The 55,245-nt window shown below is 66.2% G+C and carries 56 protein-coding genes and 2 pseudogenes (1 of these 58 only partly in view); 42 read left to right on the top strand and 16 right to left on the bottom strand.

Translation table 11 applies throughout. The features are described 5' to 3' along the window. Nucleotides 1–31: 31 nt before the first annotated feature. Complete coding sequence (locus ACWV14_RS25475) at nt 32–268, bottom strand: DUF1653 domain-containing protein (protein WP_454904363.1); 237 nt, start codon at nt 266–268, stop codon at nt 32–34. 50 nt (nt 269–318) lie between these two features. Here ACWV14_RS25475 and ACWV14_RS25470 point away from each other — a divergent pair, with 50 nt between their 5' ends. The 3 genes from ACWV14_RS25470 (at nt 319) to ACWV14_RS25460 (ending at nt 4,832) form a co-directional block, all read left to right on the top strand. Then, nucleotides 319–2,172 (top strand): M48 family metalloprotease, encoded by a 1,854-nt coding sequence (locus ACWV14_RS25470; RefSeq protein ID WP_454904362.1) that lies wholly within the window; start codon nt 319–321, stop codon nt 2,170–2,172. 41 nt (nt 2,173–2,213) lie between these two features. Continuing rightward, nucleotides 2,214–3,485, top strand: coding sequence for an RsmB/NOP family class I SAM-dependent RNA methyltransferase (locus ACWV14_RS25465; RefSeq protein WP_454904361.1), 1,272 nt, complete (start codon nt 2,214–2,216; stop codon nt 3,483–3,485). 132 nt (nt 3,486–3,617) lie between these two features. Further along, nucleotides 3,618–4,832 carry a DesA family fatty acid desaturase gene (locus ACWV14_RS25460; protein WP_422087937.1) on the top strand — a complete coding sequence of 405 codons (1,215 nt, stop codon included), beginning with the start codon at nt 3,618–3,620 and terminating at the stop codon, nt 4,830–4,832. A 133-nt stretch (nt 4,833–4,965) separates the two neighbouring features. Here the strand turns inward: ACWV14_RS25460 and rpmG are convergent, their stop codons facing one another. From rpmG to trxB, 3 genes are all read right to left on the bottom strand, one after another. After that, the gene (rpmG, locus tag ACWV14_RS25455) at nt 4,966–5,139 is read right to left on the bottom strand and encodes a 50S ribosomal protein L33 (RefSeq protein ID WP_007830291.1); all 174 of its coding nucleotides are present in this window, start codon (nt 5,137–5,139) and stop codon (nt 4,966–4,968) included. A gap of 11 nt (nt 5,140–5,150) precedes the next feature. Then, the gene (rpmB, locus tag ACWV14_RS25450) at nt 5,151–5,384 is read right to left on the bottom strand and encodes a 50S ribosomal protein L28 (protein ID WP_007830293.1); all 234 of its coding nucleotides are present in this window, start codon (nt 5,382–5,384) and stop codon (nt 5,151–5,153) included. Between the two features lie 171 nt (nt 5,385–5,555). Next, on the bottom strand, nt 5,556–6,515 hold the full coding sequence (gene trxB / locus ACWV14_RS25445) for a thioredoxin-disulfide reductase (RefSeq protein ID WP_081265744.1): 960 nt from the start codon (nt 6,513–6,515) through the stop codon (nt 5,556–5,558). 180 nt (nt 6,516–6,695) lie between these two features. Here trxB and ACWV14_RS25440 point away from each other — a divergent pair, with 180 nt between their 5' ends. The 8 genes from ACWV14_RS25440 (at nt 6,696) to ACWV14_RS25405 (ending at nt 16,003) form a co-directional block, all read left to right on the top strand. Next, nucleotides 6,696–7,370 (top strand): Crp/Fnr family transcriptional regulator, encoded by a 675-nt coding sequence (locus ACWV14_RS25440; protein WP_125947661.1) that lies wholly within the window; start codon nt 6,696–6,698, stop codon nt 7,368–7,370. Between the two features lie 97 nt (nt 7,371–7,467). Next, nucleotides 7,468–9,912 carry a DNA translocase FtsK gene (locus ACWV14_RS25435; protein ID WP_454904360.1) on the top strand — a complete coding sequence of 815 codons (2,445 nt, stop codon included), beginning with the start codon at nt 7,468–7,470 and terminating at the stop codon, nt 9,910–9,912. Between the two features lie 176 nt (nt 9,913–10,088). Then, nucleotides 10,089–10,721 carry an outer membrane lipoprotein chaperone LolA gene (gene lolA / locus ACWV14_RS25430; protein ID WP_454904359.1) on the top strand — a complete coding sequence of 211 codons (633 nt, stop codon included), beginning with the start codon at nt 10,089–10,091 and terminating at the stop codon, nt 10,719–10,721. Nucleotides 10,722–10,740: 19 nt separating this feature from the next. Then, entirely contained in the window at nt 10,741–12,033 is a 1,293-nt protein-coding gene (locus ACWV14_RS25425) for a replication-associated recombination protein A (protein ID WP_454904358.1), read from the top strand. Nucleotides 12,034–12,273: 240 nt separating this feature from the next. Beyond that, nucleotides 12,274–13,203, top strand: coding sequence for a branched-chain amino acid ABC transporter permease (locus ACWV14_RS25420; RefSeq protein ID WP_081265749.1), 930 nt, complete (start codon nt 12,274–12,276; stop codon nt 13,201–13,203). Nucleotides 13,204–13,213: 10 nt separating this feature from the next. Further along, nucleotides 13,214–14,422 (top strand): branched-chain amino acid ABC transporter permease, encoded by a 1,209-nt coding sequence (locus tag ACWV14_RS25415; RefSeq protein WP_422087934.1) that lies wholly within the window; start codon nt 13,214–13,216, stop codon nt 14,420–14,422. Between the two features lie 20 nt (nt 14,423–14,442). Continuing rightward, nucleotides 14,443–15,222 carry an ABC transporter ATP-binding protein gene (locus tag ACWV14_RS25410; protein ID WP_422087933.1) on the top strand — a complete coding sequence of 260 codons (780 nt, stop codon included), beginning with the start codon at nt 14,443–14,445 and terminating at the stop codon, nt 15,220–15,222. A 16-nt stretch (nt 15,223–15,238) separates the two neighbouring features. Next, nucleotides 15,239–16,003: an ABC transporter ATP-binding protein gene (locus ACWV14_RS25405; protein ID WP_454906065.1), complete on the top strand. Its 765-nt coding sequence runs from the start codon at nt 15,239–15,241 to the stop codon at nt 16,001–16,003. Nucleotides 16,004–16,029: 26 nt separating this feature from the next. On the opposite strand, the gene ACWV14_RS25400 is transcribed toward ACWV14_RS25405, so the two are convergent. Next, a complete protein-coding gene (locus tag ACWV14_RS25400) occupies nt 16,030–17,010 on the bottom strand; it encodes a Bug family tripartite tricarboxylate transporter substrate binding protein (protein WP_422087932.1) in 981 nt (326 codons plus the stop codon). A gap of 12 nt (nt 17,011–17,022) precedes the next feature. Continuing rightward, nucleotides 17,023–18,087 carry a CDP-6-deoxy-delta-3,4-glucoseen reductase gene (locus ACWV14_RS25395; RefSeq protein ID WP_454904357.1) on the bottom strand — a complete coding sequence of 355 codons (1,065 nt, stop codon included), beginning with the start codon at nt 18,085–18,087 and terminating at the stop codon, nt 17,023–17,025. 76 nt (nt 18,088–18,163) lie between these two features. Between ACWV14_RS25395 and ACWV14_RS25390 the strand changes: the two genes are divergently transcribed. The 5 genes from ACWV14_RS25390 (at nt 18,164) to ACWV14_RS25370 (ending at nt 23,273) form a co-directional block, all read left to right on the top strand. Then, on the top strand, nt 18,164–19,087 hold the full coding sequence (locus ACWV14_RS25390) for an SDR family oxidoreductase (RefSeq protein ID WP_454904356.1): 924 nt from the start codon (nt 18,164–18,166) through the stop codon (nt 19,085–19,087). Nucleotides 19,088–19,456: 369 nt separating this feature from the next. Then, nucleotides 19,457–20,809 (top strand): tyrosine-type recombinase/integrase, encoded by a 1,353-nt coding sequence (locus ACWV14_RS25385; protein ID WP_016452573.1) that lies wholly within the window; start codon nt 19,457–19,459, stop codon nt 20,807–20,809. Further along, complete coding sequence (locus ACWV14_RS25380) at nt 20,806–21,870, top strand: PDDEXK nuclease domain-containing protein (protein WP_016452572.1); 1,065 nt, start codon at nt 20,806–20,808, stop codon at nt 21,868–21,870. The genes ACWV14_RS25385 and ACWV14_RS25380 overlap by 4 nt, the downstream gene beginning before the upstream one ends. 366 nt (nt 21,871–22,236) lie before the next feature. Beyond that, on the top strand, nt 22,237–22,629 hold the full coding sequence (locus ACWV14_RS25375) for a hypothetical protein (protein WP_016452571.1): 393 nt from the start codon (nt 22,237–22,239) through the stop codon (nt 22,627–22,629). A gap of 293 nt (nt 22,630–22,922) precedes the next feature. After that, on the top strand, nt 22,923–23,273 hold the full coding sequence (locus ACWV14_RS25370) for a DUF2958 domain-containing protein (RefSeq protein ID WP_016452570.1): 351 nt from the start codon (nt 22,923–22,925) through the stop codon (nt 23,271–23,273). Nucleotides 23,274–23,320: 47 nt separating this feature from the next. Here ACWV14_RS25370 and ACWV14_RS25365 read toward each other — a convergent pair whose 3' ends face one another. Then, a complete protein-coding gene (locus tag ACWV14_RS25365) occupies nt 23,321–23,509 on the bottom strand; it encodes a hypothetical protein (protein ID WP_296777124.1) in 189 nt (62 codons plus the stop codon). A gap of 587 nt (nt 23,510–24,096) precedes the next feature. Here ACWV14_RS25365 and ACWV14_RS25360 point away from each other — a divergent pair. The 3 genes and pseudogenes from ACWV14_RS25360 to ACWV14_RS25350 form a co-directional block, all read left to right on the top strand. Further along, nucleotides 24,097–24,921, top strand: a complete 825-nt coding sequence (locus ACWV14_RS25360) for a DUF932 domain-containing protein (protein ID WP_016452569.1) — start codon at nt 24,097–24,099, stop codon at nt 24,919–24,921. Between the two features lie 65 nt (nt 24,922–24,986). Next, nucleotides 24,987–27,011: pseudogene (locus tag ACWV14_RS25355) on the top strand (ParB/RepB/Spo0J family partition protein); the annotation flags it as partial. A gap of 7 nt (nt 27,012–27,018) precedes the next feature. Then, nucleotides 27,019–27,192, top strand: a pseudogene (locus ACWV14_RS25350) (reverse transcriptase domain-containing protein); the annotation flags it as partial. Between the two features lie 98 nt (nt 27,193–27,290). Here the strand turns inward: ACWV14_RS25350 and ACWV14_RS25345 are convergent. Next, nucleotides 27,291–27,986 carry a TetR/AcrR family transcriptional regulator gene (locus ACWV14_RS25345; RefSeq protein ID WP_016452567.1) on the bottom strand — a complete coding sequence of 232 codons (696 nt, stop codon included), beginning with the start codon at nt 27,984–27,986 and terminating at the stop codon, nt 27,291–27,293. A gap of 223 nt (nt 27,987–28,209) precedes the next feature. On the opposite strand from ACWV14_RS25345, the gene ACWV14_RS25340 reads away from it, so the two are divergent. From ACWV14_RS25340 to ACWV14_RS25280, 13 genes are all read left to right on the top strand, one after another. Further along, on the top strand, nt 28,210–29,775 hold the full coding sequence (locus tag ACWV14_RS25340; protein ID WP_016452566.1) for an AMP-binding protein: 1,566 nt from the start codon (nt 28,210–28,212) through the stop codon (nt 29,773–29,775). Between the two features lie 35 nt (nt 29,776–29,810). Next, nucleotides 29,811–30,998: a lipid-transfer protein gene (locus tag ACWV14_RS25335; RefSeq protein WP_016452565.1), complete on the top strand. Its 1,188-nt coding sequence runs from the start codon at nt 29,811–29,813 to the stop codon at nt 30,996–30,998. Between the two features lie 11 nt (nt 30,999–31,009). Further along, the gene (locus ACWV14_RS25330) at nt 31,010–31,819 is read left to right on the top strand and encodes an SDR family NAD(P)-dependent oxidoreductase (protein ID WP_016452564.1); all 810 of its coding nucleotides are present in this window, start codon (nt 31,010–31,012) and stop codon (nt 31,817–31,819) included. 37 nt (nt 31,820–31,856) lie between these two features. Beyond that, nucleotides 31,857–33,053 carry an ABC transporter substrate-binding protein gene (locus ACWV14_RS25325; RefSeq protein ID WP_016452563.1) on the top strand — a complete coding sequence of 399 codons (1,197 nt, stop codon included), beginning with the start codon at nt 31,857–31,859 and terminating at the stop codon, nt 33,051–33,053. 48 nt (nt 33,054–33,101) lie between these two features. After that, nucleotides 33,102–33,959, top strand: a complete 858-nt coding sequence (locus ACWV14_RS25320) for a branched-chain amino acid ABC transporter permease (protein ID WP_016452562.1) — start codon at nt 33,102–33,104, stop codon at nt 33,957–33,959. Next, the gene (locus ACWV14_RS25315; RefSeq protein ID WP_016452561.1) at nt 33,956–34,924 is read left to right on the top strand and encodes a branched-chain amino acid ABC transporter permease; all 969 of its coding nucleotides are present in this window, start codon (nt 33,956–33,958) and stop codon (nt 34,922–34,924) included. Before ACWV14_RS25320 ends, ACWV14_RS25315 begins: the two co-directional genes overlap by 4 nt. Further along, nucleotides 34,921–35,673 carry an ABC transporter ATP-binding protein gene (locus ACWV14_RS25310; protein ID WP_016452560.1) on the top strand — a complete coding sequence of 251 codons (753 nt, stop codon included), beginning with the start codon at nt 34,921–34,923 and terminating at the stop codon, nt 35,671–35,673. Before ACWV14_RS25315 ends, ACWV14_RS25310 begins: the two co-directional genes overlap by 4 nt. Then, entirely contained in the window at nt 35,670–36,377 is a 708-nt protein-coding gene (locus tag ACWV14_RS25305; protein ID WP_016452559.1) for an ABC transporter ATP-binding protein, read from the top strand. Before ACWV14_RS25310 ends, ACWV14_RS25305 begins: the two co-directional genes overlap by 4 nt. Before the next feature lie 40 nt (nt 36,378–36,417). Then, nucleotides 36,418–37,011 (top strand): carboxymuconolactone decarboxylase family protein, encoded by a 594-nt coding sequence (locus tag ACWV14_RS25300; protein ID WP_016452558.1) that lies wholly within the window; start codon nt 36,418–36,420, stop codon nt 37,009–37,011. Nucleotides 37,012–37,022: 11 nt separating this feature from the next. Beyond that, a complete protein-coding gene (locus ACWV14_RS25295) occupies nt 37,023–38,627 on the top strand; it encodes an AMP-binding protein (RefSeq protein ID WP_016452557.1) in 1,605 nt (534 codons plus the stop codon). A gap of 16 nt (nt 38,628–38,643) precedes the next feature. Continuing rightward, nucleotides 38,644–39,477, top strand: coding sequence for an SDR family NAD(P)-dependent oxidoreductase (locus tag ACWV14_RS25290; RefSeq protein WP_016452556.1), 834 nt, complete (start codon nt 38,644–38,646; stop codon nt 39,475–39,477). A gap of 9 nt (nt 39,478–39,486) precedes the next feature. Beyond that, nucleotides 39,487–40,539 (top strand): MBL fold metallo-hydrolase, encoded by a 1,053-nt coding sequence (locus tag ACWV14_RS25285; RefSeq protein WP_016452555.1) that lies wholly within the window; start codon nt 39,487–39,489, stop codon nt 40,537–40,539. Between the two features lie 255 nt (nt 40,540–40,794). Next, nucleotides 40,795–41,007: a hypothetical protein gene (locus tag ACWV14_RS25280; protein ID WP_016452554.1), complete on the top strand. Its 213-nt coding sequence runs from the start codon at nt 40,795–40,797 to the stop codon at nt 41,005–41,007. Nucleotides 41,008–41,244: 237 nt separating this feature from the next. Here the strand turns inward: ACWV14_RS25280 and ACWV14_RS25275 are convergent, their stop codons facing one another. Further along, entirely contained in the window at nt 41,245–42,081 is an 837-nt protein-coding gene (locus ACWV14_RS25275; RefSeq protein ID WP_200874531.1) for an AAA domain-containing protein, read from the bottom strand. A 523-nt stretch (nt 42,082–42,604) separates the two neighbouring features. On the opposite strand from ACWV14_RS25275, the gene ACWV14_RS25270 reads away from it, so the two are divergent. Continuing rightward, a complete protein-coding gene (locus tag ACWV14_RS25270) occupies nt 42,605–42,919 on the top strand; it encodes a DUF736 domain-containing protein (protein ID WP_454904350.1) in 315 nt (104 codons plus the stop codon). A gap of 364 nt (nt 42,920–43,283) precedes the next feature. Here the strand turns inward: ACWV14_RS25270 and ACWV14_RS25265 are convergent, their stop codons facing one another. Continuing rightward, nucleotides 43,284–43,577 carry a helix-turn-helix domain-containing protein gene (locus ACWV14_RS25265; protein WP_016452551.1) on the bottom strand — a complete coding sequence of 98 codons (294 nt, stop codon included), beginning with the start codon at nt 43,575–43,577 and terminating at the stop codon, nt 43,284–43,286. 223 nt (nt 43,578–43,800) lie between these two features. On the opposite strand from ACWV14_RS25265, the gene ACWV14_RS25260 reads away from it, so the two are divergent. From ACWV14_RS25260 to ACWV14_RS25220, 9 genes are all read left to right on the top strand, one after another. Then, the gene (locus tag ACWV14_RS25260) at nt 43,801–44,148 is read left to right on the top strand and encodes a DUF2958 domain-containing protein (protein WP_016452550.1); all 348 of its coding nucleotides are present in this window, start codon (nt 43,801–43,803) and stop codon (nt 44,146–44,148) included. A 342-nt stretch (nt 44,149–44,490) separates the two neighbouring features. Continuing rightward, nucleotides 44,491–45,252: a DUF2285 domain-containing protein gene (locus ACWV14_RS25255; RefSeq protein ID WP_016452549.1), complete on the top strand. Its 762-nt coding sequence runs from the start codon at nt 44,491–44,493 to the stop codon at nt 45,250–45,252. 83 nt (nt 45,253–45,335) lie between these two features. Further along, nucleotides 45,336–45,626: a helix-turn-helix transcriptional regulator gene (locus ACWV14_RS25250; RefSeq protein WP_016452548.1), complete on the top strand. Its 291-nt coding sequence runs from the start codon at nt 45,336–45,338 to the stop codon at nt 45,624–45,626. A gap of 26 nt (nt 45,627–45,652) precedes the next feature. Continuing rightward, a complete protein-coding gene (locus ACWV14_RS25245; RefSeq protein ID WP_016452547.1) occupies nt 45,653–46,501 on the top strand; it encodes a replication initiator protein A in 849 nt (282 codons plus the stop codon). A gap of 253 nt (nt 46,502–46,754) precedes the next feature. Then, a complete protein-coding gene (parA, locus tag ACWV14_RS25240) occupies nt 46,755–47,393 on the top strand; it encodes a ParA family partition ATPase (RefSeq protein ID WP_016452546.1) in 639 nt (212 codons plus the stop codon). Continuing rightward, nucleotides 47,390–47,653 carry a hypothetical protein gene (locus tag ACWV14_RS25235; RefSeq protein WP_016452545.1) on the top strand — a complete coding sequence of 88 codons (264 nt, stop codon included), beginning with the start codon at nt 47,390–47,392 and terminating at the stop codon, nt 47,651–47,653. The genes parA and ACWV14_RS25235 overlap by 4 nt, the downstream gene beginning before the upstream one ends. Then, complete coding sequence (locus ACWV14_RS25230) at nt 47,650–48,174, top strand: DUF2840 domain-containing protein (protein WP_016452544.1); 525 nt, start codon at nt 47,650–47,652, stop codon at nt 48,172–48,174. The genes ACWV14_RS25235 and ACWV14_RS25230 overlap by 4 nt, the downstream gene beginning before the upstream one ends. Next, nucleotides 48,171–48,758 carry a S26 family signal peptidase gene (locus ACWV14_RS25225; RefSeq protein WP_016452543.1) on the top strand — a complete coding sequence of 196 codons (588 nt, stop codon included), beginning with the start codon at nt 48,171–48,173 and terminating at the stop codon, nt 48,756–48,758. The genes ACWV14_RS25230 and ACWV14_RS25225 overlap by 4 nt, the downstream gene beginning before the upstream one ends. Nucleotides 48,759–49,194: 436 nt before the next feature. After that, complete coding sequence (locus tag ACWV14_RS25220; RefSeq protein WP_016452542.1) at nt 49,195–51,177, top strand: relaxase/mobilization nuclease domain-containing protein; 1,983 nt, start codon at nt 49,195–49,197, stop codon at nt 51,175–51,177. Here the strand turns inward: ACWV14_RS25220 and ACWV14_RS25215 are convergent. The 6 genes in view from ACWV14_RS25215 to ACWV14_RS25190 are tightly spaced (at most 19 nt apart) and all read right to left on the bottom strand, a layout consistent with a single transcriptional unit that may run on beyond the window. Next, the gene (locus ACWV14_RS25215) at nt 51,170–51,475 is read right to left on the bottom strand and encodes a beta-ketoacyl-[acyl-carrier-protein] synthase family protein (protein ID WP_016452541.1); all 306 of its coding nucleotides are present in this window, start codon (nt 51,473–51,475) and stop codon (nt 51,170–51,172) included. The two genes, ACWV14_RS25220 and ACWV14_RS25215, sit on opposite strands and share 8 nt — an antisense overlap. A 9-nt stretch (nt 51,476–51,484) precedes the next feature. Beyond that, on the bottom strand, nt 51,485–52,480 hold the full coding sequence (locus ACWV14_RS25210) for a branched-chain amino acid ABC transporter permease (protein ID WP_197488159.1): 996 nt from the start codon (nt 52,478–52,480) through the stop codon (nt 51,485–51,487). An 11-nt stretch (nt 52,481–52,491) separates the two neighbouring features. Next, complete coding sequence (locus tag ACWV14_RS25205; RefSeq protein WP_016452539.1) at nt 52,492–53,364, bottom strand: branched-chain amino acid ABC transporter permease; 873 nt, start codon at nt 53,362–53,364, stop codon at nt 52,492–52,494. Between the two features lie 19 nt (nt 53,365–53,383). Continuing rightward, nucleotides 53,384–54,100 (bottom strand): ABC transporter ATP-binding protein, encoded by a 717-nt coding sequence (locus ACWV14_RS25200; protein WP_016452538.1) that lies wholly within the window; start codon nt 54,098–54,100, stop codon nt 53,384–53,386. Then, nucleotides 54,097–54,864, bottom strand: a complete 768-nt coding sequence (locus ACWV14_RS25195; RefSeq protein WP_016452537.1) for an ABC transporter ATP-binding protein — start codon at nt 54,862–54,864, stop codon at nt 54,097–54,099. Before ACWV14_RS25195 ends, ACWV14_RS25200 begins: the two co-directional genes overlap by 4 nt. Nucleotides 54,865–54,880: 16 nt before the next feature. Further along, nucleotides 54,881–55,245 carry the end of an ABC transporter substrate-binding protein gene (locus tag ACWV14_RS25190; protein WP_016452536.1) on the bottom strand. Its footprint extends 826 nt past the window's final position, so 365 of the gene's 1,191 nt are visible here — the last part of the coding sequence; its start codon lies beyond the right edge, outside the window; its stop codon occupies nt 54,881–54,883.

Here is a 55,245-nt window from a genome sequence, read left to right as displayed (position 1 = left end):
TCCAGAGACGGCCCGGGCCGGGCCGTACTGGCTAGATCGGTGTGAATCTCCGCTGCGGCACGCCGTCGATCTCGACGGTCTCGCCGAACATGGCGGCAGGGCGGACCCAGAGTCCGTGGGCTCCATACAAGGCGCGGTACAGCGTCATCGGCTCCAGGGTCTCGCTGTGGCGGACGGTGCCGAGCACCTCGTATTCGCCGCCCTTGTAGTGGCGGTAGCGCCCGGGAGGTGTTTCGATCAGGGGAGGGAGGTCGTCGTCGTTGTTCAACGGGGCTTCTTTCTTTAAAAACTGTCGTGGCTTGATTTGACGGGAGTCGGATGGATCGCGCTGATTTTGTTCACCTGGTTCGACTGAGCGAGCATGCCAGCGCGGACGACAGTGCGCGCTATCGGCGCAGCGTGGCGGCCTTCGCCGCGCTCGGCTACCTGTGGGTGCTCGGCTGCCTGGGGCTCGCGGTAGGCCTCATCGCCTGGGTGCTGTTGCCGGTCCGCGAAGAACGCTTCACCTTCACCCGCGGCTGGCTGCTGCTGTTCGCAGGCGGCCTGCTCTGGGCCACGCTGCGCGCGCTGTGGGTGCGCTTCGACGAACCCGAGGGCGTGGAACTGCAGCGCGACGACGCGCCCGCGCTCTTCGAGGCGCTCGACCGCATCCGGGCCAGGATCAAGGGGCCGCCGGTCCACCACGTCTACCTGGACGACGAATTCAACGCCAGCATCCGCCAGGTGCCCCGTTTCGGGCTGTTCGGCGGCGCCGTCAACTCGCTGAACGTCGGCCTGCCGCTCTTGATGATGCTCGACCGCCGGCGGCTGCTGTCGGTGCTGGCGCACGAATACGGCCACCTGCGCGGCAATCACGGCAAGCTGAGCGCCTGGATCTACCGTACGCGGCTGTCGTGGCTCAAGCTCGATGCCAGCCTGCAGCGCGACGAGGGCGTGATGGCGCTGGTCTCGCAAGCCTTCTTCCGCTGGTACTTTCCACGCTTCGCGGCCAAGACCTTCGCGCTGGCCCGCCAGGACGAGTACGAGGCCGACCGCATTTCCGGCCGGCTGCTGGGTACCTCGGTGGCCGCCGCGGCGCTGACCGAGATCGCGATCAAGGGCAACTGGTACGCCAACGAGTTCTGGCCCTGGCATTGGGCGCGCGCCGAGCGCGAGCCGCTGCCGCCGGGGCCGTTCGCCGCCCTGCGCAAGCGGGTGCGCACGCCGCCGGCCGACGACTTCGCGCGCCAGGCGCTGCGCGAGGCGATGCGCCGCGTGAGCGACCTGGAGGATACCCACCCGGTCCTGCGAGACCGGCTGGAGGCCCTCGAACAGAAGGCGGCCTTGCCCGAGTGGTCGACGCGCCCGGCGCTGGAACTGCTGGCGGACCGGAAGAAGTGGATCGAATACTTCGACAACCGCTGGTGCCGGGCCCACGCAGCCGACTGGAAGCAGCATCACGCCCACCGTGCGCGCATCCGCGAACGCATCGACGTGCTGGCTGCGCGCGGTGAGCGCAACACGCCGGACGAAATGGTCGAATGGGCCGATTCCGAGCGCCGGCTCAACCCCTTGGCGCCGGTGCGAATCCGCTATGAGAACGCCTTGCTGATCGCGCCCGAGCATCCCGGCGCGCTGCGCGGGTTGGTCCAGATGCTGCCCGCGAGCGACCGCGCAGCCCGGCTGGTGGTGCTCGAGCGGCTGCACGGTTCCGGCGCGGCCAGCCGCTGGTGGGCCGCCAAGAGCGCCGTGGCCTCGCTCGAAGACCCGGACGCCGGGCCGCACGACGAGACGGCGCTCAAGCTGTGGCGCGGCCGGCTCAAGGACGCGGAGGAAGCCGAGGCGCGTGCCTGGGAAGAAATCACGGGTACGCCGTTTTTCAGCCAGATATCGCGGCATGACCTGAACGACTACGAACTGGGCGAACTGCGCGCCGACCTCGTGCGCTGCCTGCCCGCGTCGCGGGCATGGCTGGTGCGCAAGAACCTTCGGGAATTTCCGTGGCGCCGTGCGTATGTCGTGTTCGTCGAACTACCCGGGCTGGACGACGAAGACCGCTGGCACATGTGCCGCCAGCTGGAGCAGACGCTCACTTTGCCCGGCGCCACGCTGGTGCTGTGGGCGGGCCATTCGCCCACGTTGGAAGACATCGAGCGCGAGGCTTTCGGTGTCGTCTGGGCGCGCAGCGCATAGCCCTTCGGTCCGAGGGTCCGGCTGGCTGAGACAATCGGGGTATGCACCCCAAAGCCCTGTTGGAGGCCACCGCCGATCTGGTCGGCCTTGTCCTGAAATTCGATCACCCGGCCGATCAGGTCGTTTCGCGGTTTTTCCGCGACCACCGTGAGTTCGGCCCGCGCGAGCGCGCGACGCTCGCCGAAACCGTCTACACCGTGCTTCGCAAGAAGCTGCTGTTCGACCATCTTTCGCCCTCGGGCACCGGCTCCAAGGAGCGCCGCATGGCGATCCTCGGCTTCTACGGCCCGCGCGATTTCCTGAAAAGCGCGCTCAACGACACCGAGAAGCGCTGGCTCGACAACTGCGACGCAGTGAAGCCCGACGACCTGCTCGAGCGCCATCGCCACAACCTGCCGGAATGGCTGGTCGCGCCGCTCAAGGCGCAACTTGGCGACGGCTTCTGGCCGCTGGTCGAGAGCCTGCAGCAACCGGCGCCGCTCGACCTGCGCGTCAATGCGCTGACCGACAAACGCGCGGACGTGAAGGCTGAGCTTGGGAAGGCTGCTATCAAATCGGAAGCAACGCCGTTCTCGCCCTGGGGCTTGCGCATCGAGGGCAAGCCGGCGCTGACCAAGCTGGACGCCTTTGCCCGCGGCGCCATCGAGGTGCAGGACGAAGGCTCGCAACTGCTGGCGCTGCTGCTGGACGCCAAGCGCGGCGAAATGGTGGTCGATTTCTGTGCCGGCGCCGGCGGCAAGACGCTGGCCATCGGCGCGACGATGCGCAACACCGGCCGGCTCTACGCCTTCGATACGTCGGCGCACCGGCTCGACGCGCTCAAGCCGCGGCTGGCGCGCAGCAAGCTGTCGAACGTGCACCCGGCCGCCATTGCCCACGAGCGCGACGACCGCATCAAGCGCCTGGCGGGCAAGATCGACCGCGTTCTGGTCGATGCGCCTTGCTCGGGGCTGGGCACGCTGCGGCGCAATCCGGACCTGAAATGGCGTCAGTCGGCCAAGGCGGTAGAGGAATTGACGGTCAAGCAGACCGCCATCCTGCAGAGCGCGGCGCGGCTGGTGAAAACGGGTGGGCGTCTGGTTTACGCCACATGCAGCGTGTTGCCGGAGGAAAACGAGGCCATTGCCGAGGCTTTTGGCGCCGCGAACCCGGATTTCGTGCCTGTGGACGCCGCCGAACTGCTCCAAGGGCTCAAGGTCGAGGGTTTCGAGGCCCTGTGTGCAGGCGGGGAGGGCGGCCGGCGCTACCTGCGGCTGTGGCCGCATCGCCATGCAACCGACGGTTTCTTCGCCGCCGTATGGAACCGTAAATAGGGATTGCACTCCAAACTAGGGTTAATCTGCGTATTTCTTGAAGGTTTAAAGGGCTTGTTCTAGGCCCTCGCCTTTAAAATCGCCTGTTATCTGAAGGCTGCACCTTCGTGTGGCCATGGAGTACCTGACTCAATGTTGCTTCCTGACTCCGCCGTTTTGAACGCGGCCATCGAATGGCTCGGACACGGCCTGTGGGACATCGCATGGTGGCAAGTCGTGCTGTACACGCTCGTCACCACGCACATCACGATTGCCGCGGTCACCATCTTCCTGCACCGGACGCAGACGCACCGGGCCATGGATCTGGGCCCTGTTCCCTCGCATTTCTTCCGTTTCTGGCTCTGGATCGGCACCGGCATGGTGACGAAGGAATGGGTTGCCATTCACCGCAAGCACCACGCCAAGTGCGAAACCCAGGACGACCCGCACAGCCCGCAGGTCAAGGGCATCGACGAAGTGCTCTGGCGCGGCGCCGAACTCTATCGCGCCGAATCCAAGAACAAGGAAACGATGGAGCGCTACGGTCACGGCACGCCCGATGACTGGATCGAGCGCAACCTGTATTCGCGTTACAGCTGGCAAGGCGTGGGCCTCATGCTGATCCTGAACCTGGCGCTGTTCGGCACGCTCGGCATGGCCGTGTGGGCTGTCCAGATGCTGTGGATTCCCATCACCGCCGCCGGCATCATCAACGGTATCGGCCACTACTGGGGCTATCGCAACTTCGAGGCGCCCGACGCCAGCCGCAACATCATGCCCTGGGGCCTGATCATCGGCGGCGAAGAGCTGCACAACAATCACCACACCTACCCGACCTCGGCCAAGTTCTCGGTCAAGAAGTACGAGTTCGACATCGGCTGGATCTACATCCAGGCGCTGCAGAAGCTGGGCTGGGCGAAGGTCAAGAAGGTGCCGCCGAAGATGCTGATGGGCGACATCCAGCCCGTGGCCAATGAGAAGACGCTCGAAGCCGTCATCGCCAACCGATACGAAGTCATGGCCGGCTATGCGCGCGAAATGCGCCGCGCTACCAGCCAGGAACTGGAAGCGCTGAAGACCAAGGGTGCCGACCTGTCGGTGCTCAAGGCCGCCAAGCGCTGGCTGCACCGGGACGACGACAAGGTGCCAGCTTCGGCCCGCACGCACGTCTCCCAAGCCCGTGCTGCGCACCCAGTGCTGGACAAGATGGTCACCATGCGCGAAGAGCTGCGTCAGCTCTGGCTGAACACCTCGCAGTCGCGCGAGCAACTGGCAGCCGATCTGGCGGCCTGGTGCCACCGTGCGGAAGCCAGCGGCATTGCCGGCCTGCGTGACTTCTCGACGCGCCTGCGCGCAGCGCGCGCTTAATAGAAGCTCCCTGCTCAAATCAAAAAGCCGACCTCCGGGTCGGCTTTTTTGTGTCCGTAAATTGCGAATCGGCGGGCAACAAAAAACCCGCTGGGTAAGCAGCGGGTTCTTGTCTTGGAAAACCAGGGCTGAATTACTTCAGCTTGATTTCCTTGTATTCGACGTGCTTGCGCGCCTTGGGGTCGAACTTCATGATCGACATCTTTTCAGGCATCGTCTTCTTGTTCTTGCTGGTCGTGTAGAAGTGGCCGGTACCCGCGGTGGATTCCAGCTTGATCTTTTCGCGTCCGCCTTTGCTCGTTGCCATGATTCAGCTCCTTAAGCTTGGCCGCGTGCGCGCAGGTCTGCGAGCACGGCGTCGATACCGTTCTTGTCGATCAGGCGCAGTGCAGCGCTCGAAACGCGCAGGCGAACCCAGCGGTTTTCAGTCTCGACCCAGAAACGGCGATATTGCAGGTTCGGCAGGAACCGGCGCTTGGTTTTGTTGTTGGCGTGGGAAACGTTGTTTCCGACCATCGGGCCTTTGCCCGTTACGTCGCATACGCGTGCCATGTGGACACTCTTTCTTGAACAGCTGGCACCGGCGCAATCGTGGCGATTGCAGGTGTTTTGCAGCTTGACCTCGCCAGAAACGGGTGGCGGTACCCCGACTTTGCCGCGACTCGTGAGAGAGCCCTGTTTCGGCAAAGCCTTGGATTATAGCCCTTTTGGGCAACCAGCCGCTCAGAGCGTGCCGTCCTGCTCCAGGAAGCGCTGTGCGTCGAGTGCCGCCATGCAGCCGGTGCCCGCGCTCGTGATGGCCTGGCGGTACACGTTGTCCTGCACGTCGCCAGCGGCGAAGACGCCCGGAATGCTGGTCATCGTGGCGAAGCCCTGCAGGCCGGAGCGGGTCAGGATGTAGTTGTCCTTCATTTCCAGCTGACCCTGGAAGATGTCGGTGTTGGGATGGTGCCCGATGGCGATGAAGCAGCCCTTCAGGTCGATCTGCTCGGTGGCGCCGGTCTGCGTATTCTTGATGCGGATGCCCGTCACGCCGGTGTCGTCGCCCAGCACCTGGTCGAGTTCGCTGTGCAGCTTCAGCACGATCTTGCCTTCGGCGACCTTTTCCTTGACCTTGTCGATCAGGATGGGCTCTGCGCGGAACTTGTCGCGGCGATGCACCAGCGTCACCTTGTTGGCGATGTTGGCGAGGTAGAGCGCTTCCTCGACGGCGGTATTGCCGCCGCCGATCACGCAGACCTCCTGCTCGCGGTAGAAGAAACCGTCGCAGGTTGCGCAAGCGGAGACGCCACGGCCCATGAACTTCTGTTCCGAATCGAGGCCCAGGTACTTCGCCGAAGCACCCGTGGCGATGATCAGCGAGTCACAGGTGTAGGTGCCGCTGTCGCCGGTCAGCGTGAACGGGCGCTTGCTCAGGTCGACCTTGTTGATGTGGTCGAACACGATCTGCGTCTTGAAGCGCTCTGCATGCTCCAGAAAGCGCTGCATCAGCTCCGGTCCCTGCACGCCATGAACGTCGGCCGGCCAGTTGTCGACCTCGGTGGTGGTCATCAGTTGGCCGCCCTGGGCGATGCCCGTGATGAGCAGCGGCTGCAGGTTTGCGCGGGCTGCGTAGACGGCGGCGGTGTAGCCGGCGGGGCCGGAGCCGAGAATCAAAACCTTGGCGTGTTGAGGAGCGGACATGAGTAGAAAACCTAGGATATACGCTGATTCAGCGTGTACATTTTCAGGGTGGTAGCGATATATATGGAGTATCACCGCCCGGTTCAACACCGGGTGAACGGTGTTTTCAATGCGCGCGATTGTAGTAATCCATTGGCTTGCCTTTTGGACCGCTCCGCGTGCTGTAGCAGGGATTGATAAATGTCGATGCTGTCCAACCTCGAATTGCTTCGGCGCGTTCCATTGTTCGCGTCGCTGACGGCCACGCAGTCCGCCAGCATCGCGGACGCGATCATCAAGAAGCGCTTCAAGCGCGCCGAAGTCGTCGTGGAGCAGGGCAAGAAGTCCGATGCGCTCTACATCATCCTGACCGGGCGTGCCCGCGTCACCAGCGCCGATAGCCGCGGCCGCGAGGTCATCCTGGCCACGCTGCATCCCGGCGACTACCTCGGCGAGATGAGCCTGATCGACGACGAGCCGCACTCGGCCACCGTGCGCACCGAGATCCAGTGCGACGTGCTCATGCTGGGCCGCGACGCCTTCGCGCGCTGCCTGCCCGAGAACTCCTCGATGGCCTACAACATCATGCGCGGCCTGGTGCAGCGCCTGCGCCACGCCGACCGCAAGATCGAATCGCTGGCTTTGATGGACGTATACGGCCGCGTGGCCCGCTCCCTGCTCGAGTTCGCCATCGAAGACGGCGCGGGCAACCTCAAGGTGCGCGACAAGATCTCCCGCCAGGACCTGGCGAAGATGGTCGGCGCCTCGCGCGAAATGGTGAGCCGCGTCATGAAGGACCTCGAAGAGCGCGGCTTCGTGCAGACCCTGGACGACGGGTCGATGATCGTCAAGGAACGGCTCCTGTCCCTGGCTTGAGCTTCCGGGGCCGGGTCCGCTGCGGGCGGCTCCGGCCTTTTGTTGTAGTGTTCGTGTGTCCGGCCCCCGATTTTCTGGACCGGGTGCCGTGTTTTTCATGACCTATTCGCTCAATACGCTTCAATCTTCCTCTGCCGCCGATGGGCAACCCGTGCGCACGCGCGCCATGCGCTTCGCCCACGAAATCACGCTGATTGCAGGATTCGCAGCGCTGTTGTTCTGGCTGCTTTCAATGCTGAGCTTCACGCTTTCCGATGCCGCCTGGTCGACATCGGGCACTGGGGGCGAAATCAAGAACTGGGGCGGCCGTTTCGGCGCCTGGCTGGCCGATGGCAGCTACTTTGCCGCGGGCTATTCCGTGTGGTGGTGCCTTGCAGCCGGGCTGCGCGCCTGGCTGTCGTCGCTGGCCAGCTGGCTGCGCGGCGGCGAACCGACCTCGGCGGCCGAGCAGGCTCCGCGCGGCCGCTTCAACCGCAGCCGCCTTGCCTTCTGGTTCGGTCTCGCGCTGCTGCTGTGCGCGAGTGCGATGCTCGAATGGTCGCGCTTGTACCGTCTCGAAGGCCACCTGCCGGGCGGTGCCGGCGGCGGCGCGATCGGTGCCCTGGTGGGCCCGGCCAGCGTGCGCTGGCTTGGCTTCACCGGCTCGGCGCTGGTGGCCATTGCCGGCGGCGTGATCGGTTCGGCGCTGGTGTTCCGCTTCTCGTGGAGCCTGATCGCCGAGCGCATCGGTGCACGTGCCTACTCGCTCTTCGAGTCGCGCCGCGAGAAGCGCGAAATGGCCGCCGACATTGCCATGGGCAAGCAGGCCGCTCGCGAGCGCGCAGAGGCCGACGAGCCCGCGTTCACGCGCGGCGGCGACACGGCGGACAGGGGCGGCGAGCCGTCCATGTCCTCCGCGTCGGCCGCCTTCGCCGACGACGAGGACGAAATCCGCATCGAGCCGCGACCCAAGCGCCGCGTTCCGTCGCCGCCCGTGCAGATCGAGCCCGCGATGACCGAGGTGCCCAGGAGCGATCGCGTCGTCAAGGAGCGCCAGAAGCCGCTCTTCAAGGAACTGCCCGACAGCAAGCTGCCGCAGGTCGACCTGCTCGACGCCGCGCAGGCGCGCCAGGAAACCGTCTCTTCCGACACGCTCGAGATGACCTCGCGCATGATCGAGAAGAAGCTCAAGGACTTCGGCGTCGAGGTGCGCGTGGTGCTCGCTTCGCCGGGCCCCGTCATCACGCGCTATGAAATCGAGCCTGCCACCGGCGTCAAGGGCTCGCAGATCGTCAACCTCGCGAAGGACCTCGCGCGTTCGCTCTCGCTGGTGTCGATCCGCGTGGTCGAGACCATCCCTGGCAAGAACTACATGGCGCTCGAACTGCCGAACGCCAAGCGGCAGTCGATCAAGCTCAGTGAAATCCTGGGCTCGCAGATCTACAACGAAGGCAAGTCGATGCTCACCATGGGCCTCGGCAAGGACATCATCGGCAACCCCGTGGTGGCCGACCTCGCGAAGATGCCGCACGTGCTGGTGGCCGGTACCACCGGCTCGGGCAAGTCGGTGGGTATCAACGCGATGATTCTTTCGCTGCTCTACAAGGCCGAGGCACGCGACGTCCGCCTGCTGATGATCGACCCGAAGATGCTCGAAATGTCGGTCTACGAAGGCATCCCGCACCTGCTGGCGCCCGTGGTCACCGACATGCGCCAGGCGGCCCACGGCCTGAACTGGTGCGTGGCCGAGATGGAGCGCCGCTACAAGCTCATGAGCAAGCTCGGCGTGCGCAACCTGGCGGGCTACAACACCAAGATCGACGAAGCCAAGGCGCGCGAGGAGTTCATCTACAACCCCTTCAGCCTGACGCCCGACGATCCGGAACCGCTCAAGCGCGAACCGCACATCGTCGTGGTGATCGACGAGCTGGCCGACCTGATGATGGTGGTCGGCAAGAAGATCGAAGAGCTGATCGCCCGTCTCGCGCAGAAGGCGCGCGCCGCCGGCATCCACCTGATTCTTGCCACGCAGCGCCCCAGCGTCGACGTGATCACCGGCCTGATCAAGGCCAACATCCCGACCCGCATCGCGTTCCAGGTGTCGAGCAAGATCGACAGCCGCACCATCCTCGACCAGATGGGCGCCGAAGCACTGCTCGGCATGGGCGACATGCTCTACATGCCCAGCGGCACCGGCCTGCCGATCCGCGTTCACGGCGCCTTCGTGAGCGATGAGGAAGTGCACCGCGTGGTGGCTTACCTCAAGAGCCAGGGCGAGCCCGACTACATCGAGGGCGTGCTCGAAGGCGGCACGGTCGATGGCGACGGTGACGGCGACATGCTCGGCGGCGGCGATGCCGAGAAAGACCCGATGTACGACCAGGCGGTCGAGGTCGTGCTCAAGAACCGCAAGGCCAGCATTTCGCTGGTGCAGCGCCACCTGAAGATCGGCTACAACCGTGCCGCCCGCCTGGTCGAGGACATGGAAAAGGCCGGACTCGTCAGCGCCATGAGCGGCAGCGGGCAGCGCGAAATCCTGGTGCCGGCGCGCGCGGCGGAATAATTCGCAGGGACGAACCGGTATTTCAGGTTACGGGCTGAAAGGAAATTTGCAAAAAGCCATCCGGCATTGCAAATCTTCATCAAGACCTACACCTGCCGCAATTCGTGGCGGGTAGGGTCGAAGTTCAGTGCCACGTCCCGTGCCACAGCCCAAAAAGCTATTGCGAGGAATTCAAATTGAAATTGCGTCATTGGCTATTGATCGGCCTCGTGTGTTCCGCCAACGCGTGGGCGGGCGGGCTCGAAAGCCTCGAAACCTTCGTGAAGACGGTCAAGTCCGGCCGTGCCGATTTCACCCAGACCGTGACCGCGCCGTCGCGTGAAGGCCAGCCGGGCCGCACAAAGACATCGACCGGTACCTTCGAATTCCAGCGTCCTGGCAAATTCAAGTTCGACTACCAGAAGCCCTTTGCGCAGAGCATCGTGGCCGACGGCAAGACGCTGTGGCTCTACGACGCCGACCTGAACCAGGTCACGCAGCGCGCACAGGCTCAGGCATTGGGCTCCACGCCCGCTGCGCTGATTGCCGCCGCGCCCGACCTGAAGGCGCTGCAGGCCGATTTCGCGCTCGAGGCCACGCCCGACCGTGACGGCCTGCAATGGGTCAAGGCCACGCCGAAGAACAAGGACGGCCAGTTGCAGAGTGTGCAGGTGGGCTTCCAGGGCGACGCGCTCGCGGCGCTCGAGATTCTCGACAGCTTCGGCCAGCGTTCGGTGCTCAAGTTCAGCAAGGTCGAAGTGAATCCGTCGTTGCCGGCCGGCGTGTTCGATTTCAAGGCTCCTGCTGGCGCCGACGTCGTCAAGCAGTAAGCCGGGACGCACCACAGGTTTGGCCACGAGCGCGCATCAACCCCTCGCCGAGCGCCTGCGTCCGCGCACGCTTGGCGAAGTGATCGGCCAGCAGCATCTGCTGGGGCCGGGCATGTCGCTGCGTATCGCGTTCGAGTCGGGCCAGCCGCATTCGTGCATCCTCTGGGGGCCGCCCGGCACTGGCAAGACCACCATCGCGCGGCTCATGGCCGATGCCTTCGACGCGCAGTTCCTCAGCATCAGCGCGGTGCTCGGCGGCGTGAAGGACATCCGCGAAGCCGTGGACCTCGCCACCGCAGCCCGCGACGGGCTCACGCAGCAACGCACCATCGTCTTCGTTGACGAAGTGCACCGCTTCAACAAGAGCCAGCAGGACGCGTTTCTGCCGCATGTGGAGTCGGGCCTTTTCACTTTCATTGGCGCGACCACCGAGAACCCGTCGTTCGAGGTCAACTCCGCTCTGCTCTCGCGTGCCGCCGTGTACGTGCTGCAGTCGCTCAACGAAGGCGACCTCAAGCAGATCGTGACGCGCGCGCAGGGCATCCAGGCCGTGCCCGCCATCGATGCCACGGCAGTCGACCGCCTCGTGGCCTATGCCGACGGCGATGCACGCCGGCTGCTCAACACGCTCGAAACACTGGCTGTCGCGGCGCGCGCCGAGAAGCTCTCGAACATCTCCGACGAATGGCTGCTGCGTGTGCTGGGCGAGCGCATGCGGCGCTACGACAAGGGCGGCGAGCAGTTCTACGACACCATCAGCGCGCTGCACAAATCGGTGCGCGGCAGCGACCCCGACGCTGCGCTCTATTGGTTCGTGCGCATGCTGGACGGCGGCGCCGACCCGCGCTACATGGCTCGCCGGCTGGTGCGCATGGCGAGCGAAGACATCGGCCTGGCCGACCCGCGCGCGCTGCGCCTCGCGCTCGACGCAGCCGAGGTCTACGAACGACTGGGTACCCCCGAAGGCGAACTGGCGCTTGCCGAGTGCGTGGTCTACCTCGCGATCGCGCCCAAGTCGAACGCGGTCTACAAGGCCTACAACGCAGTGCGCGCCCTCGTGAAGAAGGACAGCACGCGCCCGGTGCCCATGCACCTGCGAAATGCACCCACCAAGCTCATGAAAGAGCTCGACTACGGCAAGGGTTACCGCTATGCGCACGACGAGGAGGGCGGTTTCGCCGCCGGCGAGCGCTACCTTCCCGACGGCCTGGAAGGCCAGGTTTTCTACGAGCCGGTCGATCGCGGACTCGAGATCCGCATCGGCGAAAAGCTCCGGGAACTGCGTCGCCTGAACGCTGAAGGCAACGACTGATACGGTCTTGCAACATGCGCGCAAGCCGTGCATGAACTCACGCACATACAGCATGAGGTGAGCGGGTAAACCCCGGTCAACACGCACCAAATCAGCGCTGGCGCGTGACTACAATCCCGCCCACAAATCCGCCGGCGACACATGTTGGCTGGTTTTTTGCTTATCAAGCTGGGGGCGCCAAACCGGTGCCCCGGTGGGTGAATGGCACCCCGCAACGGTGCAACACATAGGGAACGAGATATGGACATTTTGCTGCAGCAGATCATCAACGGTCTGGTTCTCGGCAGCATGTATGCCTTGATAGCCTTGGGCTACACCATGGTGTACGGCATCATCAATCTGATCAACTTTGCGCACGGAGAAGTATTAATGGTGGGGGCTCTGACGAGCTGGACCATCATCGGCCTCATGAAGGACGGCATGCCCAACACACCGGGCTGGCTGGTTCTGCTCATTGCCCTGATCATTGCCTGCATCGTCGCGGCAACCCTCAATTTCGTGATCGAGAAAGTGGCCTACCGGCCCCTGCGCAACAGCCCCAAGCTCGCGCCGCTGATCACCGCCATCGGCATGTCGATCCTGCTGCAGACGCTGGCGATGATCATCTGGAAGCCGACCAACAAGGCCTATCCCAACCTGCTGCCGACCGACCCCATCCACGTGGGCGGCGCGGTGATCTCGCCCACGCAGGTGATGATCCTCAGCGTCACGGCGTTCTCGCTCGTGGTGCTCATGTGGCTGGTCAACTACACCAAGCTCGGCCGCGCGATGCGCGCCACCGCGGAGAACCCGCGGGTGGCGGCCCTCATGGGCATCCGCCCCGACATGGTCATCTCGGCCACCTTCATCATCGGTGCCGTGCTTGCGGCCATCGCCGGCGTGATGTACGCGTCGAACTACGGCATCGCGCAGCACGCGATGGGCTTCCTGCCCGGCCTGAAGGCCTTCACCGCCGCGGTGTTCGGCGGCATCGGCAACCTCGCGGGCGCGGTGGTCGGGGGCATCCTGCTGGGGCTCATCGAGGCGATCGGCTCGGGCTACATCGGCACCATCACCGGTGGCGTGCTGGGCAGCAACTACAGCGACATCTTCGCGTTCATCGTGCTGATCGTCATGCTCACCCTGCGTCCGTCCGGCCTGCTCGGCGAACGCGTGGCGGACCGTGCGTAAGGAGCGAGACATGAAGAACAGCAAGAACCTCGCGCTCTACATCATCGGCGCCATCGCCGTGCTCGCCCTGCCGCTGCTGCTGCAGATGCAGGGCAACGCATGGGTGCGCATCGCCGACATCGCTCTGCTCTACGTGCTGCTGGCACTGGGCCTGAACATCGTGGTCGGCTATGCCGGCCTGCTCGACCTGGGCTACGTGGCCTTCTTCGCGGTGGGTGCCTATCTCTTCGCGCTCATGGGCTCGTCGCACCTGACCGAGACCTTCCCGTGGTTCGCGCAGATGTTCCCGAACGGCATGCACACCTCGCTGCTGATCGTGATACCGCTGGCGCTGGTGGTGGCGGGCTGTCTGGGCGTGCTGCTGGGTGCGCCTACGCTCAAGCTGCGCGGCGACTACCTCGCCATCGTCACGCTGGGCTTCGGCGAAATCATCCGCGTGTTCCTGAACAACCTGGACCAGCCCGTCAACATCACCAACGGGCCCAAGGGCATCACGGCCATCGACTCCATCAAGTTCTGGGGCCTCGACCTCGGCAAGGCATGGAAGTTCGACGGCTTCACGATCTCCTCGGTGTCGCTGTACTATTACCTGTTCCTGGCGCTCGTGGTCGCGACCGTGATCATCTCGCACCGCCTGCAGACCTCGCGCATCGGCCGCGCCTGGATGGCCATCCGCGAAGACGAGATCGCCGCCAAGGCCATGGGCATCAACACCCGCAACATGAAGCTGCTGGCCTTCGGCATGGGCGCGAGCTTCGGTGGCGTGTCGGGCGCGATGTTCGCGGCCTTCCAGGGCTTCGTGTCGCCCGAGTCCTTCAGCCTGATGGAGTCGGTGATGATCGTGGCCATGGTGGTGCTCGGCGGCATCGGGCACCTGCCCGGCGTGATCCTGGGCGCCGTGCTGCTGGCAGCGTTGCCCGAGGTGCTGCGCTACGTGGCCGGTCCGCTGCAGGCTGCCACCGACGGGCGCCTCGATGCGTCCATCCTGCGCCAGCTGTTCATCGCGCTGGCCATGATCATCATCATGCTGGTGCGCCCGCGCGGCCTGTGGCCGTCACCGGAGCATGGCAAGTCCCTGACGAAGAAGGGCGGCGTGCCCGTCGACCCGACCCATGCTGCGGTGGCCCCGGGCTCGCTGCAGACCCATGCACCGGGCATCGATACGCCCGCCGACGAGCTGCCGGGTGCGGCCTCGCGTCCCATGTCGATCAATCCGTGAACGCCGAAGGAGAAATCAACATGACGACGACAACGGACACCATCCTCGACGTGCGCGGCATCTCCAAGCGCTTCGGCGGCTTGCAGGCGCTCTCGGACGTGGGCATCACCATCAAGCGCGGCCAGGTCTACGGACTGATCGGCCCCAACGGCGCGGGCAAGACCACGTTCTTCAACGTGATCACCGGCCTGTACACGCCCGACAGCGGCACCTTCGAGCTGGCCGGCAAGCCCTACCAGCCGACGGCCGTGCATGAAGTGGCCAAGGCCGGCATTGCGCGCACCTTCCAGAACATCCGCCTCTTCGCCGAAATGACGGCGCTGGAGAACGTGATGGTCGGGCGCCACATCCGCACCAACTCCGGCGTGTTCGGCGCCATGCTGCGCACCGGCAGCTTCAAGGCCGAGGAAGCCGCCATCGCCAAGCGCGCGCACGAGCTGCTCGACTACGTTGGCATCGGCAAGTTCGCCGACTACAAGGCGCGCACGCTGAGCTACGGCGACCAGCGCCGCCTGGAAATCGCGCGCGCCCTGGCCACCGATCCGCAGCTCATCGCGCTGGACGAGCCTGCCGCGGGCATGAACTCCACCGAGAAGGTGGCATTGCGCGAGCTGATCGACCGCATCCGCCGCGACAACCGCACCATCCTGATCATCGAACACGACGTCAAGCTCATCATGGGCCTGTGCGACCGCGTCACCGTGCTGGACTACGGCAAGCAGATTGCCGAGGGAACGCCGATGGACGTGCAGAAGAACGAGAAGGTGATCGAGGCCTACCTCGGCACCGGAGGCCACTGAAATGACGACAGCAACGATGACGAGCGAACAAGACACCATGGCCAGCGCCGCGCAGGCCAAGGCGGCCGGCAGGACGCTGCTGAAGGTCAGCGGCCTGAAGGTGGGCTACGGCGGCATCCAGGCCGTCAAGGGCGTGGACTTCGAGGTGCGCGAGGGCGAGCTGGTCTCGCTGATCGGCTCCAACGGCGCCGGCAAGACCACCACCATGAAGGCGATCACCGGCACGCTGCCGGCCGGAGCCGGCAACATCGAGTTCCTGGGCCGCAGCATCAAGGGCCGCGGCGCCTGGGACCTGGTGTCCGAGGGCCTGGTGATGGTGCCGGAAGGCCGTGGCGTGTTCACGCGCATGACCATCACCGAGAACCTGCAGATCGGCGCCTACATCCGCAAGGACAAGGCCGAGATCGCGAGCGACATGGAGCGCGTTTTCGTCACCTTCCCGCGCCTGCGGGAGCGCAAGGACCAGCTGGCCGGCACCATGTCGGGCGGCGAGCAGCAGATGCTGGCCATGGGCCGCGCGCTGATGGCGCGCCCCAAGGTGCTGCTGCTGGACGAACCCACCATGGGCCTGTCGCCGATCATGTGCGACAAGATCTTCGAGGTGGTGCAGACCGTGGCCTCGCAGGGCGTGACCATCCTGCTGGTGGAGCAGAACGCCAACCGCGCGCTGCAGCTGGCCGACCGCGGCTACGTGATGGAGTCGGGCCTGATCACCATGAGCGGTGAAGCCAAGGCCCTGCTGAGCGACCCGCGCGTGCGGGCCGCGTACCTGGGCGAATAGACAAAGGCCCCCGAGAGGGGGCGGCTTCAGTCGACCTTGGCGCCAGTCGCCTTGACGACGGCTTCGTACTTCGCCAGTTCGCTCTTCATGAACGCACCGAACTGCTCCGGCGAGCTGGCCACCGGCTCGGCCAGCAGCCCGGCGAAGCGCGTCTTCGTTTCCGGCGCATTGAGCGCGGCCACGAACGCCTGATTCAGCTTCACGACCACGTCGTGCGGCGTGCCCGCCGGTGCCACCAGGCCCCACCAGGTGTCGATGGAAAAGCCCTTGAGCGTTTCGGCGATGGGCGGCACCTCGGGCAGCGAGCTGCTGCGCTGCAGCGTCGTCACCGCAATCGCCTTCAACTTGCCCGAGCGGATGTTCGGCGCGGCGGTGGCGAGGTTGTCGAAATTGAAGTCGACCTGGCCCGAGATCAGCGCCAGCTGCGCCGGGCTGCCGCCGTTGTACGGAATGTGCACCGCGAAGATGCCGGCTTCCTTCTTGAACAGCTCGCCAGCCAGGTGCCCCGCGCTGCCGTTGCCGCCGCTGCCATAGTTGAGCTTGGCAGGGTTGGCCTTGGCGTAGCGGATGAGGTCGGCCACGCTGTTGATGTTCAGGCGCTTCGCGGTGTCGGCGTTCATCACCAGCACGTTGGGCACGCGGACCATCTGCGTGATCGGCGCGAAGTCGGTCGCGGCGTTGAACGGGATCTTGTTGTAGAGCCACGGATTCACCGCGTTCGTGGCGGTGGCCGCGATGCCGATGGTCAGGCCGTCCGGCGGTGCCTTCGCCACGATGTCGGCGCCGATGTTGCCGCCCGCACCGGGCTTGTTGTCGATGATGACCGGGCCCAGCGTGTCCTTGACGCGCTCGGCCAGGATGCGCGCGGTGTTGTCGATCGGGCCGCCGGCCGCGTAGGGCACGACGAGGCGGATGGGGCGCTGCTGTTGCTGTGCCATGGCCGTGCCGGTGCCCAGCAGGGCGGTGGCGCTGGCGAGCAGGGTGAGAAGGAAATGTCTCGTCTTCATTTTTTGTAGTCTTCAGGGAACGGCCTTGTCGGCCTCGGTGGTGAACGCGTCTGCAAAGAACTCTTCTTCGGGAAGCCCGGCCTGCGCCACGTAGTCGCGCTTGGCCGAATCGACCACGATGGGCGCGCCGCAGGCATAGACCTGGTGGCCCGACAGGTCGGCGAAGTCTTCCAGCACGGCCTGGTGGACGAAGCCGGTGCGGCCGGTCCAGTTGTCCTGCGGCGTGGCGTTGGAAATGACGGGCACGTAGCGAAGCTGGGGCATCTGCGCCATCTGCTCGCGAATCCAGGCGTCCATGTACAGGTCTTCGGGGCGGCGGCCGCCCCAGTAGAGCGACACGGGCCGCGTGATGCCCTTGAACTGCATGTGCTCCAGCAGCGCCTTGATGGGCGCGAAGCCGGTGCCCGAGGCCAGCAGGATCATCGGCTTGTCGGAGTCCTCGCGCAGGAAGAAGCTGCCGAAGGGGCCTTCGATGCGCAGGATTTCCTTTTCCTTCATCGTGCCGAACACGTGGTCGGTGAATTTGCCGCCCGGCAGGTGCCGCAGGTGCAGCTCGATACCCGTGCCCGGCACGCCGACGGTGTGCGGCGCATTGGCCATCGAATAGCTGCGGCGGGCGCCGTCTCGCAAGATGAATTCCACGTACTGGCCCGCGTAGAACTGCAGCGGCTCGCCGGCCGGCAGTTGCAGGCGCAGCAGCATCACGTCGTGCGACTGGCGCGTGAGCGCCATCACCCGCACCGGCATCTTGCGGATCGGCAGCGCGCCGGCTTCCGTGACCTGGCGCGACTCGAGCACCACGTCGCTGGTGGCGTGGGCACAACAGGTCAGCACGAAGCCGGCCAGCTGTTCTTCGGCGCTCAGGGCCTTGCTCTGGTGGGGGCCGAGCGTGACCTCGCCCGACAGCTTCTTGCACTTGCAGGAGCCGCAGGCGCCGTCCTTGCAGCCATAGGGCAGGCCGATGCCTTGCCGGATGCCGGCCGCGAGGATGGTTTCGTCGCCCTGCGCCACGAAATGGCGCCCGCTGGGCTCGACGGTGATGGAAAAGCCCGCCTCATGCGGCGCTGTAGCAGTCATCGGTATTCTTCGGGGGGTAATCTCCTGGACGCTGCGAACAGCGCGGGAGCAACTGAATTGGGACAGGAACAGGATTTTGCCTTCAATCAATAGCCCCTCCGGCGCGCTTCCGGCGCGCTTCCGGCGCGAGCGCCTTCTCATCGTGGGCTGCGGCGACGTCGGCCAGCGCGTCGCGCGCGATCTTTCGGGCCGCATGCAACTGGTGGCGCTCACTTCCTCCAAGGACCGGGTGACCTCCCTGCGGGCAGCCGGCGTGCGCCCGCTGGTGGGCAACCTGGACGACGCGGCCACCCTGCGCAGGCTGGCGGGCATCGCGACCCGGGTGCTGCACCTGGCGCCGCCGGCCCGCGATGGTGGCGCTGCCTGGTGGCGCGACCAGCGCACCACCGCGCTGGCGCGCGCGCTGCGGCTGCGCTCGGTGCCTTCGACCTTCGTCTACGGCTCGACCAGCGGCGTCTATGGCGACTGCGGAGGCGCCCGCGTGTCCGAAACGCGCGGCGTGCGGCCGGACACGCCCCGCTCGCACCGCCGCGTGGACGCCGAACTTGCCGTGCGCTGGCTGGGCCGCAGTGCCGGCATCCGGGCCAGCATCCTGCGGATTCCCGGCATCTACGCGCCGGACCGCGAAAACGGCACGCCACGCGGGCGCCTGCAGCGCGGCACCCCCGTGCTGCGGTGCGAAGACGACGTCTACACCAACCATATCCACGCCGACGACCTGGCGCGAGCCTGCGAGGCCGCACTGTTCCGCGGCAAGCCGCAGCGCGTCGTGCACGCATCGGACGACACCGAACTGAAGATGGGCGACTACATGGACCTGGCTGCCGACCTGTACGGCATGCCCCGCCCGCCGCGCGTGGCCCGCGGCGAGGCCGAGCGGCAGCTGCCGCTGCAGTTGCTGAGCTTCATGGGGGAATCGCGACGGCTGGACAACACGCGGCTCAAGCGCGAGCTGCGGGTGCGGCTGGTGCATCCGACAGTGCATGCGGGCCTGCGCTGAGAGGCCTGATCGTATGAGGGGAGGGGTTCATTCCAGGAACACCGAGGAACCGGCTTTGCCGGGCCTCTGGTGTTGCCCCCGGTAGGGGGAAGGCGAAGCGGACACGAAGTGCCGCACAGCCTGGGGGCGAGCCAAAGTGTGGTGCCCGGGGCCGGAATCGAACCGGCACACCTTTCGGTGGGGGATTTTGAGATTGAGTCCCGAGACTAGCATGAGACCACGCTGGAACCCGCAGAGCCTTGCTGCGCTTGGTTTTCCAAGAGGCTAGTCCCGTTTAGCCTTACGCCTAGACCAGACCGATTGCGGCAGACATTCTGATGCCGTGGCTCCTGGCTGGTTCCTGCGTTCGATCTCGAACTAGGAGGCGTCATGGCTAAGATCAAACTCACCAAATCCGCTGTCGATACGGCAGAAGTCACCGGCAAGGATTACGAACTGCGGGATACCATTGTCCCCGGCTTTCTCTGCAAAGTCACCGCCCACGGCCGCAAGGTCTTCATGCTCCAGTACCGCACGAACTGGGGCGAGCGCCGCAAGCCGAAGATCGGCCAGTTCGGCGAGCTGACCGTCGAGCAAGCGCGGTCGATCGCACAGGACTGGCTGGCCGACGTGCGCAAGGGCGACGACCCCAGCGCCGCCAAGCTGGCTGCCCGCATGGCCCCGACGGTCAAGGAACTGTGCGGGCAGTTCATCGAGGAATACTCCAAGCCGCGCAACAAGCCCCGGACGGTCGATTCCTACCAGGGCTACATCGACCGCCACATCCTGCCTACCCTGGGCAAGCTCAAGGTGCCGGACGTAACGCGGGCGCACATCACCACGCTGATGAAGGACAAGGCAAAGATCGGCGTTACGGCCAATCGGGTTCTGGCCTGTTTGCGCAAGATGTTCAACATGGCCGAGGTGTGGGGCTACCGGCCTGACGGCTCCAATCCATGCCGACACGTCCCCAAGTACCGCGAGGACGGCGAGACGCGGTATATCAACAACGAGGAACTGGGGCGGCTCTATGCTTACCTCGACCGTGCGGATGCCCTGGGGTTGGAGCATCCGACCGTGACGCTGGCGGTTCGCCTGCAATTCGAGTTTTCCGCGCGGATGACCGAAATCCGCACGCTCGAATGGGCTTGGGTGGATTTCGAGAATCGCCGGGTCGTCTGGTCTGACAGCAAGACGGGCGATATGTCCAAGCCGATGAGCGAGGCGGCGTACCAGTTGCTGCGCAATGCGCCCCGCATCGACAACTCGCCTTACGTGTGTCCAGCCATCTTTGATGCCAAGAAGCCATTGCCCGAGAGCACGTACTACAACGGCTGGAAGCGCATCTTAGGCCGCGCAGAGGTAGCGCATGTCGGAACACACGGCATCCGTCATCGTGCGGCGACCGACATTGCCAACTCCGGTATCCCCATCAAGGTCGGCATGGCGCTGACTGCGCACAAGACCGTCACGCAGTTCATGGCGTATGTCCATGCAGAGGATGACCCGGTGCGTGCCGCTGCCGAGAAAGTGGCCACCCTACGCCGGGGCGCCATCGACGGCCATGCGCCGGCTGCGCTGCCGAAGCCGTCTCCTGTGGTCACGGACGACGACAAGACCCGCACCAGCCTGGGTAACTACCGTCCATTCCGGCATCGCAAAGCCGCCACGCGCGCCGTGCCGCCTGATTCCAAGCGGGCTGCGCCGAATCTGATGCAGGACCAGAAGGAGGTCACGGCATGAACAGGCGCAAAGCAGCCGTGGCGTCATCTGTGGCACCAGCCACGCTGCTGGGCGACATTCGAGTACTGATCGACGCGGCGCGGCAGCGCGCCGCGTCAGCGGTCAACGCCGAGCTGACCTTGCTGTTTTGGCGCATCGGCCAGCGCATCCACACGGAAGTGCTGGCTGGTCAGCGGGCCGGATACGGTGATGAGATCCTGCCGACCTTGGCTGCGCAGCTTGTGCAGGACTACGGCCGCAGCTTCGCGGACAAGAACCTGCGCCGGATGGTGCAGTTCGCGGCTACCTACACGGACGAGCCAATTGTCGTGACGCTGTCACGACAATTGAGCTGGTCGCATTTCGTGGCCTTGCTGCCGCTGAAAGACCCGCTCCAGCGAGACTACTACGCACAGATGGCCAACATCGAGCGCTGGAGCGTGCGGACGCTGCGCGAGCGCATCGACTCGATGCTGTACGAGCGCACGGCGCTATCTCAAAAGCCGGACGAGACGATTGCGCAAGAGCTGGCGAGGATGCGCGATGCGCAGCGCATGTCGCCCGCTCTGGTCATGCGAGACCCGTACATCCTCGATTTCCTGGGCCTGCGAGACACCTGGCAGGAAGGCGACTTGGAGGCCGCGATCATCCGCGAAATGGAATCCTTCCTGCTGGAGCTGGGCGTGGGCTTCACGTTCGTTGCCCGTCAGAAGCGCATCCAGATCGACGGCGACGACTTTCACCTCGACCTGCTGTTCTACAACCGCAAGCTGCGGCGGCTGGTGGCAGTGGAGTTGAAAGTCGGCGAGTTCAAGGCCGCTTACAAGGGGCAGATGGAGCTGTACCTGCGCTGGCTCGACCTGCACGAGCGGGAGTCCGAAGAAGCCTCACCGCTGGGGATCATCCTCTGCACCGGCAAGAAGTCCGAGCAGATCGAGCTGCTGGAACTGGACAAGTCGGGCATCCACGTGGCCGAGTACCTGACCAGCTTGCCACCGCGCGCCGTGCTGGGCGAGCGGTTGCAGCAGGCGACCGAGCGGGCGCGGTTGCAAATCGAGCAGCGCAAGACGGACAGCGAGTAGTTCTGTTCCTCGCATTCGGGCGTCCCGGCGTGCCGTCGTCGCGCTGTCGTGCTGCGCATCGAATCCCCTGCGGGGTTTCGCCCCATTCGGGCTTTCATCGTTCCCTCGCTTCACTCGGCTGACGCCTCCGGCCCGGCTCGCTGATCCGGGCCTGCGCGCTGCGCTTGCCTAAAGGTGGGTGTTTGCAGTGGGCGGGTGTGAGCGGTCTTGCTGTTCCCTTCACCGTATCACGGCGTTCTCGCCGTCAAGGGCGGCGCGCGCTTGTGCGCGCTTGCGTCCTGGCGGCCGTCTGCGACCCCTGACTGCTGCGCTACGCCGTGGGGGCGACGGTTCCGGGCAATTCCGCCCGTGCAACCGGAGATCGTCATGAACGATAAATCACACGTTTCCCTCGAACAGCACGTTTGCCTCGTTTGCGGCACGGCGTTCGATACCGGCACCATCCTGCTGGACAAGCGCCTGCGCGCCAGCATGGAGCGCCATACGAAGACGGGCTGGGGTCTGTGCCCCGAGCATCAGAAGCTGTCCGACGATGGCTTTGTCGCGCTGGTCGAATGCGATCCGCAGCGCAGCGGCTCGCAGGCCGGCGGGCGCATGAAGCCCGAACAGGTATACCGGACGGGCCGGCTGGCCCATCTGCGACGCACGGTGTTCGCGCAGTTGTTCAACGTGCCGATCGCGGACGAGCAGGCTTGCGTGTTCGTTGAGCCTGGCGTGATCGAGCAGTTGCAGTCGATGACGGTGCCGGCGGCGAACTGATCGCGCTGCGCAGCCTTCGGTGCGTCGTCCTTGCGGGGGCGGCGCATTTTTTCTGCTGCGCCCGGTGCGGGTTTCTCCGCGCCTGTGGCGCTGCGCGCTTCGCTTGCCAGTCCGTGCCTTCGTTGGAGGGGCGGCTTGCTGTTTCCTTCATCGTGCCACGGCGTGCTCGCCGTCAAGGGCTGCGCGCCGATGGCGCTTGCGGCCTGCGGCCGTCGATGACCCTTGACTGCTTGCGCTGCGCCGTGCCCCGGAAGGGCTGGGCAATTCCGCCCGGCATCCTTCAGGAGTTCACCATGAACTGCGCATTCATCACCGACGAGCAGCGTGCGCTGCTGCTGGCCAACGGCCGGCAATCCACCGAAACGTCGGACTTTGATCCGGCCCCTGTGCTCAAGCTGTTCACACCGGATGCCGGCGCGACCTGGCTGCTGACCGAGATCGACCCGGACGATCACGACCATGCTTTCGGTCTGTGCGATCTGGGCCTGGGGATGCCCGAGCTGGGCTGGGTCAGCCTGCAGGAACTGGCGACCGTGCGCGGGCGGCTGGGGTTGCCGATCGAGCGCGATCTGCACTTTCGTGCCGAGAAGCGGCTGAGTGCCTATGCGCGGGATGCGCGGCTGGCGGGGCGGATCGTCTTCTGATTCTGTCAAGGGGCGCCACGCCCCTTTTCTCTACTCCCCCTGGGCGTTCACCAGGGCTTCCATCGACGCTGGATAGGCTGCGACACCGTGCCCAGCAGGCGCACGGGCGGCAGCGTCAAGGGCCTGTCGTTCTTGGGGAAGCGCCGACGCACTTCGCATTCCAGTTCGTGCGCAAAGCCGCGTGCGTTTTTTTCTCCGCGCAGTGCCCGTTGCCGCCAGTCTCGGGCCTGGGCCATCAGTTCATCGTCTTGTAGGGCTCGTATGTCCATGTCATTGCCATTGTGCCGATGGCTGGGCGAGTAGCAGTCCAAGGGGATTTCGTTGAAGTCATGTGGACGTCCCCGGCCACCTGGGAGATGGCCGGTCGCGCTGTCGTGCTGCGCATCGAACCCCCTGCGGGGTTTCGCCCCTGACGGGCTTCCATCGTCCCCTCCCTCCGGTCGGCTGACGCCTCCGGCCCGGCTTCCAGCTTCGGGCCTGCGCGCTTCGCTTGCCGTGCGGTCGGCGTGTTGAGGGGCCGTTGCCTTGTCCAGCCGTCTTCCCTGACTCATCACCTTGTCCGCGACTGTAGCCCGCGGCCGTGTGCCGTCAAGGCGCGCAGGGCCGTGTCCTCGGCTGCGCCTGCGGGCCGCACCAACCCTGCGCTTGTCTCCTTGACGGCCCCCGTCCGCGCGCTCCTGACCGTCGCGGGCGATGAACTCAGGAAAGACGGTGGCAACAGGGCCAACCGGGTTCCTCGTGCCGACTGCACCGAACAGCCGAAAGGCTGGGCTCCGAATCTAGGAATCCGGTGTTTCTTCAACAGCCAAGTCAGGAGAAAGACATGCTCGCATCCCGTTTCGCAAACCATTCCCCCGCACTGCGTTCCGACTATCCCCTGTCGGATGACCAAATCCGGCGCGTGGCCCCGTCCATCTTCGCGGACTCCCCGCATGAGAGCCGTTCGGAGCGATACAGCTACATCCCCACGGCTACGGTTTTGACTGAGCTTCGCAAAGAAGGCTTCCAGCCCTTCATGGTGTGCCAGACCCGTGTACGCAACGAGAGGCGGCGCGAACACACGAAACACCTGCTGCGCCTACGCCACGCCAGCCAGATCAACGGCGCGGAAGCTAACGAAATCGTGCTGCTGAACTCGCACGATGGCACCAGCAGCTATCAGATGCTGGCCGGGCAATTCAGATTTATCTGCGCCAATGGGCTGGTGTGCGGCGACACCTTTGCCGATGTGCGCGTGCCTCACAAAGGCGACGTGGCGGGCCAAGTCATCGAAGGCGCCTTCGAGGTTCTGCGCGGCTTTGACCGGGTGCAGGAGTCCCGCGACCTGATGCGCGGCATCACCTTGGACGATGGCGAATCCGAAGTGTTCGCCCGTGCCGCGCTGGCTTTGAAGTACGACGACCCGAACAAGCCCGCGCCCGTCACGGAATCGCAAATCCTGATGCCGCGCCGCTTCGAGGATCGCCGCCCCGACTTGTGGAGCGTGTTTAACCGCACGCAGGAGAACCTGACCAAGGGCGGATTGCATGGCCGCGCCGCCAATGGCCGCAGGCAGCAAACCCGCCCCGTGCAGGGCATTGATTCCGACATTCGCCTGAATCGCGCCCTGTGGCTGCTGGCCGATGGCATGCGCGCCCTCAAGGCCTGAACCGTTCCCCCGCCGGAGGGGCGGTTCCCCTCCATTCCCTTGTTTCACTTGATTGGAGATTCGCCATGAACGCCGTTACCACCACCGAAGCCCGCGCCGTCAACACCGCAGCCAGCAGCGCCGCGAACGTGCTGCAAGCCGCCGACCCGAGCAAGTACATGATCCTGGTGCCGCTGTCGCGTCTGGTGCTGCGCCGCACGGGCCGCAACGTGCGCAAGACCCCGCGCATGTCCATCCCTGAACTGGCCGCATCCATCCAGCGCGTGGGCCTGCTGCAAAACCTGATCGTGATTCCCGCCGCCGATGGCCTGCATTACGAGGTGGTGGCCGGTGGGCGCAGGCTGGCCGCGTTGAAGCTGCTGGCGAAGAAGCACCGCATCGCCAAGGATTGGGACGTGCCTTGCCTGCAGGTGGCCGATGGCACTGCGCGCACGGCCAGCCTCACCGAGAACGTGCAGCGTGAAGCCATGCACCCGGCAGACCAATTTGAAGCCTTCGCGACACTGGTGGCCGAAGGCCGGCCCATCGAGGACATTGCGGCGGATTTCAGTGTCACGCCGCTGGTCGTGCAGCGCCGCTTGAAGCTGGCGAATGTCTCCCCGCGCCTGATGGCCGACTATCGGGCCGACGCCGTGAGCCTGGACCAGCTGATGGCCCTGGCCGGAACGGATGACCACGCGGCGCAGGAAGCCGCTTTCTACGACGCCCCGCAGTGGCAACGCCACCCTTCGCATTTGCGCGAACGCCTCACCGAACGGGAAATCGACGCTTACCGGCATCCGTTGGTGCGCTTCGTCGGGCTGGACGCCTACGAGCAGGAGGGCGGCGGTATCCGCCGCGACCTGTTCGCGGAGGATGACGCGGGCGTGTACCTGACTGATGCTGCATTGCTGGAACGGCTGGCACAGGACAAGCTGGCGGGCATCGCCGCCGAGGTGAAGGCCGAGGGCTGGGCTTGGGCCGATGCCACGCCGGGCATGACCCATGCCGACCTGCACGCCTTCCAGCGCGCCCCGAGGGAGCGGCGCGAACCCAACAAGCGCGAAGCGCAGCGCATCGAGAAGCTGCAAGCCAAGATGCAGGAGGTGGCCGAAGCGGTGGATGCCGCGATGGACGCCGACGACGAGGACAAGGCCGATGCCTTGCAGGAGGAAGGCGAAGCCCTGGGCGAGCAGTTGCAGGCACTGGAAGAAGGCTTGCAGGGATACGGCGCGAATGTGAAGGCCGCAGCCGGTGCCATCGTCACCATCGACCGCAACGGCGAGGCCGTGATTCATCGAGGGCTGCTGCGCGAGGCCGAGGCGAAAGCCCTTCGCACGCTGGAGAAGTTGCGCCAAGGCTTTAGCGACCCGGACGCCGCGAACGATGACGAAGGCGAGGAAGACGAGCAGCCCAAGGCCGCAGCGATTTCCGACCGGCTGGCCCAACGCCTGAGCGCGCACCGCACGGCGGCGCTGCAAATCGAGGTGGCCCAGCATCCACATGTGGCGCTGGCCGTGCTGGTGCATGGCATGGTGCAGACCGTCTTGCAGGGCCGCTACTACGGCCACGATATTCCGCTGGGCGTGAGCCTGAAAATTCAAGACCGGCTGGAAGGCATGGCACCGGACTGGCCCGAGTCACCCGCCGCCGTAGCGCTCCGCGAATTGCAGCAGGCGTGGGGCGGCAAGTTGCCCGAGGACAGCGCCGCACTGTTCGTCGCGCTGCTGGCGATGGAGCAAGGCGAGTTGGTCAAGCTGCTGGCCGTGTGCGTGGCTTCGACGGTGGACGTGGTGACGCCGCGCGGCACGGCGCAGCAGCCCGGCGCGGAACTGGCGCAGGCCGTGGGCCTCGACATGGCCGTATGGTGGCAACCCACGGCGGAAGGCTATTTCAAGCACGTTGCGAAGGCGGCGGTTTTGCAAGCCGTGGGCGAGTTCGCGCCCGAGAGCGTCCACCGGCTGGCAAAGCTCAAGAAGGCCGACATTGCCAGCGAGGCCGAGCGGCTGGCGAAGGGCACCGGCTGGATGCCTACCATCTTCACGAAGGCAGACGTACCCGAGGAAAGCCCGCAGGTTGCGCAGCAGAACGGCGCGGAAGAAGCCGCCACTATTCCGGGTACCCAAGCCGGGCGGAGGGACGCGGGAATTGGGGATTCCCACCGTGGTGGACAGGTTGATCCAGCAGGCCCTGCTGCAGGTGCTGCAACCGCTCATCGATCCGACCTTCAGCGAGCACAGCTACGGCTTCCGGCCGGGGCGCAGCGCGCATCAGGCGCTTGAAGCGGGCAGGCAACCATAGTACTGCCAGCTTCAACCACTAGGAAAACGTGCAGGTCTTGAAACATCACGTGCCGGCGCTTGTCGCAGCGGGTGTTGTGCAGACCTTCCCTAACCGCGATTCCAGGCGGCAATTAGCATCGTGCCGACTTCATCAGGGTCTGTATCTTTCTTTGTGACGGTGCGCTGCGAAGTGGCTCGGCTTGCCCGTACGCCCCTACGAGCCGCTTTTGGTGTGGCTGAGTCGATCAGTAGCCCACCTAGCAGCACCCGGTAGAACTCTTGGAATGCGTCCTCAAGGGTGAGATTGGCCTGGGCAAGGAATGCCGGGCGGCGCAGCCTTAGTGCGGCTCCCAGAATGAGTTCGGATACGACCAGCCCATGGCAGGGTGCGAAGACACCCTGGTGTACCCCATCGTCGATGAGTTGGGATAGCCTAAGGGTACGGACCTGCTGGTAGTGATCGAAGATACCTCTGGCAACTGCTGAATCTTCGACGTCCTTCAGGAACTGGACACCGATGCGACTAGCCGCCTGGACGCCTACGTCCAGGTAGGCAGCGAGTGCTGTCGTCAAATCCTGTTCACGGTGGATCAGTGCTTCGCCCTGTCTCAGGAGGCTATCGAAAAAGCGTTGCACGACGGCGCAGAAGATCTCTTCCTTCGTCTGCGCAATGTCGTAGAGGCGCCGCCGCGAGCAGTGCAGCCGTGCGGCGATTTCACCCACGGTCAGGCCTTTGACCCCCTCCGTCAGGAGCAGATGGGTCAGCGCATCGAAGAACTCTTCGTCTGTGAGCTTCTTTTTCATGCGGGTTTCTCCTAATGAGACATGGTACCAAGTCAATTGACTTGGTACCAATCGAGCGCGTCTAATGGTACCAATTTAAAAGAAATGGTACCGCTTGAACAGCATGCAAGGGGCATCACCGAATGCAGAGGCCTCCAGCTGAACGCCGCCGCCGCAGGCATGTGAATTGTCTGCGATAGCTGTTCCACCGAACCAGACTTGACTTGAACGGAGAAGCACAGCAATGAATCTGCTGGACTATTTCGATGCTGGTGCTACCAGCCATCCGGATGCGCCTTGTTTCGTGGACTGCGGGCGTGATACCCCGGCCGTCACCTATGCGCAAGCGGGAGCGCTCACGTGCCAGATCGCACGGGGGCTACAGGCCTTGGGACTCGCACCTGGTTTTCACGGCGCAGTGCTGAGCGGCAATGCCGGGGCTGCTTTCGTGGCGCTGCTGGGGGTGTTGCGCGGAGGGGGTGTCTGGCTGCCCGTTAATGCGCGCAACAGCGTGGAGACCAACATCGAGTTCCTGCAGGACATGGACTGCGACGTCCTTTTCTATCAGGCCCGCTATATCAGCCAGGTCGCCGAGATCCGCGGCAAGGTCCCCCGCATTCGTCACTACATAGCTCTGGAAGAGGCCGATGGGGCGGATCTGTCGATTGCTCGGTTGATCCAAGGCCAGCCGCCCGAGATGTACGCAGCGCCGCTGCAGCCGCGGGGGCTGGCCATGATCATGGGTACCGGTGGCACCACGGGGCGCTCGAAGGGCGTCATGCTCAGCCACCGCAACCTGACGGCGACCATGGCCAACCATATGTCGGCCATGAACATTACCGACTGCATGACCGTGCTGGCGGCGGCACCTATCACCCACACGGCGGGGCTGGTGTCGCTGCCCTTCATGGCGCGCGGTGGCCGCGTTGTCCTGATGGACGGGATTGATCCGCAGAACCTGCTCAAGGTGATCGAGCAGGAGCGGGTCAACATGCTGTTCCTGCCCCCAACAGTCATCTATACGCTACTGGCGCAGCCCAACGTCCGCGATTTCGACTTTTCCGCGCTGCGCTACCTCATGTACGGCGCCGCACCCATGTCGCCCGACAAACTGGCGGAGGCCATCGATGTGTTCGGCCCCGTCATGCTGCAGATCTATGGCCAGGCGGAAGTGCCTGGCGCGATCTCCGTGCTGCGGGTCGAGGACCATTTCATCGACGGGCAGGTGGCGCCCCGCCAGCGCCTGCTGAGCGCGGGGCGCCGCTTCCCCTTCACGCGGGTGGCGGTCATGGACGACGACGGCAGCCTGCTCACCCAGCCGGGGGCCGTGGGCGAGATCGTCGCGCAGGGCGACATCGTGACCGAGGGCTACTACAAGAACCCCGAGGCCACGGCTGAAGTGCAGCGCCACGGCTGGCACTGCACGGGCGACGTGGGCTATTTCGACGAGCAGGGCTTCCTGTTCATCGTTGACCGCAAGAAGGACATGATCGTCACGGGCGGCTTCAACGTCTTCTCGTCCGAGGTCGAGGCCGCCGTCATGGCCCACCCGGCCGTGAAGGACTGCGCCGTCATCGGCGTGCCCGACGACAAGTGGGGCGAGGCCGTCAGGGCGGTCATCGAGCTGCGCCCGGGCCAGTCCGTGGAGCCGCAGGCGCTCATCCAGTTCGTCAAGGACCGCCTGGGCAGCATCAAGGCGCCCAAGGAGGTCGAGATCGTCGCGCAGCTGCCGCGCAGTGCGGTGGGCAAGGTCTTGAAGAAAGAAGTCCGCAAGAAGTATTGGCACGCGCAGGAGCGCATGGTTTCCTGACGCACGTTTGGTGATTCAACCCCGGAGGTATCGCAATGCAAGAGCCCGTTCTCGTTGCCGGTGTCGGCATGACCCCTTTCAAGAAACCCGGCGACAACCTGCCGTACCCGGAAATGGCTGCGCAGGCGATCCGCGAGGCGCTGCAGGACGCGGGCCTCACCTACTCCGACGTGCAGGACGTCTATGCGGGCTACGTCTATGGCGACTCGGCCAGCGGCCAGCGCGCGGTCTACGAGGTCGGCATGACCGGGGTGCCGGTGATCAACGTCAACAACAACTGCTCCTCCGGCTCCACGGCCCTGTACATGGCGCGCAAGGCCGTGGCCAACGGCTCGGCGGACTGCGCGCTGGCGGTGGGTTTCGAACAGATGCCCGCCGGCGCCCTGAGGGCGTACTGGGACGACCGGCCCGATCCGCTCGACCACTTCAACGGGGTCATGGACGAGATCTTCGGCCACCCCGAGCTGCCCATGGCGATCCGCTACTTCGGCGCGGCGGGCCGCGAGCACATGGAGCGGTACGGCACCCCGCTGGACACCTTCGCCAGGATCCGCGCCAAGGCCAGCCGCCACGCTGCGCGCAATCCGCTGGCGCTGTTCCGCAAGGAGGTGACGGTGGAGGAGGTGCTGGCCAGCTCGCCCCTGGTGCCCGGCGCCATGACCCGCCTGATGGCCTGCCCGCCGACCTGCGGCGCCGCTGCCGCCGTCTTCGTGAGCAAGAAGTTCGCCCAGAAGATGGGCCTCTCCGCCAACGTGCAGGTGTTGGCGCAGTCGCTGGTGTCCGACCGCCCCGGCGCGTTCGCCGACAAGTCCGCGATTTCCGTTGTGGGCTTCGACATGACGCGCGAGGCCGCCCGCCAGGTCTACGAGGCGGCAGGCGTGGGACCGCAGGACATCGACGTGTGCGAGCTGCACGACTGCTTTGCGCAGAACGAGCTGCTCAGCTACGAGGGCCTGGGTTTCTGCGCCGTCGGCGAGGGCCGGGCCTTCGTCGAGTCGGACAGCAACACCTATGGCGGCGCGGTCGTCGTCAACCCCTCGGGCGGGCTGCTGTCCAAGGGCCATCCGCTGGGCGCGACCGGCTTGGCGCAGTGCTACGAGCTGACCCACCAACTGCGCGGCAGCGCCGAAGCACGCCAAGTGGAGGGTGCACGCCTGGCCTTGCAGCACAACGCGGGCCTGGGCGGCGCCACCGTGGTGACCCTGTACGGGCGCGCGGACTGAGGGACGAGATCATGGTGAAACGCCTGGAAGGCAAGGTGGCCCTGGTCACCGGTTGCGGATCATCGGGGCCCGGCTGGGGCAATGGCAAGGCCATGGCCGTGTTGTTCGCCCGCGAAGGGGCGAAGGTCTATGGCTGCGACATCCACCTGGACGCAGCGCGCGAGACCGAGTCGATCGTGCGGGAAGAGGGCGGGGCCATGAGCGTGGCCCAGTGCGACGTGACCGACCCCGGCGCGGTGGAAGCGCTGGTCCAGGATTGCGTGACCACCTATGGCGACATCGACATCCTGGTGAACAACGTCGGCACCGCCCGCCTGGGTGGGGTCGTCGAGCAGAGCCTGGAGGACTGGCGCCTGGTCTTCGACATCAACCTCACCTCCATGTTCCTGACCTGCAAGCATGCGATCCCCTCCATGCTCCGGAAAGGCCGGGGGAGCATCGTCAACATCGGCTCGGTAGCCGGCGTGCGCGACAGCGGCGTGGCCTACGTGTCCTACAGCGCCTCGAAGGCCGCGGTGCTCGGCTTCTCCCGCAGCGTCGCCCTGGAATACGCCAAGCGGGGCATCCGCTCGAACGTGCTGATGCCGGGCCTGATGAATACGCCCATGGTCCGACAGCCCGTGCTGTCGCTGGCGGACGGGTACCGGGAAGCGTCGCAGGAGGAAATGCTGGCCAAGCGGGACCGGCAGTGCCCCATGGGCCACATGGGAGACGCATGGGACGTGGCCACCACGGCCCTGTGGCTGGCGAGTGACGAATCCAAGTACGTCACGTCCGCCGAAATCATGGTCGATGGCGGTATTTCCGCCCGCATCGGCTGACCTGGAATACATGCAAATCAACGACAGGAGACACATCATGGTTAGCGTTGCGAAATGGTTTAAAAAGGGCATGGTGGTCGCCGCGGCGGCGGCCATGGGGCTGGTGTCCAACGGGCATGCCCAGTCCAAGCCCGAGAAGTTCAAGATCGGCGGCGTGCTGTCGCTCTCCGGTCCCTACGGGCTGCTGGGCGAGGACATGCGCCGGGGCGTGCAGATCGCCGTCGAGGAGCGCGGCGGCAAGGTGATGGGCGTGCCCATCGAAGTCACCTGGGAGGACGACGAAACCAAGCCCCAGCCCGCCGTGCAGAAGGCCACCAAGCTGATCTCCGAGGGCTCGCACATGATCTTCGGTGCGCTCAGCTCCGCCTCCACGCTGGCGGTCATGAACCTGGCCAAGCAGCGCAAGGTGCCCCACCTCGTCACCATCTCGGCGGACGACAAGATCACCGTGCCCGGCGGCTCCCGCTACACCTTCCGTACATCGAACAACCTGGGCATGGAAAACCGCATGGCGCTGGCGTACATGCAGGACAGGAAGCTCAAGAAGATCTACATCGTTACCGCCGACTACCAGGCCACCCGTGACGGCTACGAGTGGATCAAGCAGCAGACCGGCCCCAACGGTATCCAGATCGTGGGTGAGGACTTCCCGCCCCTGGGCAACCGCGACTATTCGTCCATCGTGGACAAGATCGCCAAGTCCGACGCCGACGGCGTGCTGCTGATGCTGACGGGCTCGGACGTGGTTACTTTGCTCAAGCAGGCCGGCCAGGTGAACCTGGGCAAGAGCAAGGTGCTTTTCGGACCCGTGGCCGCCGATGAAACCATGGCGGCGGCCGTGGGGCCGGCCTCGCTGGGCGTCAATTCCGGCCTGCGCTACGACCACACCATCGACACCGCCGCCAACCGCAAGTTCGTCGAGGCCTACCGCAAGAAGTTCGGCATCTTCCCCAGCATGACGGCCGGGGAGGCCTACGACGGCATGGCGTGGTGGCTGGACACGGTGGAAAAGACCGGCTCCTGGGACAAGGAGAAGTGGGTGGACGCCTTCGCCGCCAGCGTCCGCGAGAACTCCGTGGAAGGCAAGAAGACCATGCGTGCCTGCGACCACCAGGCCCTGCAGCCGGGCTTCTGGGGCGAGGTGGTGCAGGGCACCCCGCCAGCCCCCGCGCTGACGATGAAGATCACCAAGGTCTTTCCCGAAGAGAAGCTGTTCGAGGCCTGCAAGAACTGAAGGCCGCAGCGGGAGGCCGCCCCGGCCTTCCGCACTCGGTGAATCGCTATGTCAACTATCGTGATCGGCTTGAGCCTGGGCATGCTGCTGTTTTTGCTGGCGGCGGGCCTGACGCTCATCTTCGGCATGCTGGGTGTGATCAATTTTGCCCACGGTGCCATCTATATGTTGGGCGCCTACGTCTCGTATGAAACGGGGCGGCGCACGGGCTCGTTCCTCATGGGCGTGCTGGCCGCTACGTTCTTCACCGCGCTGGCGGGCGCGGTGATCGAGAAGCTGGCGCTGCGACCGCTCTACGAGCGCCCGCACTTCTACCAGCTGATCCTGACCTTCGGCCTGATCCTGATCCTGAGCGACGTGGTGCGCTTCGTCTGGGGCCCCGGCTACCAGGAGGTGGCGATTCCGCCGCTGTGGAACGGCACCGTGGACATGCTGGGCAGCACGATCCCGATGTACCGGCTGTTCGTGATCGGGTTCGGCGCTCTCGTCTCGGCGGGCCTGTACTTGGTGCTTGAGAAGAGCACTTTCGGCATGCTCGTGCGGGCCGCCAGCAGCGACGCGGAAATGGTGCGCATCCTGGGCCTGCCAGTGGGCGCGATCCGCATGGCGGTCTTCGCCACGGGCTGTGGCCTGTCGGGCCTGGCGGGCGCGATCGCGGCGCCGCTGTTCCCCATCGAGCTGGGTATGGCGACCAACACCATCATCGACTGCTTCATCGTCGTGATCCTGGGTGGGCTGGGGAACATCCGGGGGGCGATCGCGGCGTCCATGCTGATCGGCATGGTGCGTGCCCTGGGCTACGTGTACCTGCCCGGCTGGGTGGACATCATGACCTTCGTGCTGCTGATCGGCACCCTCTTGACGCGCCCGCAGGGCTTGTTCTACCGCGCGGCGAGGACGGCATGAAACTCTCCCTGTTCGACATCTGCTTCGGCCTGCTGCTGGCCGCGGCCGGCATCCTGCTGCCCTTCCTCAACCCGAGTGAAGCGCTGATCCAGCTGGTCACCCTGGCGGCCATCTGGGCGATCTTCGCCATCGGCTTCGACTTCGTGTTCGGCGCTTTGGGCATGGTGTCCTTCGGGCACGCCACCTTCCTCGGGGTGGGCGGCTACGCCGTGGCCCTGGCGACGCAGAAATACGGGCTGCCTTTCTCCGCCGGCGTGGGCCTGGCCATCATCGTGGGGGCTGCGTTCGCCCTGCTGTTCAGCTTCTTCGCGCTGCGGGTGTCCGGCATCTTCTTCGCGCTGGTGACCCTGGCGCTGTCCCAGCTGATCTTCATCCTGGCGGACAGCAAGCTGCGCGGCTTCACTGGCGGGTCGGACGGCATCTCGGGCGTGGAGCGCCCGGGCTTCCTGGGCATCGACTTCTACGACCCCGTCCACTACTACTGGTTCGTGCTGGGCGTGTATGCCCTGGTCATGCTGGCGGTGATCTCGCTGCGCAGTTCGCCGTTCGGCCGCGTGATCGCGGCGATCCGTGGCAACGAGACCCGCGCCGACCAACTGGGCTTCAACGTCAACCGCTACAAGCAGATCACCTTCGTGATCTCGGGCGGCCTGAGCGGCCTGGCGGGGGCGCTGCTGGCCTCGCTGCTGATGTACATGAACCCGCAGATGCTGCACTGGACCACCTCGGGGGACGTGATCATCATGACCCTGCTGGGCGGCTCCGGCTCGCTGTGGGGCGCCACCGTCGGCGTGATCGCCTTCGAGGTGCTCAAGGAATGGCTGAGCAGCTGGACCGAGTACTGGTACGGCGTGCTGGGCCTGGTGTTCATCCTTGCAACCATCTTCTTCCCGCGCGGCATCGTTGGCGAGCTGGAGCAGGGTTTCGCGGCCTACCAGAAGAACCGGCGCGGAGGTGCGCGATGAGCCAGGCAGCACTGCGGTGCGAGGGCGTGACTGTCAGCTACGGCGCCCTGAAGGCGGTCAACGACGTCAGCCATGAATTCCTGGAGGGCTGCATCTACGGCCTGATCGGACCCAACGGCGCGGGCAAGACCACGCTGCTGAACGTGCTGGCCGGGCGGCAGATGCGCCATGCGGGCAAGGTGTACTGCGGCGGCCGGGAGATCAGCCAGCGCCCCGCCTACGAACGGGCCCGCATGGGCATCGGGCGCAGCTTCCAGATCATCAAGATCTTCGGCGAAATGACGGTGGCCGAGAACCTGCTGGTCGCGGCCCAGTCCCGCCGGCCCGGGTTCCAGCCCTTCTGGATGAGCCGCCACTTCGACCGGCAGTTCCGCGAGCAGCTGGATGCCATCCTGGAGCTGACGGGGCTGGCGGCCCACCGCGACGACGTCGCGGGCACGCTGCCCTACGGCCTGCAGCGCTCGCTGGAACTGGGCGTGACCCTGCTGCCCGATCCCAGGATTTTGCTGCTGGACGAACCGCTGGCGGGCATCGGCCACCACGAGATCCAGGCCGCGCTGGCCCTGATCCGCAAGGCCGCGCAGGGGCGCACGGTGCTGCTGATCGAGCACAACATGGATGCGGTGATGTCGCTGTCCCACGAAATCGTGGTCATGAGCAACGGCTCGGTCATCGCCTGCGGCGCCCCCGAGGACATCCGCAGGAACGAAGCGGTGCGGTCGATTTACCTTGGGGAGGACGCGCAGTGATCGAACTCGAAAAAGCCAGCGTCAGGTACGGCCAGGCCCTGGCGCTGGAAGAAATCTCCGTGCGGATCGATTTCCATGAAATCGTCGCCATCGTCGGGCGCAACGGCGCAGGCAAAACCACGCTGCTCAAGGCCCTGGTCGGCCTGATGCCCCTGGTGGCCGGCCGGCGCCTGCTGGGCGAGCAGGACATTTCGGGCCTGGGCGTGGAGGCCATCGCCAAGCTCGGCGTGGCGCTGGTGCCGGACACGCGCCGCATCTTCCCCAACCTGTCGGTGCTGGAGAACCTCAAGATCGGCGCGCTGGCCCACCAGCCGGGGCACTGGACCCTCGACCGGGTGCTGGACGCCTTCCCGCGCCTGCGGGAACGGCTGGACTTCGGCGGCGACCAGCTCTCCGGCGGCGAGCAGCAGATGCTGTCGATCGGGCGCGCCCTGCTGGGCAACCCGCGCATGCTGCTGCTCGACGAACCCACCGAGGGGCTGGCGCCGGTCATCGTGGACCAACTGGTCCGCGTGTTCAGCGAAGTCCATCGCCAGGGCACCGGCATCGTGCTGGTGGAGCAGAACCTCAAGGTGCCCCTGAAGCTGGCCCACCGCCAGTACGTGCTGGACCATGGCCAGGTCGCCTGGTCCGGCACGGCCCAGGAACTGGACGCGCAGCGCGCCCACGTCGAGGGCCTCATCACGACGGGCGCAGCGGCGTGACCGCTCCGTGCCCATGCAAACCCCAATCCAAGGCATGCCCATGAACGCCCGCACCGCCGCGCGCATCGCGCCCCTGCATGAAAGCGACCCCCGCTCGCGCGACCCCGTGCTCGAAGAGCTGGTGGATTTCGTCGGCTACCGCCCGAATGCGCTGCTGACCATGGCGCGCAAACCCGGCGTGGTGCCCGCGCTGCTCAAGCTGTTGAGCGTGACGCTGCGCGGCGACGGGCAGCTCACCCAGGCGCTGCGCTTCCTGATCGCCGCGGAAGCCGCGCGCGGTGCGCGCTGTCGCTATACGACGACGCACCTCGTCCACGCCGCCCACCACCTGGGCGTGGGCTGGGACAAGCTGGCCGCGCTGCCGTCCTACCGGGACGACCCTCGGTACACCGAGCAGGAGCGCAAGGCGCTGGCCATCGCCACCGCAGGCGGCAGCCTGCCGGTGCGCGAACCGGGCCAGGCCATCGACCAGGCCCGGCAGGTCTTCTCCGAGGAGGAAATCGTCGAGATCGTGTCCTGCGTGGCCATGGTCGGCTGGTTCAATCGCTGGAACGGCCTGATGGGCTCGGAGCTGGAGCCCATGCCCTCGGAGGCGCTGGCCCACGTTCCCTGGCTCCAGGATCTCGAAGTCTGAAAGAGAAGGCCATGTACAGCCGCATCCACGAACCCCACGCATGCACGCTGACCGATGCCCTGCGCGAATGGGCCGCCAGCCGCCCCGCAGCGCCCTGGCTGGAGGACAGCCAGGGCATCGCCTTCACCGTGGGGCAGGCGTTCACCAGCAGCCAGCGGTTTGCGAGCTTCCTGCACCACCAACTGGGCGTGCAGCCCGAAGAGCGCGTTGGCGTCTTCATGTCCAACAGCTGCGCCATGGTGGCGACCACGTTCGGCATCGGCTACCTGCGGGCCACGGCGGTGATGCTCAACACCGAGCTGCGTTCCTCCTTCCTCCGCCACCAGTTGAACGATTGCCAACTGGCCACCATCGTGGTGGACTCCGCGCTGGTCGAGCACGTCGCCAGCCTGGCGGATGAGCTGCCCCACCTGCGCACCCTGGTCGTGGTGGGCGACGCGCCCGCCGCCGTGCCCGAACGCTGGCGGCAGGTGGCCTGGATGGACAGCAGCGCCTGCGCGCCGTGGGAAGGCCCCGCGCCCCGGCCCGAGGACATCTTCTGCATCATGTACACCTCCGGCACTACCGGGCCCAGTAAGGGCGTGCTGATGCCGCACTGCCACTGCGCCCTGCTCGGGCTGGGGGCGATACGCAGCCTGGAGATCACCGAGGCCGACAAGTACTACATTTGCCTGCCCCTGTTCCATGCCAACGGTCTGTTCATGCAACTGGGGGCGACGGTGCTGGCGGGCATACCGGCCTTCCTCAAGCAGCGGTTCAGCGCCAGCACTTGGCTGGCCGACATCCGCCGCAGCGGCGCCACGCTGACCAACCACCTGGGCACGACGGCCATGTTCGTCATCAACCAGCCGCCCACGGAGCAGGACCGCGACCACCGCCTGCGCGCCAGCCTGAGCGCGCCCAACCCGGCCCAGCACGAGGCCGTGTTCCGCGAGCGCTTCGGCGTGAAGGACGTGCTGTCTGGGTTCGGCATGACCGAGGTCGGCATTCCCATCTGGGGGCGCATCGGGCACGCTGCGCCGAACGCGGCCGGCTGGGCGCACGAGGACCGTTTCGAGATCTGCATCGCCGACCCCGAGACCGATGTGCCGGTGCTGGCCGGGCAAGTGGGCGAAATCCTGGTGCGGCCCAAGGTGCCCTTCGGCTTCATGGCGGGCTACCTGAACGTCCCGGCGAAAACGGTCGAGGCCTGGCGCAACCTCTGGTTCCACACGGGCGATGCAGGCACGCGGGACGAACAGGGGCTTATCACCTTCGTGGACCGCATCAAGGACTGCATCCGCCGCCGGGGCGAGAACATCTCGGCCACCGAGGTCGAGGTCGTGGTGGGCCAGTTGCCCGGCGTCCATGAAGTGGCGGCCTACGCCGTTCCGGCGCAGGGCGCGGGCGGGGAGGACGAGGTGATGCTCGCCCTGGTGCCCAGCGAGGGAGCGGCGCTGGACATGGCGGACATCGTCCGCCAGGCCAGCGCCCAACTGCCACGCTTCGCCAAGCCGCGCTACCTGCGCCAGATGGACAGCCTGCCCAAGACGGCGACCGGCAAGATCCAGCGCGCCGTCCTGCGCCAGCAAGGCAGCGCCGGCGCCTACGACGCCGAGGCGGCACCCGCCCGGTAAACAGGAGGAGCACACCATGTCGGAAAAACTGCGCGGCAAGGTGGCCGTGGTCACCGGCTCGGGCCGGGGTATTGGCCGGGCGATGGCCCTCAAGCTCGCGGGCGAAGGGGCCCGGCTCGTCCTCAACGACCTCGACGACGAACCCGCCATGGCCGTGCGCGAGGAGATCATCGCGCTGGGCGGCGAGGCGGTGGCCTGCTGCGGCAGCGTGGCCGAAGCCGGTTTCGCCGACCGGCTGATCGGCACGGCCACCGGCGCGTTTGGCGGGCTGGACATCCTCATCAACAACGCGGGCTACACCTGGGACAACGTCATCCAGAAGATGAGCGACGCGCAGTGGGACGCGATGATCGACGTGCACCTGACCGCGCCGTTCCGCATCCTGCGCGCGGCGCAGCCGGTGGTCCGCGCGCTGAGCCGGGCCGACGCCGAGGCCGGCCGCCGTGTGGTGCGCAAGGTGGTCAACGTCTCCTCGGTCTCGGGCGTCTTCGGCAATGCGGGGCAGGTCAACTACTCCGCCGCCAAGGCGGGCATCGTGGGCCTGACCATGGCGCTGGCCAAGGAGTGGGGGCGCCTGAACACCACGGTCAATTGCGTGGCCTACGGCCTCATCCGCACCCGCATGACCGAGGCCACCGCCGATTCCGACGCCGCCATCCAGGTCGAGGGACGCGAGATCAAGGTGGGCGTGAACCCGGACCTGATGGCAGCGATGGAGCGGAACATTCCGCTGGGCCGGGCCGGCACGCCCGAGGAGGCCGCCGGCGCGGCCTACCTGTTCTGCATTCCCGAGTCCGACTACGTGAGCGGCCAGACCCTGCTGTGCACGGGCGGGCTCACTGGCATATAACCTGATGCGATGACGAAGCCAGACACCCCCGCGCTGACCTACCCCTTCGAGCCCCCGGCGTCGCACCACACGGTCGAGGTCGCCCCCGGCGTGCGCTGGATCCGGCTGTCCATGCCGTTCCGGCTCGACCACATCAACGTCTGGGCCATCGACACGCACGATGGCTGGGTGCTGGTGGACACCGGCCTGAACAACCCCACCACCGTGGCCGACTGGCTGGCGCTGATGGGTGAGGGGCCGCTGGCGCGACCGCTGCAGGGCGTGTACACCACGCACATGCACCCCGACCACATCGGGCTGGCAGGCTGGTTCACGCGCCGCGCTGGCGTGCCGCTGCACATGAGCCGCCTGGAATACCTGAGCTGCCGCGTGATGCACGCCGACACGAACCGCGAGGCGCCGCCCGACGGCGTGCTGTTCCACCGCCGCGCGGGCTGGTCGGAGGCAGCCATCGAGGGCTACCGCAGCCGCTTCGGCAGCTTCGGCAAGCACATCCATGCGCTGCCCGAGAGCTTCCGGCGCCTGCAGGATGGCGACCTGCTGCAGTTGGGCGCGCACGCCTGGCGGGTCATCACCACCGGCGGCCATTCGCCGGAGCATGCCTGCCTGTACTGCCCCGGCCTGAAACTGCTGGTTGCGGGCGACCAGGTGCTGCCGCGCATCTCGTCGAACGTGTCGGTGTTCGCCACCGAGCCGCAGGCCAATCCGCTCAAGGAGTGGTTCGAGTCGCTGGACAAGCTGGCGCGGGAAGTGCCCGCCGATGTGCTGGTGCTGCCCTCGCACAATGAACCCTTCTACGGGCTGCACGAACGCCTGGGCTCGCTGCGCGCCGGTCAGGAGCGGGCGCTGGAACGGCTGCGCCAGTCGCTGACGGGCGGGCCGCAGCGCATCGTGGACGTGTTCCCCGCCTTGTTCCACCGTGCCATCGATGAGCAGGACGGGCAGCAACTGAGTCTCGCCACGGGCGAGGCCGTGGCCTGTATGAATTACTTCATCGCGGAAAGCGCCGTAGGGTGCACCGTGGATGGGAGCGGCGTCGCATGGTATGAGCTGAAGTCGTGAGGCCGCACCATCTCCGGCCTCAGCTACCTCATTCATTGAGAGGGCAGTCCACGCTGGTGTTTACGACTTTAGATAGGCAGCGGCCTGGCTGGGCATTGCGAACAGCCGCATGGATGCTGGGTGGGTGTTTACGACTTTAATTGCCCAGAATAGCCACCGTGATGCATGAACCTGCCGAGGCATTGGCCGCCTGACCCATGCCGCAGGCAAGCGCCCGGGCCAAGGCCGGAGCGCTTTGCCGCAGGGAGCCGAACCATGCCCACCATCAACATCACCAGTGGCCCGCGCATGGCGGCGGTCTACGCGCCCGGCACGGTACGCGCCCGCCGCTGGCACGGCGAGGGCGATGTGCGCGGTTACCGTCCGCCCTCGGGCTGGATGGCCCGAGCCGATCTCACCGACATTCATCCCATCACGGGCCGTGCCTTAGCGCGGGCCGTGTGGTGGATCATTGAGACAAAGGAATAACCATCGTCAGCACCGCGCCTAGGTCGTTTCGCCCTAGGCGCGGTGAGCTTCAAAAATCCGGGCGCGGCGGTGGCCGCGCCCGGTGTCGAAGGCATTGCTGCATTGCGCAATGCCTTCGGGCACTGGCCCGTCCAGGGCCAGTGTCAGGAGGTGGCCGGGCGGCACACTCGGTAGTTGCAGGGAAGTCAAGGCTTGCCGCCAGTATGACCTGTGCATGCACGGTCTCAGCCTGCACAATTATTGAGGTTGAGTCATCGCCACGGCTTCATGTTCGGGAAGACGCTGGAGCGGCAAGAGATCCATGACATCACAAAACAGAGCGCGGTTCTGCCAGTCGTTGCGGTCGCCGATCACATAGAAGCGCCGCTTCGCCCGCGTTGCCGCCACGTTCAGCAGGTTGGGCTCCGAGACCGCCCAGTCGCGTGCGCCGGGACCGTCGGTATTTCCGCCCAACACCATGATGACAACCGGCGCTTCCTTTCCCTGCATGGTGTGGATGGTTCCGGAAACCATCGTGTCGCCGAGCAAGCGTTTGAGGTTCTCCAGGACATTCTTGAAGGGCGTGATGACCGAAATGTCGGCTGCATTCACTCCGTCCTCATGAAGCAAGGCCAGCAGCGCCCGCAGGGCTTTTCCTTCAGCCGGCACCCAGTTCCCGTCGGATGTTCCACTGGCGTGAATCCACCCCGTAGGCAGTCGGGCGGGGGTTTCCTTGTCGGCTCGCGGTGCGATGGTGCCGTACACCATCGCACCGTCGTAGGCGATGCGGTTGGCCAGTCCGTGCATCGGCTTGTCGCAGCGCCGGTGCACGGCCAACGGCAACCCCACCCACGTCTTGCTGTCGGCCGGTCCCGCCATGCGGCCCCACGCAGTAGCCTGGTCCGCCAAGGTTTGCGCGGATTGTCGGTTGGGGAGCCAATGTGCATCGACACGGTAGCGCGTGCGCATGTGTTCCAGCACTGCGTCGGACATCCCCGCCGCGCGAGCTTGGCGCCCCTCAAATACCGCCGAACCGGCGATGCCGGATCGACCCGGCCAACGCCCCGCCACGATGGACGAGGCGCTGGCGAACACGCTGGCGCTTACTGCGGCAGGTTGTACGAATGCGTGCCGTCCTCAACGCTGGCGGTTCTCGCCCATCACGTCACGAAGGACGGTTCACGGACATCCCGCCCGGCATCGCCATGGAGCTTCCACGCCACGCCTCAAGACCGGCGCCGCAAGGTGCGGCCGGGGCGTTCTCGCTTGTCGTCGGGTGGTTGACCCGGCCCGCGTCAGTGGGCGAGCCGGTGCAGCCTTCGTGCGGGGATGCCGAGTCGGCCCTGTCTCTTTTCGGTGCGGTTCGGCCCAAGGCGTCCTTGTGTTGTTGTGAATCCTGGCGGGGGCGCGGCTGCGCCTCGGGCTTCATGGCTGCAACCGTCCAGCGAAAACAATTTCCCCGCCGCTGCGCGGCTTCCTCGCGCAGCAAATTCTTTTCGCCTCCCGGCTCTCCACTGCGTTTCGACCGCAAGCGGTGCAGCCCGCCCGTCCCCCGCCGGCCGGATCACAACAAGGACGCGATGGGCGCGAACCTTGTTCCACCAAAAGGAGTTTCATCATGGCCAACATCGGCAGCTTCACCGCAGACAAAGACGGCTACACCGGCACGCTTCGCACCCTGACGCTCAACGTCAAGGTCAAGCTGGTGCCCAACGACAAGGGGGACAACGAGATGGCCCCGGACTTTCGCCTGCAGGCCGCCAGCCACGATATCGGCGCGGCGTGGAAGAAGACCAGCGAGGCCGGGCGGGAGTACATCTCCGTGACCCTTGACGATCCTTCGTTCCCGGCCACGGTCTATGCCCGCCTGATCGAAGGCGAGGACGGCACGCACGACCTGATCTGGTCGCGCAGCAAGCCCCAGGCGGCGTGACCGCCACAGCGCCCCGCCCACGTGGCGGGGCGCTGTGCTGCCTTCGCGGCACTTCAAGGAGGCAACACCATCGCCAAGGCTGCGCCGTGTCGAGCGGCTTTCGCATGTGTTGAGTTGCCCGCCGCAAGCGGTGGCCGGGCGTGTCGGTGCGTTGCACCGCCGGGCTTTACGGGCTGCGCCCCGTGCCGACTTCGCCGTCACGGCCATCCGGCTGCAATCCCTCACGCCTTCGCGCCTGCGGCGCTGCGCGCTTCGCTTGCCTCCTGGGGAAAGCCCTGTGGCCTATCCCCGCCGCGCGATGCTTGGCGCCCCTGCAGTCCCCGAACCGGCTGAGCCGGATCGGCCACGCCAGCAACGTCGCACGCTATGGCGTGTCACTCTTCTTCGCCACAGTCTCCAACTCCTGGCGCACCTGCACCAGAAGCTGATCAACCTGCTGCAGGTCGTCGCCGGCATAGGCCAGCGTCAGCAGCGTGAGCGGGTGCACCTCCATGACCTCGCACAGCTCGGCCAGCTTGTTCAGGGTGGGGCTTTTGAGGTCGCGCTCCAGCGTGCTCATGTAGGTGCGGCTGGACACGTCGGAGAACGCCTCCTGGCTCAATCCACGCGCTTTCCTGATGGTCTTTAGTGCCTCCGACAATGTATGTTTCGCTGCCAACCCTGGATCTCCCCAAAATCCAAGATGACAGCCGATTGCGCCCTATAGGGCTACAATCTATAGTGTTCAACTATGCCTGCCTGCCGCTTTTGTGCTTTTACGGAAATCCGTATCTGCGGCTTCTCACAGAAGCGCAAAGCCGCATCCGTGCCTTTCCACAAACCCGCCAATGCGGTTTTGCGCTTTCACGCTTCGGCGGTTTTGTGCGAATGAGGGGACGCCCATGAACCAGCTCATCACCGAGGACGAGCGCAGGCTGTTGCTGGAACACGGCCAAGCCCGCGCCGCTGGCCGGGTCATCGACCCGCTGCCCGTGGTGCGGCTGTTCACGCCGGATGCACACGCCACCTGGCTGTTGGTGTCGCTCGACCCCGCCGACGGCGATACGGCCCATGGCCTGATCGACTTGGGGATCGGCATGCCCGAGCTAGGCGAGATCAAGCTGTCCGACCTCGCATCCATCGTCGGGCCGAGCAAACAGCCCGTGATGCGGGACCGGTATTTCCGGGCGGTGCGCCCGTTGTCGGAGTACCTGCGGCTGGCCCAGGAGAACGGCTCCATCCTCGATTGAGCCGTTCGCGCCCAGGCCAAGCCGGGCGCATTGAGACTATTTCGGTCTTGCTCCAGACCCGTCCGGTCTTAGTCCGCACTATCGCACCAAATCGGTGCCATCGTGGCGCAATCGGTCATGATGCCGGCCGTGGCATCGGGCACGGTGGATATCGCAGGAGGCGCGTATGTCCTCGCGCGCCACCGTCGCATTCAGACGATCCATGCAACCCATCCGATGCATTTCGTCTTGACACGCAAGTTACCAATCTACCAGCTTATTCACGATTGGATGCAAGTTTGATGCGGTGACGTTTGCGTGTGAAACCGGTGACGGCCGTCCTGCTCTACGGGAGCTTGCGTCATGGCCGAGCCGCACCACTTCGCGCACTGGTATCCGACCGCCGCCTACCTCTACGTCCTGTGCCTGGACACGCTCGCACTGGCCTGGGAGTACCTGCGTCGCCATCCCGACTACCGGCTCGACTGGCTGCGCCGTCATCGCCAAGCACAAGCAATGCATGAGGCTGCGCATCGCTGGGGCCTGCGTCTGCTGGAAGACCCGGCCTTGGACGCGCGTGACGCGCATCCGGCCTGGCTCCCCGGCCATGAGGCCGTGGTGCAGCTTCACCCCGATGCCGATCCGCCACCGGATGCCGAGCCGTTCGCGTTTTGGCGCATTCCCGGCCACAAGCAACTGCTCCACGACGGCAAGGGCCTGGCGCTGATCGCGCGCAGCCCCGGCCTTTGCCAGCGCTATGCGCTGGCGCCTGGCCTTGAGGACGGCATGGCCGTGGCCCATGCCTACCGTGGCCGTGGGGCCACCCACGTGCCTGACACGCCAGCGCCGATGGCTCGCCCCCGACCGCCCCCTGCGGCGCTGCTGGAGCTGCACACCCTGCAGGCGCTCGACGCCACCCTGGCGGGCGCGTCCTTGCGCGACGTGGCCGAGGGCTTGTTCGGTGCGGACGCCGCGGCCGGCTGGTACAGCGACGGCGGCCTGCGCTCCAAGGTGCGCCGCCTGGTGCGGCGCGGCGATGCGCTGATGCGCGGCGGCTATCGCCGCCTAGCACAGCTTGCGCCGCTTGAGAAGGGTCGTTTTGAAGAGGACGCAAAACGACCCTGAGCAGGAGCGCTTCGTTTTCTGAGACTGCCTCCATCCGGTTGCGCTGTGTGGCCGGAGCCCTGCAACCGATGGAGGTTCTCACCATGCGTCCTGCTCCCTTGCGGCCTGCCGCCGCACCCGCAGCTACCCCGGCCGCTGCTGCACAGCCGCAGCGTTATCTCACCAACGACGAGGCTGCCGACTACCTGCGGCTGTCGCCGCGCACGCTGGAAAAGCAGCGCGTGCTGGGTGGCGGCCCCAAGTTCCGCAAGTTCGGCCGCCGCGTCATGTACGCCGTGGCCGACCTCGATGCCTGGGCCGCCGAGCGCAGCTTCGAGAGCACGTCCGATCCCGAATACGCCGAGCAGCACTCGGCGGACAGCCGTGCGCGCTGATCACTGGCGCGCGGGTGGCCTTCGCCATGTTCAGCCCATCCGGGGCAGTCAGGCAGGAGCGCGAACAGCTCGATCTGTTTCGCGCCTTGCCGGGCGACATGGCGCCGCGCGACAGCCAGGACTTGATGGCCTTTCCGTTCTTCTCGCTGGCGAAGTCGCGGCGCACGACGCCGATCGACTTTCAGGCCGGCGGCATCACGATCCGCGTGGAAGGCACGCAGGAACACGGCATCGCCACGATCTGGGATGCCGACGTGCTGATCTGGGCGGCCTCGCAGATCGTGGAGGCGCGCGACGCGGGCTTGCGCCCGTCGCGGCTGATGCAGGCCACGCCCTACGAGATCCTGCGCTTCATCGGGCGCGGTACATCGCTGCGCGACTACCAGCGCCTCAAGGCCGCGCTGGATCGCCTGCAATCCACGACGGTGGCCACGTCCATCCGGGAGACCACGGGAAGGCGGCTGCACCGCTTCTCGTGGATCAACGAGTGGAAGGAGCTGGCCGATGCCAGGGGAACGCCCTTGGGACTGGAGCTGATCCTGCCGGACTGGTTCTATGCGGGCGTGCTCGATGCCGCCCTGGTGCTGACCATCGACCCGGCGTACTTCCGGCTGACGGGCGGGATCGAGCGCTGGCTGTACCGCCTGGTGCGCAAGCACGGTGGGCGGCAGCCGGGCGGGTGGCAGTTCGACTTCCAGCACCTGTACCGCAAGTCGGGCAGCACGGCCAAGCCCTACGACTTTGCCTGCGACCTGCGTGCGCTGGTCGCGCGGCAGTCACTGCCGGGCTACGTCCTGGGCATCGAACGGCTGGATGGCGCCGAGCTGCTGACCTTCCGGCCAGGGCGTCCCGTGCCGTCCACGGCACGGGGATAAACGGTGCGCGTCCTGTGGACGGGCTCGTGCTATCAGGCGTGCCAGGTATCGTGCTATCGGGCGTGGGACTATCGTGCTATCAGGCGTGTCCATCGGCCGCAAAGCCAATGCTGGCGCGGGTTTCGGTCTCCCTTAACTTCCCTAACTTAAATACTCTAACTGGTAGTAGCAGCGCCGCGTCTCGGTGGACAACCGCCACAGGACGCGAAGCGCAGCGGCAACAGCCGGGCTTTCCAACGCGGAGGGCCAGGCCATGATCGTCGCGCTGCTCAACCAGAAAGGCGGCGTGGGCAAGACCACGCTCGCAACGCACATCGCCGGCGAGCTGGCGATGCGCGGCCAGCACGTCGTCCTGCTGGATGCCGATCCGCAGGGCTCCGCGCTGGACTGGACGCAGCGCCGCAGCCAGCAAGGCTTGCCAAGGCTGTTCAGCGCTGTGGGCCTTGCTCGCGAAACCCTGCACCAGGAAGCGCCAGAACTCGCCAGGCGGGCCGATCACGTCGTCATCGACGGGCCACCACGCATCGCGGCGCTGGCGCGCTCCGCGCTGCTGGCGGCCGAGCGGGTGCTGATTCCCGTGCAGCCCAGTCCCTACGACCTGTGGGCCAGTGCCGAGATGGTGGCGCTGATCCGCGAGGCGCAGGTGTTTCGGCCTGCGCTGCGCGCGGCGTTTGTCATCAACCGGCGCGTCAGCACCACGGTGATCGGACGCGAAGCACGCGGAGCGCTGGCCGAGCAGCCGCTGCCCGCGCTGCGCGCGGAAGTGCATCAACGCATCGTGTTCGCCGACAGCGTGGCCGCTGGCCGACTGGCGCGCGAGACGGCGCCCGACAGCGCCGCCGCCAGCGAAATCACCGCGCTGGTGGACGAACTGCTGCGGTGGCCGTCATGAGCAGTCCCGCCAGCAAACGCACGGGCAAGCGCGTGGGCATCGGCGCGCGCCCGCCCGCGAATCCGCACGCCGAGGCGTGGATTCGCCAGGGCAGCGCCGATGACCTCCAGAAAGGCGACCTCTACACGGCCCGCCTGACCCTCGACATCACGCCCGCCATGCGGGCGCGCATCAAGGTATCGGCCTTCACGCAAGGCGTGACGGTGGCTGATCTGTTGCGCGCGCTGCTGAAGCGGGAATTCCCGGAGAAGTCTCCATGATCACACCCGTTTCGACAGCATTGCCGACGTCATCTGCCCCGCCAGTCGGCCGAGCCGATGGCGTGCCGCTGACGCGCGTTGCGCTCGCCTACATCGACCAACGCTTCGACCTCTATCTGCGCTTCGGCGATCCCTCGCGCATCATCCGATTCGACCGCTGGCGTCGCTGCGCGGTGTTCACGCCGAACGCGGTTCTCTGCCGCATCCGCTGGCAGGCCAACGACTACGGCACGATCCGCTGGCAGCTCATGGTGATGCAGGCGTGCATGCCGATGGATGGCGCGCAGCGCATCCCCGGCGTGCAGCCGGGCGCGCGCCTGTTGCTGCACGCCGAGGGTGAGCAATCGGTGCGTGCCGTGCTGGAACGCATCGACGGCATCGAAGCGCTGGGCATCACGCCTGCTACCGCCTCGCCCGCGTACTGGCGCACGCTGGGCAACCGGCTCGCGGCGCGCTTGCCGCTGCCCGAATACAGCGCCGAGCGGCACGCCGCCTGGCTGGCCGTGAGGGCGCTGTCATGAGCACGATTTCTGTTCCCACTGCTGTCACGCATCCACGCTCGCGCCTGCGCGCTCGCCTCATGCTGGCGGGCCTGTCCACCTGCGGCCTCGCTGCGCTTGCCTGGGCGTCCTTCGTGCATCCGCTGCCGCGCCTGACCTACAACCCATCCGACAGCGTGGCGGTCGGATGGTATCGCGTCGATCCGCTCGACCATCGCACCAGCTCGCCGCCACGTCCGTTGTCCGTGGGTAGCATCGTGTTGGTGCCGCTGCCCGCCGAGGCCGCCGCGCTGGCTGCGCAGCGCGGCTACCTACCGACGCGCATCCCGTTGCTCAAGCGCGTGGGCGCGATGGCGCCGCAAGAGGTGTGTATCGCTGACGGCAAAGTCCGCATCGACGGCGTGCCTTCAGCCGCCGTGTTGCCTGCCGATCGCTGGGGCCGGCCGCTGCCATCCTGGCAGCAGTGCCGTCGCCTTCAGCCTGGCGAGCTGTTCCTGCTCAGCGCGACCAATCCGGCGTCTTTCGACAGCCGGTATTTCGGGCCGGTCAGCGCAGCCGCCGTGGTTGGCGTTGCGCGCCCGGTTTGGCTGGAGTCGCGCCCATGATGGCCGCTGATTCGCTGTGCATCATCGTGCTATCGGGCGTGTCGTTCCGGCGGCGTTCCGTGTGTCGTCGCACATGCAGTGCGAGCGCATCCGCGCCGCACTTCACGCTGCCTCCGGCGCAGCCGTCCCACGTGCAGGCGTCTTGTCTCGAACACGGATGGCCTGCGGCCATCGCCGTGTTCGCCGGTGCGCTGGCTGCCGGTGCAGCCTTGCCGCCGGGCCGCAGTTGCCTGGAGCGGATGCGGGAGGCAAATGCGGAAGGCAAGACAAAAGGGGGCGGCACCTGTCGGCCCGCAAAGCCAGTCTGCACGTGGGGGTGGCGCGGCACGCAGCGGCTTCGCCGCCGTGCTGCTTGTGGCGCGTGGCCCGCGTCGATATGGGCTTGTTCGCGTGCTTCGCACGACGGACTACGCCCCAGCTTTCAGGGAGAGAAGTCATGATCAACCGCCGCGACGACGATTTCCACATCCGCCCCAGCGCGCCAAAAAACCGCGGCCAGGGCTTCGTTTCCAAGGTGCTCCAGCAGGCCGGCAAGGCCAGTGGCGGCAAGTCCTCGGTGCGCCGTCCGGCATCGGCCGTCGGCGGCAAGGCCACCGGCCAGCGGCCCGGCTCACGCCTGGGGCGCGGCCATACGGCGGCGCGGTTTGCGGGCGCGAAGCTGACACCCATGTCGCGGCGCGTGACCATCAAGACCCTACTGGTGAACCAGCAGCGGGCCAGCCCGCAATCGCTCGCCAAGCACCTACGCTACATCGAGCGCGACGGCGTGGGCCGCGACGGCGAGCCAGGCCAAGCCTACGGGCCGCAGACCGATACCGCCGACCTCGACGCCTTCAAGGAACGCTGCGCCGACGACCGGCATCACTTCCGCTTCATCGTCTCGCCCGAGGACGGCGCGGAGCTGGAAGACCTGCGCACCTATACACGGCATCTGATGAACCGCATGGAAGCTGACCTGGGCACACGGCTGGAATGGGTGGCCGTTGATCACTGGAACACCGACAACCCCCACGCCCACCTGATCGTGCGCGGGCGCGACGATACCAGCAAAGACCTCATCATCGCGGGTGACTACATCGCCGATGGCTTTCGGCATCGCGCATCCGAGCTGGCGACCGAATGGCTGGGGCCGCGCACCGAACTGGAGATCCAGCAGACCTTGCAACGCGAGGTGGAGCAGGAGCGGTGGACGAGCCTGGATCGCACGCTGAAACGCGAGGCCGGCGAAGACGGCCGGGTGCAGATCGAACGCTTCAACGAACCGAAGCTGCAACGCCAACGCCTGCTGCTGATCGGCCGCCTGCAACGCTTGCAGCGCCTGGGGCTGGCCGACGAGACGCAGCCGGGCACCTGGGCCGTCCATGCCGATGCCGAGAAGACCCTGCGCGCCCTGGGCGAGCGTGGCGACATCATCCGCACCATGCAGCGTGCCATGCGCGGCGAGCCGCGCGAACTGGCGGTGTTCGAGCCGGGCGACGATGGCCGAACCATTCTCGGCCGCGTAGCCGCGAAGGGGCTGGCCGACGAGCTGCGCGACCGTGGCTATCTGGTCATCGACGGGGTGGACGGCAAGGCCCACTACGTCGCGCTCAACACCCGCGACGAGCTGGCGAACTATCCCACCGGCGCCGTGGTGGAGGTGAAGGGATCGGCCGACGTGCGCGCGGCCGACAAGAACATCGCCGTGCTGGCGAGCGATGGTCTGTACCGCACCGACCACCACCTTGCTATCGCGCAGGGCCAGGCCGTGCCGGGCCGCGATCCGCAGGAAGTCGTCGCGGCCCACGTCCGGCGCTTGGAAGCCCTGCGCCGGGCAGGCATCGTGGAGCGCGTGGCCGAAGGGCTATGGAAGGTGCCGGGCGACCTGCCCGATCAGGGCCGTCGCTACGACGCGCAGCGCCTGGGCGGCGTGGCCGTGGAGCTGAAATCGCACCTGCCCATCGAGCGGCAGGCCCGCGTGATCGGGGCCACCTGGCTTGACCAGCAGTTGATCGGCGGCGGCTCTGGCCTGGGCGACCTGGGCTTTGGCGGTGAGGCCAAGCAGGCAATGCAACAGCGCACCGACTTCCTGGCCGAACAGGGGCTGGCCGAGCGGCGCGGCCAACGCGTCATCCTGGCGCGCAATCTGCTGGCAACGCTGCGCAGCCGGGATGTAGCGCATGCCGCGAAGGACTTGGCCGCCGAAACTGGCCTGGAGCATCGGCCCGTGGCCGATGGCCAGCGCGTGGCGGGCATCTACCGCCGCAGCGTCATGCTGGCCAGCGGGCGCTACGCCATGCTCGATGACGGCATGGGGTTCAGCCTGGTGCCATGGAGGCCTGTCATCGAACAACGACTCGGTATGCCGATTTCTGCGCAGGTACATGACGGCCGCGTATCCTGGCAAATCCGACGGCAACAGGGCTTATCTGTTATCTGAAGCCAGCAGCATATCGAGCACCCACTGCAAGGATGCGTCTACAAGCGTTCTCGATGTTGACGACCGGAATGCGCCTGATGCCCATGCCGCGCAACGCCACCTTTCCGGGGATCAGCACCTGGTCGGCCATGACACCAGCAGCGGCGTTGCGCATGTGGGGCGCCTGCAGTTGGGACGGGGTGATGCCTGCATCGGCAATGGCTTCGCCAATCGCCTCGGCGGTGAGCGATTTGAGACCGCAGTCAATGTGCTTGCCGGAACGGGTCATGCCCGTGCCAGCGACGAAGACGGGCTGCATGGAAAGCATCTAAGACTGGGCGGATGAGGAATTTGCACGCCTGCGCCGGAGGCTGGTGATCCAGCCGCTCAAGCCATTGGGGGCCAGGAAGACCACCGCGAGCAGTGCGAAGCCGAAGATCATCCACGGCGCGGATTGCGACACGCTCTCGGCCAAGTTGGGCGTGAGCACGATGAAGGCAGCCCCCAGGAAGGCGCCCCACAGGCTGCGCACCCCGCCCACGAAGCTGCCCACCAGCAGGGACACCGAGAGCAGGAAGGGAAAGTTCTCGGGCGCGACGAACTGGCCCGCCACCACGCTCAGGGCACCGGCCAGGCCGGTGAACGCCGCGCTGAGGCCGAACATCTGCGTGCGCAGGGCGGTGATGTCGAGCCCGCCCGCCGCCGCCGCGAGCGGCTGGTCGCGCGAGGCGTCCACCAGGCGGCCGAACTGCGAGCCGAGAATCCGCCGCGCCAGCAGGAAGGCGCAGAGCGCGCAGGCCGCAACGCAGGCCATGATGGCCCAGTCCGCCCGGTCGGCCAGCACTCCTGGGAACACAGGTTTTTCCAGGACGATCCCCGCCACGCCGCCGGTCAGCCACTCGATCTTTTTCCACTTGAGCGCCTGCGGTGTCACCACCGCCACCGCGAAGGTGGACAGCGCCAGATAAAGCATGGGCAGCCGCAGCGCCGGGAAGCCGAAGAGGAAACCCGCCACGAAGCACAACAGCGCCGCCACCGGCACGCCCACGTAGAATGGCCAGCCCAGGTGATGCGAGAGCACCGCCGCAGTATAGGCACCGATGGCGAAGAAGGCGCTGTGGCCGAGCGAGATCTGGCCCGTGTAGCCGGTGAGCAGGTTCAGGCCCATGATGGCGATGCCATAGATCAGCACCTGCGTCATCACGTACAACGGATAACTTTGCCAACTAAAGGACCAGGCCAGCAGCGCGAGCCCGACCACCGAGGCCGTCCAGCGCAACCAGGTGGGCGATGCCGCCGGGCGGATGTTGAGTGGGGCGTTCATGGTACTCATGCTCACACCCTCACCTGGGCCGTCTTGCCGAAGATACCGGCGGGCCGCAAGACCAGCATCGCGATGATCAACAGCATGATGCAGGTCAGTTTCAGGTCGTTGCCGACCACGTAGGCGCCCAGCAGGTTCTCCAGTACCCCGACGGCGAAGCCCCCGGCCACGGCGCCCACAGGGCTGGCGATGCCGCCCAGCAGCGCGCCCGCCAGTGCGTAGATCAGCGGCCCCATCATCATCGACGGCTCCAGGAACACGATGGGCGCGGCCATCAGCCCCGCCACGGCACCGGCCACCGCTGCAAGACCCCAGCCCACGGCCAGCACCTTGTTGGTGCTGATGCCCGACAGTTCCGCCGACGGCGCGTTCACCGCCACCGCACGCATCGCCAGGCCGAACCGGGTGAAGCGGAAGAACGCGAATACCGCCGCCAGTTCGGCCAGGGTGACGAGCAGAACGCCGACCTCGTGGGCCGACAGATAGGGTTCGGCACGGCTGAGGACGCCACCGAACGGCGTGGCGAACTCCAGCATCTCATGCCCGAACAGCCAGCCGACCAGGCTGTTCAAGATGATGAGCAGCGCGATGCTGGCCGCCACGACCGAGAGCACCGGCTTGTGCCGCAGGGGCTGGAAGATGACCCGTTCCAGCGCCAGCCCGAGCAGGAAGGAACCCACGACCACGACGGCGAAGGCCACCCACCATGATGCGCCCGCCTGAACCAACGCCCAGCTCATATAGGTGGAGAACATCGCCAGTTCGCCCTGCGCGAAGTTGACGGACGAAGTGCAGCGATAGATGAGCACAAGCGCGATGGCGAGGCTGGCATAGATGCCGCCCGCCGCCAGGCCCGAAGCTATCTGGTGAAGGAATGCTTGCATGGTGATGAACCTTTTTTGATCAGTGGCCGAGGTAGCTGCGGCGCACGGCGTCGTCTTCGCGCAGCTCGGCTGCGGTGCCCTGGGCAGTGACGCGCCCGCTTTCGAGCACATAGGCCCGGTTGACTAGGTTCAGCGCGACCTGGGCGTTCTGCTCCACGATGAGCGCCGTGAGGTGCTCGGTTTCGCGCAACTGGTGCAGGAGTTCGTAGATCTCCTGCGTCACGCGCGGCGCGATGCCGAACGAAGGCTCGTCCAGCAGCAGCATCTTGGGGCGCGTCATCAGCGCGCGCGCGATGGCCAGCATCTGCTGCTCGCCGCCGCTGAGCGTGCCCGCCGCCTGCTTCGCGCGGCTGGACAGCTTGGGAAACAGCGTCTGCATCCGGGCGATGTCCTGCTCGATGCCGTCCTTGTCGCGGCGGTGGATGGCGCCCACGCGCAGGTTTTCCAGCACCGTCAGGTCGCCAAAGGTGCCGCGCCCTTCGGGCACGTGGGCGATGCCCAGCGAGGCGATGGCGGGCGCGGCCATGTCGATGATGTCCTGGCCCTCGAAGCGCAGCGTGCCCTTGGCAGTCACCTGCTGGTGGCTGATGGCGCGCAGGATGGAGGTCTTTCCCGCGCCGTTGGCGCCGAGCAGCGCCACCATCTCGCCGGCCTGCACGTGCAGGTCGATGCCATGCACCACCGCCGTTCGGCCGTAGGCCACCGCGAGGTTGCGGATTTCAAGCCGTTGGGTCACAGCACACCTCCCAGATAGGCATCGAGCACGGCGTCGTTGTTGGCCACTTCCTCGGGCGAGCCCTGGGCGAGCTTGCGGCCAAAGCTCAGTACCGCGAGGTCGGAGCAGGTCTTCATCACGAAGCGCATGTTGTGCTCCACGATCACCATGGTCAGCTTCAATTCCTCGTGCAGGCGCAGCAGCACGTCGCGCAGTTCATCGACCTCGCCAGCGGTGAGGCCAGCGGCGGGTTCGTCAAGCAGCAGCAGCTTGGGCCGCGTCACCAGCGCCCGCGCGATTTCCACGCGGTGCTGGATGCCCACCGGCAGTTCCGCCACGCCCCGGTCGGCATAGTCGGACAGCCGCAGCGTGGCCAGGGCCGCGTCAGCCGAGTGCGCGATTTCTTCCTCGGCGGCACGGACGGCGCGCGAGCGCAGCGCGGCACCCAGCATCGACACCGGCAGCCGCGCGTGCGCACCCACCATCACGTTTTCGCGCACCGTGAGCGAGGGGTAGAGCGCCACGTTCTGGAAGGTGCGGCTCAGACCCAGCCGTGCCACGCCGTGGCGCGGCAGGCGCGTCAACTCGGCCTGGCCGAAGCGCACGCTGCCGTGGGTGGGCCGGTACAGGCCGCTGATGCAGTTGAAGCAGGTCGTCTTGCCAGCGCCGTTCGGCCCGATCAGGCCGAAGATGCAGCCCTCGGGCACGTCCATCGAGAAGGCGTCCAGCGCGACGACACCGCCGAAGCGGATCGTCAGGTCGCGTACGGAAAGAATGGGTTCCATCGCTGCGCTCGCCCCGTCAGGACGGCATCACCTTCCAGCTCGTGCCGTCGAACTGCTGGATGCGCATGTCCGGTATCGGGTGAGGGCGGGCGTCGCTGGTCTTGACACGCAGGCCCGGCAGCATCATGGGCAAATCCATGTCCAGGCGGCGCGACTGCCGCATGATGTTCTCGCGCGAGAGGTCGTTGCCGCACTGCTTGAGCAACTGCACTGTCACTTGCCCAAGGCAGGCACCGAGCACGGTGAGGTACTCCTTGGCCGCGCCTTTGTTGTATTTGTCCATGAAGGCATGCCAGGCCAGGACACCAGGGTCGTCCTTCCAGGTCGGATCGCTCGGATCCTTGAGGAACGCGGCGCTCATGATGCCCTTGACCTTGTCCA

The organism is Variovorax durovernensis (assembly GCF_977011995.1).
This window is presented reverse-complemented; position numbering and strand designations above follow the sequence as displayed.

Bases quoted from the DNA above. Each gene is read 5' to 3' on its own strand.
- ACWV14_RS25470 (WP_454904362.1), top strand. From the start codon at position 319: ATGGATCGCGCTGATTTTGTTCACCTGGTTCGACTGAGCGAGCATGCC.
- ACWV14_RS25465 (WP_454904361.1), top strand. From the start codon at position 2,214: ATGCACCCCAAAGCCCTGTTGGAGGCCACCGCCGATCTGGTCGGCCTT.
- ACWV14_RS25460 (WP_422087937.1), top strand. From the start codon at position 3,618: ATGTTGCTTCCTGACTCCGCCGTTTTGAACGCGGCCATCGAATGGCTC.
- rpmG (WP_007830291.1), bottom strand. From the start codon at position 5,139: ATGGCAACGAGCAAAGGCGGACGCGAAAAGATCAAGCTGGAATCCACC.
- rpmB (WP_007830293.1), bottom strand. From the start codon at position 5,384: ATGGCACGCGTATGCGACGTAACGGGCAAAGGCCCGATGGTCGGAAAC.
- trxB (WP_081265744.1), bottom strand. From the start codon at position 6,515: ATGTCCGCTCCTCAACACGCCAAGGTTTTGATTCTCGGCTCCGGCCCC.
- ACWV14_RS25440 (WP_125947661.1), top strand. From the start codon at position 6,696: ATGTCGATGCTGTCCAACCTCGAATTGCTTCGGCGCGTTCCATTGTTC.
- ACWV14_RS25435 (WP_454904360.1), top strand. From the start codon at position 7,468: ATGACCTATTCGCTCAATACGCTTCAATCTTCCTCTGCCGCCGATGGG.
- ACWV14_RS25420 (WP_081265749.1), top strand. From the start codon at position 12,274: ATGGACATTTTGCTGCAGCAGATCATCAACGGTCTGGTTCTCGGCAGC.
- ACWV14_RS25415 (WP_422087934.1), top strand. From the start codon at position 13,214: ATGAAGAACAGCAAGAACCTCGCGCTCTACATCATCGGCGCCATCGCC.
- ACWV14_RS25410 (WP_422087933.1), top strand. From the start codon at position 14,443: ATGACGACGACAACGGACACCATCCTCGACGTGCGCGGCATCTCCAAG.
- ACWV14_RS25405 (WP_454906065.1), top strand. From the start codon at position 15,239: ATGACGAGCGAACAAGACACCATGGCCAGCGCCGCGCAGGCCAAGGCG.
- ACWV14_RS25400 (WP_422087932.1), bottom strand. From the start codon at position 17,010: ATGAAGACGAGACATTTCCTTCTCACCCTGCTCGCCAGCGCCACCGCC.
- ACWV14_RS25395 (WP_454904357.1), bottom strand. From the start codon at position 18,087: ATGACTGCTACAGCGCCGCATGAGGCGGGCTTTTCCATCACCGTCGAG.
- ACWV14_RS25385 (WP_016452573.1), top strand. From the start codon at position 19,457: ATGGCTAAGATCAAACTCACCAAATCCGCTGTCGATACGGCAGAAGTC.
- ACWV14_RS25380 (WP_016452572.1), top strand. From the start codon at position 20,806: ATGAACAGGCGCAAAGCAGCCGTGGCGTCATCTGTGGCACCAGCCACG.
- ACWV14_RS25375 (WP_016452571.1), top strand. From the start codon at position 22,237: ATGAACGATAAATCACACGTTTCCCTCGAACAGCACGTTTGCCTCGTT.
- ACWV14_RS25370 (WP_016452570.1), top strand. From the start codon at position 22,923: ATGAACTGCGCATTCATCACCGACGAGCAGCGTGCGCTGCTGCTGGCC.
- ACWV14_RS25365 (WP_296777124.1), bottom strand. From the start codon at position 23,509: ATGGCCCAGGCCCGAGACTGGCGGCAACGGGCACTGCGCGGAGAAAAA.
- ACWV14_RS25360 (WP_016452569.1), top strand. From the start codon at position 24,097: ATGCTCGCATCCCGTTTCGCAAACCATTCCCCCGCACTGCGTTCCGAC.
- ACWV14_RS25345 (WP_016452567.1), bottom strand. From the start codon at position 27,986: ATGAAAAAGAAGCTCACAGACGAAGAGTTCTTCGATGCGCTGACCCAT.
- ACWV14_RS25340 (WP_016452566.1), top strand. From the start codon at position 28,210: ATGAATCTGCTGGACTATTTCGATGCTGGTGCTACCAGCCATCCGGAT.
- ACWV14_RS25335 (WP_016452565.1), top strand. From the start codon at position 29,811: ATGCAAGAGCCCGTTCTCGTTGCCGGTGTCGGCATGACCCCTTTCAAG.
- ACWV14_RS25330 (WP_016452564.1), top strand. From the start codon at position 31,010: ATGGTGAAACGCCTGGAAGGCAAGGTGGCCCTGGTCACCGGTTGCGGA.
- ACWV14_RS25325 (WP_016452563.1), top strand. From the start codon at position 31,857: ATGGTTAGCGTTGCGAAATGGTTTAAAAAGGGCATGGTGGTCGCCGCG.
- ACWV14_RS25320 (WP_016452562.1), top strand. From the start codon at position 33,102: ATGTCAACTATCGTGATCGGCTTGAGCCTGGGCATGCTGCTGTTTTTG.
- ACWV14_RS25315 (WP_016452561.1), top strand. From the start codon at position 33,956: ATGAAACTCTCCCTGTTCGACATCTGCTTCGGCCTGCTGCTGGCCGCG.
- ACWV14_RS25310 (WP_016452560.1), top strand. From the start codon at position 34,921: ATGAGCCAGGCAGCACTGCGGTGCGAGGGCGTGACTGTCAGCTACGGC.
- ACWV14_RS25300 (WP_016452558.1), top strand. From the start codon at position 36,418: ATGAACGCCCGCACCGCCGCGCGCATCGCGCCCCTGCATGAAAGCGAC.
- ACWV14_RS25295 (WP_016452557.1), top strand. From the start codon at position 37,023: ATGTACAGCCGCATCCACGAACCCCACGCATGCACGCTGACCGATGCC.
- ACWV14_RS25290 (WP_016452556.1), top strand. From the start codon at position 38,644: ATGTCGGAAAAACTGCGCGGCAAGGTGGCCGTGGTCACCGGCTCGGGC.
- ACWV14_RS25285 (WP_016452555.1), top strand. From the start codon at position 39,487: ATGACGAAGCCAGACACCCCCGCGCTGACCTACCCCTTCGAGCCCCCG.
- ACWV14_RS25280 (WP_016452554.1), top strand. From the start codon at position 40,795: ATGCCCACCATCAACATCACCAGTGGCCCGCGCATGGCGGCGGTCTAC.
- ACWV14_RS25270 (WP_454904350.1), top strand. From the start codon at position 42,605: ATGGCCAACATCGGCAGCTTCACCGCAGACAAAGACGGCTACACCGGC.
- ACWV14_RS25260 (WP_016452550.1), top strand. From the start codon at position 43,801: ATGAACCAGCTCATCACCGAGGACGAGCGCAGGCTGTTGCTGGAACAC.
- ACWV14_RS25255 (WP_016452549.1), top strand. From the start codon at position 44,491: ATGGCCGAGCCGCACCACTTCGCGCACTGGTATCCGACCGCCGCCTAC.
- ACWV14_RS25250 (WP_016452548.1), top strand. From the start codon at position 45,336: ATGCGTCCTGCTCCCTTGCGGCCTGCCGCCGCACCCGCAGCTACCCCG.
- ACWV14_RS25245 (WP_016452547.1), top strand. From the start codon at position 45,653: ATGTTCAGCCCATCCGGGGCAGTCAGGCAGGAGCGCGAACAGCTCGAT.
- parA (WP_016452546.1), top strand. From the start codon at position 46,755: ATGATCGTCGCGCTGCTCAACCAGAAAGGCGGCGTGGGCAAGACCACG.
- ACWV14_RS25235 (WP_016452545.1), top strand. From the start codon at position 47,390: ATGAGCAGTCCCGCCAGCAAACGCACGGGCAAGCGCGTGGGCATCGGC.
- ACWV14_RS25230 (WP_016452544.1), top strand. From the start codon at position 47,650: ATGATCACACCCGTTTCGACAGCATTGCCGACGTCATCTGCCCCGCCA.
- ACWV14_RS25225 (WP_016452543.1), top strand. From the start codon at position 48,171: ATGAGCACGATTTCTGTTCCCACTGCTGTCACGCATCCACGCTCGCGC.
- ACWV14_RS25220 (WP_016452542.1), top strand. From the start codon at position 49,195: ATGATCAACCGCCGCGACGACGATTTCCACATCCGCCCCAGCGCGCCA.
- ACWV14_RS25215 (WP_016452541.1), bottom strand. From the start codon at position 51,475: ATGCAGCCCGTCTTCGTCGCTGGCACGGGCATGACCCGTTCCGGCAAG.
- ACWV14_RS25210 (WP_197488159.1), bottom strand. From the start codon at position 52,480: ATGAACGCCCCACTCAACATCCGCCCGGCGGCATCGCCCACCTGGTTG.
- ACWV14_RS25205 (WP_016452539.1), bottom strand. From the start codon at position 53,364: ATGCAAGCATTCCTTCACCAGATAGCTTCGGGCCTGGCGGCGGGCGGC.
- ACWV14_RS25195 (WP_016452537.1), bottom strand. From the start codon at position 54,864: ATGGAACCCATTCTTTCCGTACGCGACCTGACGATCCGCTTCGGCGGT.